Genomic DNA, 56,619 nt, shown 5'->3' on the forward strand with positions numbered 1-56,619 from the left:
GGAATGCTTGGCCTGTCGTTCGGCTATCTCGAAAGCGATTACGGCATCCCGCCGCGCGCCGATCTGGGCGAAGAGCCGACAATTTCGTCGCGCCAATATCGCGTCGACCTGCGCGGCGAGGTCGAGCTGGGCGACGGTTTGTTCGAAAAACTGCGCATCCGCGGCGCCTATGGCGACTATGCCCATACCGAGTTCGACGATGGCGTCCCCGGCACGACCTTCCTCAACAAGGGCATCGAGTTCCGCACCGAGCTGGCCCAGAACGACCGCGGCGGATGGCGCGGCGCAAGCGGCCTGCAGTACAGCTTCCGCGATTTCGCCGCGATCGGCGACGAAGCCTTTCTGCCGCCCAACGAAACCACCCGCCTGGCCGCCTTCACGCTGCAGGAAAAGGAAATGGGGCCGGTCACCCTCGAAGGCGCGCTGCGCTATGAAAAGAGCAATGTGAAGGCAAGCAGCACCGGTTTCGACCGGACGTTCAATGCCTTGTCGGGCGCCGGCGGATTCAGCTATGCGCTGGCCGATGGCATCAAGGCGGCCGTGTCGGTTTCGCACAGCGAGCGCGCGCCTTCGGCCGAAGAGCTACTGTCGGACGGTCCGCATGCCGCCACGCAGACGTTCGAGCGCGGCAACCCCGATTTCGACAAGGAAACGAGCTGGGGCACCGAAGCCTCGCTTAAGTTCAACCGCGACGGATATTCACTGGCACTGACCGGCTATGCGAGCTGGTTCGACGGCTTCATCTATGAAAGCGACACCGGGTTGATCGAGGACGATCTGCCGCTGTTCCAGTTCCTGCAGAACAAGGCGCGCACCTGGGGTTTCGAATTCGAAGCTGCAGCGCCGATCGCCCAGATCGGCGGTTTCAACGTCGTCGGCGACGTCACCGCCGACATGACGCGCGCGAAAATTAAAAGCAGCGGCACCGATCAGAATGTCCCGCGCATCCCGCCGCTGCGCATATTGGGCGGGCTCGAGGCGCAGGGCGAACGGATCGATGCGCGCGCCGAGGTCGAATGGACCGACGCTCAGGACCGCGTTGCGACGTTCGAGACGCCAACGAAGGGCTTTACGTTAGTCAACGCTTCGCTGACCTGGCGCCCACTGCCCGACACTAAAAATCTGTCGCTGACACTCGCCGCGAATAACATCTTCGACGTCGATGCGCGGCGCCATGCCAGCTTTACCAAGGACTATGTGCCACTCGCGGGTCGCGACATCCGGGTTACCGCGCGCGCGAGTTTTTGATTTCGGTAAAACCCCTCCCCTTCAAGGGAGGGGTTTTCCGCGTTGGTCAGAACGGCAGCTGCGCGCGCTTATTCCAATAGATCGACGTCGCCGCGGCATAAGCGCCGACTTTTTCCCATGCTGCGTTATCGACCTTTTCGATGTCGACCCCGCTGTCGATGTAGGCTTGGACGATCGCCATGATCTGGTCGTCATTCATCTCGCCGGTCAAATCGGGGTTCGCCCCTTTGGGACCGAAATCGAGCGCTTTGTCGACGATCGCCGCCGACAGGTTGAGCTTGGCGATGTCGCCGATCAGCCATTCGCGCGAAATACGCGCCAGGCTATAATCAAAATAGGTGGATTTTTGACCGTCCGCAATTCCATGCTTTGCGACGCAACCGTCAGATATCGTCGCCAGCTGCTTGAACAGCGCATCGCGCGACGCATCGTCGCCGGCCCCTGCCATCGCGGCACCGATCGACGCTTTTAACGTCGTGCTGGTGTCGTTGGTCACACAATCGAACTTGGCGCCTTCCTGCGCCGACACGGCACCCGGCAGCGTCGCCAATGCAAGAGCGACCCCCGCCAACAAACCCTTAACCATGCACGAATCCCTTCACCCTCGTAACTCGACCCTCAGGACAGCATGGCCATCCCGCCATTAACATGCAATGTCTGACCAGTGACATATCCGGCCTCTTTCGACGCCAGATAGACGACCGCCGCGGCGATATCGCTGCCCTCGCCCATCCGCCCCGCCGGGATGCGCTGGTTGAGCGCTTCCTTCTGCGCATCAGGCAGATCGTCGGTCATAGCCGTCGCGATAAAGCCGGGTGCGACGCAGTTGGCGGTGACGCCGCGGCTCGCCAATTCCTGCGCCAGCGCCTTGGTCAGGCCGGTGACCCCCGCTTTCGACGCGGCATAGTTGGCCTGCCCAGGATTGCCCGTCGCGCCGACGACGCTGGTGATCGAGATGATGCGGCCGAAGCGTGCCTTCATCATCGGCTTGGCGGCAGCGCGCGCAAGGCGGAAATTCGCCTCCAGGTTGATGCGGATGACATCCAGCCACTCGTCGTCTTTCATCCGCATGATCAGATTGTCGCGCGTGACCCCGGCATTGTTGACGAGGATGTCGAGCTTGCCGCCCAGCGCCTCGAGCGCAGCCGGAACGAGCGCATCGACCGCGGCAGCATCGCCCAGATTGCACGGCAGCGCGACATGATCGCCGCCCAGCGTGTCGCGAAACGCGGCCAGCTTGTCGGCATTGGAGCCCGAAACCGCAAGCCGCGCCCCCTGCGCCGCCAGCGCCTGCGCGATGGCCGAACCGATGCCGCCGCTGGCGCCGGTAACAAGGGCGGTCATGCCGGTGAGATCGAACATTCTAATTCTCCTGAATTTCTGACTTACAGCGCTTTGAGCAGCGCCTCGATATCATCCATCGAAATGACGCTGACCGTCTCGACTTCGCCCGATGCGCTCCGCTTGACCATCGGCGACAACACCTTGCCGCCGAATTCGACGAAATGCGTGACGCCGATATCTTCCATCGCGCCGACGCTTTCGCGCCAGCGGACGCGACCGGTGACTTGCTGGACCAGCAGGTCGCGGATGCTGTCGGGGTCGCTCACCGGGCTCGCCGTGACGTTGGCGATCACGGGAACCAGCGGCGCGGCGGGCGGATTTGTGCCGAGCGCTTCGGCCATCGCGTCGGCGGCGGGCTGCATCAGCGGGCAGTGGAACGGAGCCGACACCGGCAGCAGAAGCCCGCGCTTGATCCCATAATCCTTGACCAGCGCCACCGCGCGCTCAACCGCGCCCTTGTGACCCGAGATCACGACCTGCGACGGATCATTATCGTTGGCGACGGTGCAGATTTCGCCTTCGGCCGCCGCATCGGCAAGCTTCTGTGCGGTCGCGATATCGGCGCCGAGCAGCGCCGCCATCGCGCCGATGCCGACCGGCACCGCCGCCTGCATCGCCTGCCCGCGCGTCTTGAGCAGCCGCGCCGTCGTCGCGAGGTCGAAGGCACCTGCGGCGCACAGCGCACTATATTCGCCTAGGCTGTGGCCGGCGACATAATCGGCCTTGGCAGACAGCGTCACGCCGCCTTCCTTTTCGAGTACGCGCAGCGTCGCGATGGCGTTCGCCATGATCGCCGGCTGCGCATTTTCGGTAAGGACCAGCTGGTCCTCCGGGCCTTCGCTCATCAGCTGAAACAGCTTTTGGCCGAGCGCGTCGTCGACCTCCTGGAACACTTCGCGCGCCACTGGCGATGCATCGGCGAGCGCCTTGCCCATGCCGACCGCCTGGCTACCCTGACCCGGAAAGATGAATGCGCGCATGATGAATTCCTTGTCGTCATCCCAGCATAAGCTGGGATCGGTTGCGTCCTAACTCCAGCGATCTCAGCTCACGCTGGGATGACGGAAAGATGCCGCGCCTATTCCCTCACCCGGCGCGATGCAAGCCGAAGGGGACGACCATGTTGTCCGCATCATGCCCAATGTCGGCGCGGCCGAGCCACGGAATGTTGCAACGCGCGCACCAGTCCTGCGCGATCTCCTCGGCCTCCATCCCGAACGGCCGGTCGTTTTCGCGAACGTCGCCGACCCGGCCGAGCCGCAGGCCGGCGAGCCCGCGCGGACCAAGATAGCTCGCGACATGAAAGAAAGCGCGGTCGAAGGCATAAAGATATTCGCTGACCTCCTCGACCAGCAGCACATGCCCCGCCAGATCGGGTTCGAGCGGGGTTCCGAGCAGCATCGACAGCGTCATCAGGTTGAATGCCGCATGCCGCGCGCCATGCTGCAATTCAGGCTCGCACGCCCCCGGATCGCGCGCGACCAGCCAGTCGAGCGCGCGCAGCACCGCCGCATCGCCGCCCTCGCGCCGGATGTCGGCGACCATCGGGCCGTGCGCGACATGATCGAACCCCTCGCGATAGAGCGCGCCGAGCAGATTGCCTTGGTCCGAATAGCCGAGGAACGCCTTGCGCCGCGCGACATCGGTCATCGCGGCAACCGCATCCTCGGCAATCCGGCACGCGCCATAACCGCCGCGAGCAAACCAGATCGCGTCGATGTCGGGGCGGTTTGCCATCTCGACCAACGCCGCGAAACGATGGCCATCCTCGCCCGCGAAATGGCCATGCTTTGCGAAGCATTGCGGGTCGAAGATCAGTTCGACGTCGGGATAGCCCAGACTGGCGAGCGCGCGCACCGCCTCGGCATCGTCGGGCAGGATCGCGGTAGAGGGGGCGACTATTCCGATGCGCATTAAAGGTCTTTCTTATCCGTCATCCCGGGCTTGACCCGGGACCTGCCTTTTTCTTCTTCAAGACAAGGCAGGCCCCGGATCCAGTCCGGGGTGACGATTGGGGAACGGTGGCGCCTGTTCTGTTCTCATTTGCAAACCCTTCATCAAAGCCATATCGCGCCGCGATGGCCGAAAACAAATCCTATTTCTTCTGCGGCATCGGCGGGTCGGGCATGTTGCCGCTCGCAATGATCGTCTCGGCGCGCGGCGCCAGCGTTGCGGGATCGGACCGCAGCCGTGACCAAGGCCGTTCGCCCGAGAAATTCGCGTGGCTCGAAAGCCAGGGCGTTGCCTTTTTCCCGCAGGACGGCAGCGGGCCAAAAACGGGCCAGATTCTTGTCGCCTCGGCAGCGGTAGAGGATAGCGTTCCGGACATCGCCGCCGCCAAGGCGCTCAGTCTCGCCCGGATGACGCGCGCCGACCTTAACGCCGCACTGTTCAACGCCGCCGACAAGGCAATTGGCGTCGGCGGGACAAGCGGCAAATCGACCGTGACAGGTATGATCGGCTGGATCCTCGATCGTACAGGCCACAAGCCGACAGTGATGAACGGCGCGGTGATGCGCAACTTCGCCCATGCCGACCTGCCCTTTGCCAGCGCGTTGATCGGCGACGAAGCCGTCTATGTCAGCGAAGTTGACGAAAGCGATGGATCGATCGCGCTCTATCGCCCGGACGTCGCGGTCGTCACCAACATCAGCCTCGATCACAAGACCTTGGAAGAGCTGCACACGCTGTTCGGCGCTTTTGTCGCCAAGGCACGGATTGCGGTGATCAACGCCGACGATCCTGAATCGGCAGCGCTGTTCAATGCCGACAATAATCTGCGTTTCGGGTTTGGCGACGGCGCGGCGTTGCGCGGCAGCGATTTTGAAGCGCTCGCCGACGGGTGCCGTTTCAAGGTCCATTTCCTCGCGAACACGCACGATGTTCGGTTGCGGATGCCCGGTCGTCATAATGCGATGAACGCGCTCGCGGCGATTGCGGCGGCGAGGTCGATCAATATTTCCGTCGCCGATTCTGTTGCCGCGCTGGCCAATTTCGCCGGCCTTGCCCGCCGCTACGAGGTGCTTGGTCAGGCAAGCGGCGTCACCGTCATCGACGATTTTGCGCACAATCCGGACAAGGTCGCCGCGACCCTCGCTGCCGTTGCGGAACTTCCCGGCCGCGCGTTGTTGTTCTTCCAGCCGCACGGCTATGGCCCGCTGCGTCAAATGGGCAAGGAACTCGCGGCCAGCTTTGCCGCAGGCATGCGCGCCGATGACAGGCTGTTCGTCTGCGATCCCGTCTATTTCGGCGGCACCGTCGATCGCAGCATCGGCAGCGAGGCGCTGGTCGCCGATATCGTCGCCGGCGGCGGCGATGCGGTGCATATGACCACTCGCGCCAACTGCGGCGCGGCGATGCTTGATGCGGCAAGGTCCGGCGACCGCATCCTGATCCTAGGTGCCCGCGACGACACCCTCACCGAATTCGGGCGCGAACTGCTGGAAAAGCTGGCCTCGAGCGCTTGATTTCCGCCCGCGAATCTGTATAGGCCGCCGCATCGGGGCGAGGCCGTGTGCCATCGCCCCGTTTGCTTTGCACCGATTCGCAAGGCGAGACGACAGCCGGAGGGGGTTCGCGATTGGCGCGAAACCAGCGATCGGCCAAATCGAAGGAAGCGCACCATGCCGTTCTACGAGCATGTTTTTATCGCGCGTCAGGACCTGAGCCAGGCTCAGGTCGACGCGCTGGCGGAAACCGTCACCAACGTCATCACCGAATATAAGGGTGAGGTCCACAAGACCGAAACCTGGGGCCTGAAGCAGCTCGCCTACAAGATCCAGAAGAACCGCAAGGGTCATTATGTGATGTTGTCGGCTGAAGTCGCAGGCGAAGCCATTGCCGAGATCGAGCGTCAGGCTGCGATCAGCGAAGACATCATTCGCTGGATGACCATCAAGGTCGACGAACTCGAAAAAGGTCCGTCCGTCATGATGCGCAAGCAGGAACGTCGGGGCGGCCGTGGCGGTCGTGACCGCGACGGCGAAGAATAAGGAACGATACCATGGCACGACCCTTTTTCCGCCGCCGCAAGACCTGCCCCTTCACTGCGAAGGACGCACCGGTCATCGATTACAAGGACGTCCGTCTGCTCCAGGGTTACCTGTCGGAGCGTGGCAAGATCGTCCCGTCGCGGATTACCGCGGTGTCCGCCAAAAAGCAGCGTGAGCTGGCAAAAGCGATCAAACGCTCGCGCCACATCGGCCTGCTCCCCTATATTGTGAAGTAAGGAGGGCTGGTCTGATGGAAATCATTCTGCTCGAACGCGTCGAGAAACTGGGCGGCATCGGCGATGTCGTCAACGTCAAGAACGGCTTTGCCCGCAACTATCTGTTGCCCAACAACAAGGCACTGCGCGCGAACGACGCCAACCGCAAGCTGTTCGAAACGAACCGCGCCAAGATCGAAGCCGACAATGCGGACCGCCGCGGCGAGGCCGAGGTTCGCGCCAAGGATATCGACGGCAAGCAGATCGTTCTGATCCGCCAGGCATCGAACACCGGCCAGCTTTATGGTTCGGTTTCGGTTCGTGACATCGTCGACGCGCTCATCGAAGATGGCGTCGAAGGTCTCGGCAAGTCGATGGTCGAACTCGAACGCCCGATCAAGTCGCTCGGCCTGGTCGACGTCAAGGTCAAGCTGCACCCCGAAGTCATCGTGTCGGTCGGCGTCAACGTCGCTCGCTCGCCCGATGAAGCCGAGATGCAGAAGCAGGGCATCGACGTCATCGCCGCGATGTTCGAGGAAGAACAGGCCGAGGCTGTTGCCACGGCGTTGGAACCCGACAGCGAAGACGAGTTCGAAGACGCGACCCCGCCTTCGGAACGGACCGAAGACGCTGGCGACGAAGCCGAAGAAGCTTAAGAGCCTTCCGGCGAATGCCTTTTGAAAGGGCCGCGTTTCCAGATGGAAACGCGGCCCTTTTGCTTTGGGATTGTGACGCTTTCTGGCCGAAAACGCGGGGTGAGCGACGCCCACCCCGCGCGTCCTAGATTCCGTCGGCAGCCTTGCTGACCAGAATATTCACCGCAACGCGGCGGTTCTGCGCCTTGCCTTCGGCGGTGGTGTTGTCCGCGGCCGGATCGGCTTCGGCCATCCCGGTCGGGGTCAGCATACGATAAGGCTTCCAGCCGCAGGCCTGCTGCAGATGGTTGACGACGCGGCTCGCCCGCTTTTCGCTCAGCACCTGGTTGGTTTCCTCGCTCCCCGTGGAATCGGTATAGCCGACGACGAGTAACAGGGCGTTGTTCATCCCCTCGGCAGAGCTTGCGGCGGTGCAAAGATCGGCTTTCGCCTGCGCCGTCAACACCGCCTTGCCGGTGTCGAAGTTCACGTTCGTCGTGCCTTTGATATTATATTGATCGATGTCGCCGACGCGGCTGCGCAGCGCGTCGGTCGCCGCGGTCTGTTCGGCAAAGCGCTGGTCGGTACCGGTTTGGATCATTGATGCGGTCCGCAAATCTTTGCTCTTGAGATCGACTTGGCTCGCGACCAAGCCGCCGTCCCACTGCAGGGTATCGACCTTGACCGGCAGACCGTTAAGCAGCGATGCGGCAACCAGCTTGTCGCTGTTGAGGCCCAGGAACCCGCCCTTGGACTTGATCTTCGTGTAGTCGGCGATGGCGATGGTCGTGTTGGTACCGTCGGCGGTCCGAACCTGTATCCGGCCGTCGCTGCGCGCGGCAATGATACCCTCAACCTCGGGCCCTTTGGTCATCTGTTCCGGCGAAGGCAGCGTACCATACACGGTCGTCATGACTTCGCCGCTATCGGACGCTTCCTGCGGTTGCGCAGCATCCGTCGCCGCTGACGTATCCTGCGTCTGCGCGGCGACAGTGGCTGTCGCGGTCCCTGCAAGCATGGCCAGCAGCAACAAGCGTCTCGGGGTTTTTGAAAAGGCACTCATGACCCTACTCCTTCAATGAGCCGCCCCCGCGTTTCCCGTTGCCCCTTCTGGCAACTGGACAAGACCTGCAAGCGGCACCTTCGGTTGCGCCGACAATTCGGGCGGATTGCGCGGCGAACCGAGGCTGACAACAGCGTGCAGCCCGAATTTCGGGTCGCTGCAGATCTACTTCGAGAGGGTTTGCGCTGCCTTTTCGCAAGATGCGCGGTCGGGAAAGCAGGTTTCTTTAACGACCTTTGTCGTCATGACGGCGGACCCCTGCGCGGGCTAAAGGCCACGCCGATCTGCACTCAGAAGCGCGGGGGACGCGGCGCCAATAAGCCGCCACAGCTTTCGCTGTGGCGGCGAACTTTAATACCCCATGAGGCTGAGCACTTCCTTGCGGCTGCGCTGGTCGTCGAGGAAGCAGCCGAGCAGGCGGCTCGTCACCATCCCCACCCCCGGTGTGCGCACGCCGCGCCCGGTCATGCAGCCGTGCTGCGCATCGATCACCACCGCGACGCCATGCGGGTGAAGATTGTCCCAGATGCAGCGCGCGACATCGGCAGTCAGCCGTTCCTGCACCTGCAGTCGCCGCGCATAGCCGTTGAGCACCCGCGCCAGTTTCGAAATGCCGACGACGCGGTCGCGCGGCATATAGGCGATCGACGCTTTGCCGGTGATCGGCGCCATATGATGTTCGCAATGCGACTGAAACGGAATGTCCTTGAGCAGAACAAGCTCGTCATAGCCGCCGACTTCTTCAAAGGTGCGCGCCAGATGGATCGCCGGGTCGTCGGCATAGCCACTGCAATATTCCTTCCACGCCCGCGCGACGCGCTTTGGCGTGTCGAGCAAGCCCTCGCGTGCCGGATCGTCGCCGGCCCACTCGATCAGCGTCCGCACCGCGTCCGCGACATGATCCGGAACGACCACTTTGCCGTCGGCTCCCACTTCAACCTTGCTGTCGCTCATCGTCCCGCTTTCACTGTTGCATTCTTGTCGCACATCTCGGTGCAAATGCATCGATAAACAAGGGCCGGACAACAACAATCTTGGCTGCCGCGCAAGTTTACGTTGCGGAAACTTGGCGTTTTGCATTTTTGCAACTGCCCCATTTCATGTCGCTTTCCGGATCGAACAAGTGGCTTGACGCTTGCGTCAACTAAGCGCACCTTTGGGTTGCATTACAGAACCCGCCGAAGCGGGTCGTATTCCGGAGAGGCCGGCGTTTTCCCCGACGCCGGTGGGAGAGGACGATGACCAGCACAGCTGGCAATAAGTGGGATACTCACGGGCTTCCAACCGTTTCGGTCGGACAGTCTTTGCCATGTCTGGTCTTATCCCCTCCCCTTACCACAAATTGAGTTTGGGCGGCCCCGCACCTGCGGGATCGAAAAAGGGAGGCTATAAATGAAGTTCAAGGCACTGATCGGAACGTCGATCCTTGCAATGGCGGTGGCGACACCGGCATTTGCGCAAGGAGCGGCGGATGAAACGGAACGCGATGCTTTCGGCGGCGAGATCGTCGTCACCGCCCAACGCCAGTCGGAACGACTGCAGGACGTGCCGATCGCGGTCAGCGCCTTTTCTGCTGAGGCCTTGGAAGCTCAGCAGATCGAGAATAGTTCCGATCTACAGCTGACGCTGCCGAACATTACATTCACCAAGACGAACTTCACCTCATCTAGCTTCACGATCCGCGGCATCGGCGACCTTTGTGTTGGCGTATCCTGCGACCAAGCGACCGCGATCCACATGAACGGATCGCCGCTTTTCCAGACGCGCCTGTTCGAAACCGAGTTTTTCGACCTGGAACGCGTCGAAGTACTGCGCGGCCCGCAAGGAACCTTGTTCGGGCGCAGCGCGACGTCGGGCGTGGTAAACGTGATTACGGCAAAGCCGAAGCTTGGCGCGTTCGAAGCGGCAGCCGACGCCGAATATGGCAATTATGACGCCATAAAGGTCAAGGGAATGGTCAACATCCCGCTGGGCGAGACGTTCGCGGCGCGTGTTGCCGGCGTCTATATCAATCGCGACGGCTATACCAAGAACCTGTTCAACAACACGCGCATCGACGGTCGCGACCTTTATTCCGTGCGCGGGTCGCTGCGCTGGGAACCCACGCCCGACACCGTCGTCGATTTCATGGGATCCTATTTCCGCGAAAAGGACGATCGCCTGCGCATCCAGAAGCAGCGCTGCCAACGCGACCCGACGGGCGTGCTCGGTTGCCTCAACACCCGCCGCGATGCTTCGCCGACCAACGGCAATGCGACGCTCGCGTCGATCTTTGCGTCGCGCGAGTTATTCGCGATCCAAGGCCTGCCAACCGCGCTGGCGCTCGGCAGCCTCTACGGCACCGACTTTTATAACAAAGCGGTCGTACCCGAAGATCCGCGCACCGTCAGCACGGCCTTCACACCCGAATATTACACCAGCGAACTGACATTCGAAGGCCGTATCCAGCACAATTTTGGACCGATTTCGGCCCAGCTTTCGGGTTCCTACCAGAAGGTCAAGGTCGATTCGCGCAACGATTACAACCTCGCCGTCGGCGATCGCACGCTTTATGCCGGAGCGCTCAATACGTTGGCGTTCTTTGCCGCGAACGGGATTCCGACCGGGCTGCCCGCGCCGGCGCCGGCATTCGTTCCAGGCTCGTCCGCCTATTTTGCTCCGATTGCGGCGGCACTGATCCCGAACGGACCGAACGGACAGCTTTGCACTTCAGACACCGATCCGACCGGCCTCGGCTCCTTTGGTGGCAACAAAATCTGTTCCGACCAATCGCTGCAATTTGACCGGTCGAACCAGATCAGCGACGCCTGGTCGGCGGAACTGATCTTTAACAGCGACTTCGACGGAATGTTCAACTTCTTGGTCGGCGGTATCTATGCACGGTCGAACACGACGGAGAACAGCTATTATGTGAACGCGTTCGGGCTGGATTATGCATCGGGCATCCTCGGGTCATTCTCGACCTTTGCGGCAGGTGCGCCGCCATCGCATCTCGGTCAGTCCTTCTTCCGCAACAACACCTCGGATTTCTCGCTGAAGTCCTATGGCTTGTTCGGTGAGACATATTTCGAATTCAACGACCGGCTTAAACTGTCTTTGGGCCTGAGGTACAACAACGACAAAAAATTCGTCCAGGCGCGCTCGATCCTGCTCAGTTCCAACGGCAATCTGCTCGTACCCTACGGCCAGACGGGCAGCATTTTTGACAGCCCGTTAGGCGCACTATTCGATGCCGACCCCTTCACGGCGTGTACAGCCACATCTCCCGCGGGGGCCGTTGGGTCGCGCCCGGGCTGCGAAGCCTTCCAGGAACGGTCGGTCGGCTTCAACAAGCTGACGGGCCGCGCCGTCATCGACTTCAAAGTTAGCGAAGATAATCTTCTCTATGCCTCCTACTCGCGCGGCTATAAATCGGGCGGCATCAACCCCCCGCTCCAAGCCAGCACGGGCGTGCAGGAAAGCTTTCGACCCGAACAGGTCGATGCGTTCGAAATCGGGTCGAAGAACACATTCGGCGACGGCGCGTTCCAGCTCAACCTGACAGCTTTCTATTATAAATACAAAGATCTGCAGCTGAGCCGCATCGTGTCGCGAACCGCGGTTAACGACAATATCAACGCCAATATCTGGGGTGCCGAAGTCGAGGCAATCATCCGGCCCGACCCGAACATGCTGGTCAATATTGGCTTCAGCTATTTGAAGAGCGAAGTGAGCGGCGATTCCTTCTTTTCCGACACGCGTGACTTTGGTGGCGGGCGCTCGGACGCGGTCATCATCAAGGACATCAGCAACGCCGCGAACTGCGCCGTGGCATCCGGGACGGCTGGAAATGCCGCCGGGGTCAACGCGTTCGTTGCAGCGGTTAACGCTTCGCTCGGCCTGCGAGCCCCGACAGCCTTCCCGGCTGACGGTGGTATTGCGTCCACAGGTGCCTTCAGTATCTGTAGCGTCCTGGCTTCGGCGGCGATCAACGCCAGTGGTAATCCCACGCCGACGGCGCTGGCTTTTGATCCGAACGGTATTCAGATCTTCGCCGCAGGTATCCCGGTCAACATCAAAGGCAATGAACTGCCGCAAGCGCCGAACCTCAAATTCTCGGTGGGCGCGCAATATAAGATCAACTTCCAGAACGACATGAGCCTCGTTCCGCGCATCGACATGGCTTATACTGGCGAAAGCTTTGGCACGATCTTCAACGGCAACGTCAACAAGATCAAAGGCTATGCTCAGGTCAACGCGCAGCTCCAGCTCAACGGAACTGACGATCGCTGGTATGTGCGGGGCTTCGTCCAGAATCTGTTCGACAGCAACTCCACGACCGGCCTCTATGTAACCGATCAATCGTCTGGCCTGTTCACCAACATCTTCACGCTCGAACCGCGCCGCTATGGCATCGGAATTGGCGCGAAGTTCTGAACCGAACGACGATCGCAGGAAAAACCCCGGCCTCTCCATCGAGAGGCCGGGGTTTCTTTTTGTCCGCTGAACGCGCGAAGGCCGAAGCGTTTGACCGCTCCGGCCCGCTCGATCAGAATTTGAAGCGAACGGTGCCGCCATAGGTGCGCGGCTGGCTGGGATAGCCCGACACGCTGCCCGATTGTGCCACCGCCGGGAAGATCGTCGTCAGATACTGCGCGTCGGTCAGGTTGCGACCCCACACACCAACGTCCAGGCCGTTGGTGAGGCGGATCGTGAACGACGCATTGAGCGAGTTCACTTCGCGCTGCAGACCCTCGACGACGCCGGGGGCAAAGCCGCTCAGACCTTCGACAATCTGGACCGGGCTCTCATAGGCGTAATCCACGTGGGCAATCGCCTTGGTCCCGCCGCCAAATTCATGCGTGTAGGTGGCACCCATCGACAGCGACAGATCGGGGATACCAGCAGGCGTGGTACCCGAGATGTCACCGAACGCCGAATTGACGAAGCTGTCATATTTGGCATCGAGATACGTCGCGGCCAGCGTCAGGTTGAGCCCATCGACCGGGCGCACCGAACCGTCGAACTCGATCCCGAAGGTCGACTGCTTGCCGGCGTTGGCGAGCGCGAAGCCCGTGCCGGTGAAGACGTTCGACTGGAACCCCTTGATCGACTGCTTGAACACCGCGATGTTCACCGCCGCGACGTCCCACTGGCCCTTCAAACCGAACTCGTAAACCGTCGATTCTTCGGGGGCAGCAAAGCGCGAACCCGAAGCGAGGTTCGGCGTACGCAATCCCGCCGCGGTGATCGCGGGAAGGTCCGATGCCAACGGACGGCTGTCGCGCGACAGATTGACCGAGCTTGCCTTGAAGCCCGTCGCATAGGTCGCATAGACATTGACCGTATCGGTCAGCTCATAGGCGGCGCGGACGCTGTAAGAGAAATCGCCGTCGTCGGTCTTGCCGTCCTCAACCGAATTGGGAACGTTCAGGAACGGCGGCAGGAACTGGAACGCCCGCAGCCCGCCCAACGGGTTCGCCGCCGGATTGTTCTGGTTGGCGGCAGCGAAGGCCAGAAACTGCTGGAAAATCGGCGCAGTGGCTGGGTTGGTCGCGAATGCAGCGACAGCCGCGGGATTGTTAGGATTGACCCCCGCCTGTTGCAACGCGCCGCCGAGCAGCAGCTGGTTGCGGAACGGTGCATATTGCGGCGCGTCGAGGTTGATGCCCGAGAACACGTCGGTGCTGACCACATTGGTCGAAAAATTCTTGCGATCCTTGGTGTAGTTGCCGCCCAGCGACAGCGTCAGCCGGTCTGTCACTTCGAAATCGACGGTGCCAAAGATCGAGAACGCCTCGTCCTTCAGCTTATACGCTTCGTCGAGGCCGTCGCCGGCGCGGAAGAAGGTGTTGGTGTAACGGGTCGGTGCGCCTTCGAGCGCGCCGAACGTCGCTTCGAGCATCGCGACGTTGAGCGCATTGCCGCTCGCGGCGCGGATCAGTTGATCGCCATAGGGGCGGAACTGGTTGCCAAAGCGAATGTCGTTCTTCTGGTCGATCTTTTCGTTGAAATAATAGCCGCCGAGCAGGAAGTTGAGCGGGCCATCGAAATCCGACGTAATGCGCAGTTCTTGGGTAAAAGTGTCGATCCCCAGATCTTGGCTGTTCTCGCCGATCAAGTCCGCCCCGGTGAAATCCGAATCCTGGTTCGTCAGCGCCTTGACCTTGCGGTAGGCGGTGATCGACGTCAGTCCAAGGGTACCCAGATCATAATCGATCTGCGCCGAGCCGCCGTAATTTTCGATTTCGTTTGTCGACAGGAAATTGTTGTACACGTCGAACGAGAAGGGGTTGTTGGCATCGACACTGGGGCCACCTGCCAACGCATTGGTGATTGCGATCGTCGGACCCGCAATGACGTTGCCGGCGATGCAGCAATTTTCGTCGATCTTGTCATAGTCGCCGATCAGGCGGACCGACAACGCGTCGGTCGGTTCGAACAGCAACTGGCCGCGGACCCCGTAACGGTTGCGGTCGTTGACGTCGGTGTCGAGCTTCAGGTCCTGCGCATAACCGTCGCGGCGGTTGTAACTACCGCCGATCGAGAAGGCGACGGTCTCGCTGATCGGGCCGGTCACGTCACCCTTGATGGTGACCGCGTTGAAATTGCCATAGGTCGCCTCGACCGAACCGCCGAAATCAAACTGCGGCTTTTGGGTAACGATGCTGATGACGCCCGCCGACGCGTTCTTGCCGAACAAGGTCGATTGCGGACCGCGCAGCACTTCAATGCGCTCGACGTTCGGAAGATCGCCGATCTGGGCGGCCGAACGCGAGCGATAGACGCCGTCGATGAACACGCCGACCGATGGTTCGATGCCGGCGTTGTTGGCGCCGTTGCCGAAACCACGGATGATGAAGTTGGTGTTGGCGCTCGACTGCAACTGCGACACGCGCAGGCTGGGAACCGACGATTGCAGGTCGATGAGATCGCGGATCTGCGATTCTTCAAGCTGCGCCGCCGAGGTGACCGATACGGCGACCGGCGTGTCTTGCAGCGTCTGCGACCGCTTCGACGCGGTGACGATGATGTCGTTGCCATAATCGGTGTCATCGACGGCGACCGCCGTGTCGTCTGCGGGGGCTGCATCCTGGGCAAAGGCGATGACGGGGGTGGTGCTGGCGCACAGCATCGTGGCGCCCAGCAAAAGGTTGCGCAAAGTCATGATGTCTCTCTCCAAACCGGTGAAAGCGCGGCGTTTCGCCAAAGAGGGAGATGCCCACCGGAAACGCCCGCTGTAATAACGCGGCGCGCCGCGTCAACGCAGCGACGCTGCACTAAGCCGATTTTCTCGCGATTTGTGACTGAAAAGCAACAGTTTGCACTGCAACATAAATCCTCTGTGACGGCCCGAAAGTCGGCACGATCATCTCCCAGCCAGACGCGCGATTAAGACGGCCCATACTTAACGGAAAAATGGTGCCCGGGGACGGGTTCGAACCGCCGACACTGCGATTTTCAGTCGCATGCTCTACCAACTGAGCTACCCGGGCAAGGCCGCTGCGACCCGACGGTCGCGCTGGCGAGCGGCGGCTATAGGCACGGCTTGTGATCCTGTCCAGTGGCTTTGTGACGCCCGGTTTTCCGGCTCAACCCTCGTCGAAACGATCATCGTCGGCGGTGCCGTCGGGCGGTTGCGCGGCGGGTACGCGATAGCCTTCGCCGAACCAGTTCAACAGGTCACGATCGCGGCAACCGCGGCTGCAAAACGGCTTGAATTCCGGTTCACGCGGTTTGCCGCACAGCGGACAGCGCGGCGATCTACTGGGCATGGCCGATTCCTTTGATCTTCGCGTCGCCGATCAGCTGGGCCGGCCGGCCGGTACGGTTTTGCAGCATCGCGATCCACCCCGGATGCGCTGCGATATGATCGATCACTGCCGGCCGGGCGGTCAGCATCAGCCCGCCGGTCCCCACCGCGCGCTCGGCCTGACGCAACAACAGCGCCGCGTCCGTTGCCACGGGATCGAGCACAATTTGTTCAATCAGCGACGGGCGGTCGCGGCGGCGGATGATCTGCATCAGCCCGAAACCGTTGACCGCGGTGCGTTCATACGGCTGTGGCAGCGCCGCGTCGACCGCCGCGTCGATCGCGTGCCGCCCGGCGCGATCGGGCAGCGAAGGGAAATCGATCCCGATCGACCCGCCGATGTCGCAGCACCGGATCACCGCTGCGGCGGCCTTGGCACCCGCCTTGGCCAGCGTCAGCGCATCGCCGTCGCCATCGATATCGATCAGCACCATCGCCGGGGTCGCATCGACCCACAAAGCGCCGCCGGCGAATGGCCAATGACCGGTGCGGACATGATCGATCAATTCGGACCAGCCCGCCTGTTCCAATCGGTCGGGGTCTGTGGACCGCAGCTCGGTTACCGGCAAGCCCGTCGCCGCAACACGGGTGCGCAAATCAGGGCCATCGCCGATTGCTGCGCCCACTTCGGCGATCCGTGCCCGCGCCGGTTTGTCGCGGCCGCGTTCGCGCAGCGCCATGCGGCCGATCTCGACCGTCAAAGCTGCGCCGATCGAGGTCGAAGACGGCAGCCCCGTCAGCGATGCCGTCGGCGCGCCGGGCCAGTCGAGCGCCACCAGCGGTGACTTCCCGGCCTCCAGAAGCCGCGCTCCAACAACCGCGCCGACGCGCGGCCCCGCGCCTTCGCGTTCGACGCGCGCTTCCAGAATTTGGTCGCCGTCGACCAGCGCGGCGCGCGCCTCGCCGATCCCGGCTTCGTACAGCCACTCAGCCAAGCGCGATGCCCGCGCTGGTCAGCAAGGTGCGCGTTTCGAACAATGGCAGTCCGACGACATTCGAATGGCTGCCCGAAAGGAAGCGGACAAAGCATTCGGCGCGGCCCTGAATAGCATAGCCGCCCGCCTTACCCATGCCTTCACCGCTGGCCACATACCACTCGATTTCGGCGGCGCTCAGCGCCTTGAACGCCACGACCGTGTCGGCGACGCGGACCCGGGCCTTGCCATCGGTGCCGACCACGCACAGCCCTGAATAGACATGGTGCCGCCGTCCCGACAGCAGGCCGAGCATGCGGCGGAGATCTGCTTCGTCGGCGGGTTTTTCCAGGATGCGGCGACCGATCGCGACCGTCGTGTCGCCCGCCAGCACAACCTCGTTCGCAGCGCGTTCGATCGCGAGCGCCTTGTCTCTGGCGAGCCGCGCCACATAGTCGCGCGGCAACTCAGCCTTCAGCGGCGTTTCGTCGATATCGGGGGACGCGATGCGCGCCGGGGTCACCCCGATGCGCGCGAGCAGCTCAAGCCGCCGCGGTGAGGTCGAAGCCAGGACCAGCGCGGGACGATCCACCGCGCTACTCACTTGAAGCGATAGGTGATCCGACCTTTGGTCAGGTCATAGGGGGTGAGTTCGGCGAGCACTTCGTCGCCGACCAGCACGCGGATGCGATTCTTGCGCATCTTGCCCGCCGTATGGCCCAGAATCTCGTGGCCATTTTCCAGTTTGACGCGAAACATCGCGTTGGGCAGCAGTTCGACCACTTGGCCGCGCATTTCCAGAAGTTCTTCTTTCGCCATCAGTCCTCTAGGATCTCACAAATATAAGGATGCGCGCCCATAGCCGCAAATGGCCGCGATGAAAAGCGGTCTGTCATTCGACCAGCCGCAGCTTTCGCGCGACCCGCCATGCGATCGTCTTGGCCCACGCGTAGCTCGGCCAGCGCGGCGGCATCGCCGGGTTCAGCCCCATGCGGCGCAGCGCGGCATTGGCGGCATGCGCCTCGGCTTCGCGGTAACTCCATTCGCTGCGCCACGTGATCGACAGCGAAATCGACGGGGCATCGCCATTGGCGACAAAATGCGGCGCCATCACGGGCATCAGCACCGCGTCGCCGGAACCCAGCGGCACTTGCTGGGCACCGTCGCGATATGTCTCTTCCCACGGCAGGTTGCGGTGACCACCGGTGTGATAACGCTCATGCTCGCGGCGGTGCGCAAAACGTTCGTCGCCCGACGGCCAGACGTTCATCACCTTGGTGCCGCGCAGCTGTAACAGGATATTGTGCTCGGGATCGAAGTGGAAGGGCGTGATCGACCCCGGCGACGAGATAAAGATAAAGCCCTGCGGGGTCAGCATCGCGCCGGTACGCGGGGTGACGACAGGTTCGAGTTCGCCGAGCAGGTCCAGCAACAGCGCGCGATAGGCCGCAACATTCTCGATATTCTTCAGCACCGCCCAGCTGCCGTTGCTGGCGATGGTGCGGATCGTCTCGCCGATCGACAGACCATTCGATGGAATATCTTCGGGCCGGATGCCGATCGGAACATCGCCCGGATTATATTCGACTTCGCTGGCGGGCAGGCTTTCGCCTAGCTGCGCCAGCGCTTCGATCGACAGCAGGGGATGATCGGGCAGATGATGGTGCAACAGCCCCGCCTTGAGCGGATAAAGCGCCGCCATTGCCGCCAGCGTTTCGGCGGAAAAAACGGGTCGGGTGATCGGCTGATGCGCGGTCATGACGAGCTTTCTACATCAGTTTCGGGCGCCGCGGCACCCTTCCAGCGCCGCCAGACCCGTTCGACCTTGGCCAGCACCGCAAAGCGCAGCCGGTCGAAAGGGTCTGAAAGGGCAACATTGACCCAGACGAGGGCACGGCGCTCGCGCCATACACTGTCGATCATCGGATGCCCCGGCGCCGCGCAGCTATCGACCCACGCGATACGCGGATCATCGAGCAGGTCGAGGTTCGCTTGTTGCAGCAGCACCCCAGGCGAAAATCGCGCATAATCCTCGTCAAACGCGGTCTTGAATGAAAATCCGCCGGGCGCCGCCAGAAAGTTGATCAGCATCGCGAGCGGACGGTCGTCCAGATCCAGCGCGCGCATGTCGAGCCGGCCCGCATCGGCGGCGGCCGCCACGATGGCGCGGAACCAGGCCTGGGTGTCGCTGTGGCTCGCCAGCGCCGATCCGGCCCGCCCCTTCCAGCCGCGCACCTCCAGGTCGAGGAAGGCGTCGATCCACGGGTCGAGCGCCTCGCCCGCCTGCCAGCGCCGAAATTGCACGGCGCCCTGTTCGGCGAGCCGATTCGCCTGTCGGCGCAGCTCCTTGCGCTTTTTGGCGCGCACCGCCGCGTCCCAATAATCCGCGGGCGACAGGCTGCTGTCCAGCAGCGCGCGTTCCTCGCGGTGGACAATCTGCGCCTCGCCGCCGCGCACCCGCGCGACATCGACCAGCGCGCGGTGGAGCGGGCCGTCGTCGGTCAATCGCGGGATCTGCAACAGCGTGCGCCCCCAAGGCGCCGCGTCGCACCAACCGAGCAGGATCGACCAGAACAGGCGTTCGAACCCGGCGCGAACCAGTGGCAGCCCGAGGAAGTGGTTGGGATGCGCCCAGCCGGTGACATGCCGCAGCGGCAAGCGGCCATAATGCGTCGCGAGCGCCAGCGGCATGACGCCGATGATCGGTCCGTCGCTGCCATCGCGCACCATCACCAGCCGCGCCCGCCGTTCGGGATCGAACAGGTGCAGCGCCGATTGCAGGCACCAGCGTTCGGCAAAGGGGTTGGGCTCGCTCGCCGCGTCGGCCAGCCGGTCCCATGCCGCCGCCAGCTCGGGTGACAGCGCCAGCGGATCGACGACGCGCACCGTCAGCGGGTCGGCGGGCGCGGCGTTGGCAGGAAAGGCGGGATGCACCGTCATCGGGTGGAGGTTAGCAGGGAAGCGTTAAAATGGGGTGGCGATTTATCTGAGCCCCTCCCCTTCAGGGGAGGGGGTGGTTCGCTTCAAATCCCGAACAGCTTCGCCAGCGACTTTTCCAGCATGAAAAACTGCCAGATCAGCCGCCCATGGTCGCGCCGCCCCGACTGGTGCGCCGCGACGATGCGCTCGATCTCGGCCATGTCGAACCAGCCCGACCGCGCGAGCGTCGACGAGGTTGCAAGCCCCTTTGCCGCATCCACCAGCGGCCCACGAAACCATTGCGATACCGGGGTCACGAACCCCATCTTCTGGCGATAGAGGATGTCGTGCGGCAGATAGCGCTCCATCGCCTGCTTCATGATCGCCTTGCCCGTCCCGCGCTTGACGCGCATCGATGCGGGCAGGCTCGCGGCGAACTCGATCAGGCGATAGTCGAGCAACGGCTCGCGCGCCTCCAGGCTGACCGCCATACTCATCCGGTCGGTCTTGGTCAGGATGTCGCCGGGCAGCCAGATCATCAGATCGGCATATTGCGCACGATCGAGCGGCTCGCGCGCCGGTGCCTCGGCCATCGCCTTCCAATAGCGCGTTTCGGCGACATGATCGCCGAGAGCGCGATGCGCCGCGTCGTTGAACAGGCGTGATCGCTGGGCGATGCCCGTCACCCCGACCGCTTCGGCATAGCCCTCCGCCCCGCTTTTCGACAGGCTGGCCAGCGTCGCGCGGGCGCGCAGCGGGCGCGGCGCCCAGTCCATTTGCGGCCAGATCTTGGCCAGCGGCCCCAGCACCCCGCGGCGCATGAAACCGGGGATCAGCCCGCGCAGCTTTTCTTCCTGATGCTGAAACACCAACCGGCGATACCCCGCAAACGCCTCGTCAGCGCCGTCTCCCGACAGCGCGACCGTCACCTCTTCGCGCGCCAGTTCGCACACGCGGTAGGTCGGCAGCGCGCTGGCGTCGGCAAAGGGTTCGTCGAAATGGTCGGCGATCGTCTCGACCAGCCCGAAATCGCTTGCCGACACGGTGCGGGTGCGGTGATCGGTCGCGAACCGCTCGGCGATTTGCTGCGCATATTCGGTCTCGTCGAGCGCCGCCTGATCGAAGCCGATGGTGCAGGTCTTGACCGCCTTTGCGCTCGCCTCGGCCATCAGCGCAACGACCGCGCTACTATCAACCCCGCCCGACAGGAACGCGCCGAGCGGCACGTCGGCAACCATGCGGTCGGTCACCGCGGCGCGCATCAGATGGACCAGATGCTCCGCCGCCTCGCCCTCGCTGGCGCGGATGCGCTTGGAAAAATCGGGCGCCCACCAACGCGTCGGTACCGGCACCGGCTTGCCGCGTTCGAGCAACAGGAAATGACCCGCGGCTAGCTTCTCCACCCCGGCGACGATGCAATTGTCGTCGGGGACATAGCCAAAGGCGAGGAAATCTTCGATCGCGGTGAGGTTCGCTTCCTGCCGCAGCAACGGATTGCGCAGCAGCCCTTTCAGCTCCGAGGCGAACGCCACCGACCCGTCCGACAGCCGCGCATAGTGGAGCGGTTTCACCCCCAGCCGGTCGCGCGCCAGGAACAGGCAGCCGCGCTGGTGATCGTGGATCGCAAAAGCGAACATACCGTTGAGCCGCGACAGGCAATCGGGACCCCATTGCCGCCACGCCGCGATGATGACCTCGGTATCGCCGCTGGTGCGAAACCGGTGGCCGCGATCCTCCAGCTCGGTCCGCAGTTCACGAAAATTATAGATTTCGCCGTTGTAGGTAAGCGTCACCGCCTCATCGTCGCTCGCCATCGGTTGCGGGCTGCCCTCGATGTCGATGATCGACAGGCGCAAATGGCCGAGGCCGACGCCGGGTGCGGTCCATTCGCCGGAACCGTCGGGGCCGCGGTGCTGCATCGGCGACAGCATCGCGCGCAGCCGCGCCGGATCGACCGGTTTTGCCGTTTCCAGATGATAGATGCCCGCGATCCCACACATATGTCGCAGGCCTAGCGGGTTTTGAGGGCGCGGTCAGCCATTGCCTTGGCTCCACCCGACGCGGAAACGAAATCCTCTATCGCATTGCGTCCGCCCTGCCCCGTCTCGCTCGATATGATCAGTGACAGTGCGCGCGGATCGCCGCCAAGCAATCGCGCCTCAAGCCCCGCCAGTTTCGCGCGGCGCGGATCGCCGGTGACGGTGCCGCCAACGACATACCAGGTCGCCGCATCGCGCAGCACCGGACCGGGGTGGAGCAGGCGTTCGGTCTTGGCGCCCTCGATCGCAGGTAACGGCGCGCTCCACGCCCATTTGCTGTCTGGATCGATCGCGCCCTGCCCGAAAGCCACCACTTCACGTCCTTCCGCCTGACGTTCGTATCCGCCGATGGCGACGGTGATCCGGCGGCTCTTGGTATCGATGAAATGACGCAGCAACCGCTGGTCGGCACCGTCGAAACGCGGCGTCCAGGCGATGCCTTCGGCGCCGACCTCACTCCAGCCCCGCGGGGCCTCCACAGTCATCGTGGCGGGCAGCGGCGCGCTGCGCCCGCCGACCAGCATCGCCCAACCGCCAAACAGCAGCGGGATCGCCAAGGCGACCGGCATCAGGGCTTTGGCCGAACCGACGAAACGCGGCGCGCCACCCAGGCCGCTCACATCCACCGCGACATCATTCGCCGGTCGGTCGAACCAGCGCCGCGCCACCAGCATCACGATCACGATCACAACGCCAAAGAATATCCAGCCATAGAAGATATGGTCGATGCCGCCCGCCGCCTCGATCCCCCAGATTTCGGCCGCGACCATCGTACCATAGGCCCGCAGCGCATTGGCAAGGATCGTCGTCGCCAGTGCCAGAACGACAAAGACAATCCGCCGCGTCCAGCTGCGGAAACACAGATGCGCCGCGAACACCGCATAGGCGAGCATCGCGACCAGGAAATTGACCCCCGAACACGCCTCGGCGACCTCGAAGAACCCCGCGGGCGTCGTGATGAACACTCCCTCCATCTTCGCCGGGATTCCCGACAGGTGCAGCAGGGCCATACTGATATGCGCGGTCAGCGTCTGGAGCAGCGGCACCAGCTCCTCGCCGAACGGCACCAGCAACAGCGCATAAGCAAGAGGGAACAACAGCCCGCGCACCAGCTTTTCGCCGAGCGTCGCCGCGACAACGCCCTGCAACATCAGCACAACGCCAAGTTGACGGAACAGGCCAACCCCCGCCGCCTCGCCGACCAGCCACACCAATCCCGCACCCGCCATCCACGCAAGTGCCGGCCACCAAAAGACGGGGGTCAACGGGCGCAGCATCGCGGTCCGCTGCGACACCAGCCAGCCGATCATCGGCACCATCAGCAAGCAATGGGTGAAGGTCGAGCTATGCCACCAGATGCCCGCCATATCCGCGGCATCGCGCCAGAAGATTGCGAGGATTGCCGCCGACAAGAGCGCGAGCGCGCCAAGATGGCGTTGCCAAAGGCTCATGCGGGCAGCCCCAGCAGTTCGCCGAGCGGCGCCAGCCGCGCATCCCAGCCGTAGCGCGCGATCATCCGCGCGCGCGCCGCCCGTCCCATCGCGGCGCCGGTATCGGGATTGGCGAGCAAGATGACGAGTTCGCGGGCGAAAAAGACTCCGAGGTCGGCGCCGTCGGCGACCCTTAATTCGCTGCCGTGCTCGGCGTCGATGCCCTCGGCAGCGGCAGGGGTCGAAACCACCGGCCGCGCCATCGCCATCGCTTCCAGCAATTTATTCTGGACCCCACGCGCGAGCAACAAAGGTGCGACGACGGCGTCTGCGGCGGCGAGCCACGGCCGCACGTCGGGCACCTCGCCCGTCACCTCGACCCCCGGCAGGTCTTGCAACGCCAGCACTTCGGCGGTCGGCGCGCGGCCGACAATGGCAAAGCGGGTCGCCGGAAATCCGCGACGCACCAGCTGCAGGACATCCTGCGCGAACCAACGCACCGCGTCGATATTGGGTCGGTAATCCATCTGGCCGGTGAACACGAGCAACCGGCCTTTGCGCTTTTTCAGACGAACGAAATCGGCCGACGGGTCGAAATGCGCGGTATCGATGCCATTGCCGACTGCATGGACGCGGTCGCATCCCAGCCCGCTGCGGTCACGAAACAGCGCCGCTTCGGCCTCGCTGACGAAGAGGCTGGCGTCGACGCGCCGCGCCACCGCGGCCTCATAGGCACCCAGTACCCGCGCCTCGCGTTGATGCACCCAATGCAAAGGCTGGCGCTTGTCCTGCTCGGCATAGGTCGCGAATTTCGCCGAATCGACATCGACAAAATCCATGATGACGCGACCATCGAAATCGGTTGGCAGATATTGTGCCATCTGGCCGGAGAAGGCGACAATGTGGGTAATGCCTCCGACGCGGACCAACGCATCAACGTGACGCGCAAGCGCGGCATTTTTGAACAACCGGTTCGACACAGGCTCGCCGCGCAGCACCGCCTGCGCCAACGCAGTGGGGCGCGAAACCTTGCGCACTTCGATAGCCAAACTCTTGCAAAGCGGTGCCATCTTGTCGCGCGCGATGTCCGCGTCGTCGGCGTTATCGGCCAGCGCCGCAACATGCACCGGCGCCAGCTTCGCCAGCGCCTCAAACATATGCCAGCTGCGGATCCGGTCGCCGCGGTCAGGGGGCCACGGCGCGCGGTGAACGAGGAACAGGATTTCTGGCAAGTCGTGGCTATCCCGTCATTGCGAGCCGCGGGCGAAGCAATCTCCAGCCATCGACCCTGCGCAAGGTCCATGGCTGGAGATTGCCGCGTCGCCTTCGGCTCCTCGCAATGACAAAATTGTAATGCCCACGCCCGATCACCCCAATCCGCGTGCGATCAGCGGCCCGATCCGGTTCGCCGCCCACAGCGGCAGTTTTTTCCACAGATCGACCTGCAACCGATATTTGGCACTGGTCGGGTTCGTGTCGCGCGCTGTTTCACCGGGCGCCAGCCAGCGCGCATAGACCAGCGGCTGCGGCTCGAAGCCCCAATTCTTCTTGTAGCTATAGGGTCCGGTGCCGACCTTTGACCGACCGAAATCGAACCGCGTGCTGCCCTTCGCCCGTGCGTGTCGCATCAGCGCGAAATACATCAATTCGTTGGCGCGCAGCCGCCGCGCATCGGCGGTCCCGCCGCCCCAATAGGGCATGACCGTGCCGCGCCAATACAGGCTGAGCACACTTGCGACCGGACGCCCGTCCTGCCGCACGGTCAATATGTCGGCATCATCGCCGAACGCATCGAGCACCGCATCGAACAGCGCTTTTGGGAACACCGGCGTCCCAAGGTTGCGAACGCTGGTCGCATAGACATGGTGATGGTCGCGCCGTTCCGCGGCATCGCGGCCGCTGGTCACAGTCAATGCGCTCTCCAGCACCTTACGCACCTCGGCGCGCTGCTTGCGCGGAATGGCTAGCAGTTCGGCATCGTCGTCGCTGCAAAGCGCGCGCGAAAAGCCCGCGTAAACCCCGTCTTCGCGGCGCCACCCTTCGCCTTCGGGCTGCGGCCCGCCGCGCAGTTCGACCGAGGGAACGCCCAGCGATTTCGCCATCGTCGCCGCGCCTTCGGCCAGCGGCGCCGCGATCGTCGGATCATCGGCCAGGATGCCGCCATCGACCGCAAAACCGCTGCCCACCAGCGCCTGCCCGAACAGGGGCGAGCGGACATGGTGCAACGGCAATAGCCCCGTCAGCGCCCCGCCCGCATCGCGCGCGGTGACCAGATGGCAAAGATGCCCGGTCGCCTTGGTGACCGCCTCGCACCACGCCCTACTATGGAAGGGTGTCGCCTGCGGATGCGCGGCAACATACGCATCCCATGCCGCCGCGTCGGACAGCGGCGCACCGGGAGAACGATCTTTCATCGGAAGCGTCGGCGCGTTCACGCCGCCTCGCGCCACGGCTGCGCGCGGCCCTGCTGCGCTGACAGCAAGGCATCGGCGCGGGTCCATTCGAAATCGGCGAGCAGCCTCTTCAGCTTGCCAGCCATGGCCGACAACCCGCTGTAATGGCGGATCTTCGACTTGATCGGCGCATCGCCGACGCGCGGCTGGTCGGGGTCGATTTCCCACGGGTGGAAATAGAGGATCGCCGGATGCCCCGCCGCATTCATCTGCCCGATCGCCCAGCGCGTAAAGCCATAGGGCAGCATCCGCATGAAGCCGCCACCGCCAGCCGCCAGCGTGCGCCCGGCGAAGCGCGCGGTCGTCACCGGCCATTCGACCAGGTCGCTGCCCGCCACCGGCCGCCACGCGTGGCGCGGGCTTTGCGGCCAGCCATAATGATCGTGCACCACCGGCGCGACGCTGCTCGAATAGGCATAGCCCTGTTCCGCGAGCACCGGATGCGCCCATGGGGTGCGCTGGTCGACCGAGAAGCTGGGCGCGCGATAGCCGCGCACGGCGACGCCGCCCAGATCCTCCAGGATGCCTCGCGTCTTTTTGAGGTCGGCGGCAAAGCTGTCGGCGGTCATGTTGAACACCCGCTGGTGATCATAACCATGGCTGGCGAGTTCATGCCCCGCCGCGACGATGCGTTTGATCAGCGCCGGATAGCGTTCGGCAACCCAGCCGAGGGTGAAGAAGGTTCCCGTCGTGCCGGCGTCGGCAAAAATTTGCAGCACCGCGTCGCAATTCGCCTCGACCCGGCATTCGAGCGTTGGCCAGTCGGCACGGTCGATCGTGCGCTCAAAGGCGCCGACCTGGAACCAGTCCTCGACATCGACCGACAGGCCGTTCTGCATCTTTTCTCACCTTCATCGGCAGACTAGCCGATTTCGCGTTCGCTGTCAGGCCGCCCAGGTCCGCGACGTTGCGGGGTTGGGCGCATTTTCGGGATCGCGCTCGACCCATTCGATCAACAGGTCGAGCACGCGGCGCAGCGCCGCATCCTGTTCGACGAGACGCGCCTCCAGCGATGCAATCTGCGCTTCGAGCGCTGCGAGATGTTCGGGGTCGATCGCCGGGGCCGGTTCGGGGGTCAGCTCCAGCACCTCGGCCTCAGGAGCGGTTGCCACAGGCTCTGCAAAAGGCGGACGTCCGTCGGCGGCGCGCTGCGGCCATTCGAGTGCGGCTTCATTGGCGGGCGTCGGCGCTGCAAAGGGCGCTGGCGTCGGCGCAACCGCAACGGCGGCGGCCGCGACGACCTGTTCGACCGGCAGCGGCGCGAGCGTCGCCGCATCGATGCCGCGGTCGGCCTCGATTTCGGCGACCACCGAGCGCACATTCTGCGCCGTGATGCGATGCATCTGCTCGACCGCGCCGTACAATAGAATCCGGCTGACCAGCACGTTGAGCTTGCGCGGCACACCTTCGCTATAATCGAAGATTTCCTCGAACGCGTCAGGGCTGAAGCTGGGGTTGCCCGTCCAGCCAACTTTGCCAAGGCGGTGGAGGATATAGGGTTCGACCTCCTCGGGCTCCATCGGGTCGAGGTGGTGCGTCGCGATCACCCGCTGGCGCAATTGTTCCAGCGTCGGCGAATGAAACAAGGTCTGACGGAACTCGGGCTGGCCGAGCAGAAAGATCTGCAGCAGCGAATGGCCGCCGAGCTGGAAGTTCGACAGCATCCGCAATTCTTCGAGCGCGGAGATGGCCAGGTTCTGCCCCTCGTCGACGATCAGCAACGTGCGCTTTCCGGCGCGCGCCTGCTCGCGCAGATATTGCTCCATCGACCGCAGCAATTCGGCCTTGCTCTCGCCTTCCCAGTCGATGCCGAACTGTTCCGCAACCAGGCGGAGCAGATCGTCGCCCTCGACCTGCGTCGACACCAGCTTGACCGCGGTCAGACGATTCGGGTCGATCGTGTTCATCAGATGGCCGACCAACGTCGTCTTGCCCGCGCCGACGTCGCCGGTGATGACAATGAAGCCTTCGCCTTGCGCCAGCCCATAACCCAGATAGGACATGGCTTTACGGTGCGTGCCACTCTCGAAATAGAAATGCGGGTCTGGCGTCAGCTGAAACGGACGCCCGGTGAAACCATAGAACTGATCGTACATCGCAATATTCCCGTTGCTTGGTCAGAAGTTGTAACGAAGTCCCACCAAAGCTGAACCAATAAGCTGGCTGTTGAAGCCGTCCTGATCAAAGGCGTTGAGGCTGGCTGCCGCGGTCCCGGTCAGACCGCGCCAGAACCGCCGCGCGTATGCCGCCGAAAGCCCCGCCGACTGCACGTCGCTCGTCCCTGGCGCGCCATTGTCGAAATAATTGAGGTAACCCGACAGGCTGAGGTCCGAATCAGCGTCGAGCTGGCGCCCGGCCGACAGGAACAGATAATAGCTTTCGTCCTTGATCCCGTTCAGACCAGCGATCGGCGACAGTACCGGCGCGAGCAGCTTGCGCTGGTCGTAACCGATGCCGACGCCATAGCTCCAGCCCGCGAAGCGCGAGGAGACCGTCGCCTGCACCCCGCGGCTGCGATATTGGGCTGCCGTCGCATTGCCGAGCTGGTTGTTGAGACAGCCGCCGCCTTCCTGCCCGAACACGCACGGATTAATCGTGCCGCCGATCGGGTTGCGCGTCGGGTCGAACTGGGTCGGCAGCGCGGCAAGCCCGCCTGACAGCCCGCGACCCAAGCTGGACAGCCCGTCATAGACGCCGACCTGGATCGTCGTCGCATGGTCGGCGCGATAGGAAAAGCTGCCCGTATAAATGGTATCACCATAACGGCGCCCGACACGCGCGGTCAGCGAGGTGCGGCGGCTGGGTTGCCACATCACGCCGGCGTCCCAGATCAGTCCGCTGGTATCGAACGACAATTGGCGCGGTTTCGATTTGTCGGTGACGAAGCGGCCATCGGCATCGCGGACCGGCACGCCATTAACGACCACCGGATCGCGCTGGCCGATCTCGATATCTTCATAACCGACCCCGCCGAGCAGCGCGACGGTCGGGCCGATCGGCATCGTGACATCGGCGCGAGCATATTTGCCCTCGAACCTTTGGTCGAGCTGGCTCGCGTCCTCGCGCTCATAGCCGCCCGAAACCTGCCAGCCGAACGGCAGATCGCCCGGCCGTGCGCCGACGCTGGCCCACGCAACATGGTTGGTCGAGCTGTCGAAAATATCCTGCGGCTGGCTGCCCGGCGCAAGCAGCGCCGGTTCATCGACATCGACCTTGGTATAGCCGAAGCGATAGCCAGCGCCGAGGTCGAGCCCGCCGATGCGCCGCGTCAAGGTCGGACCGGCGTAAACCGAATAAAGGTTGGCGACATTGCTGGCGTTGCCGATGAACAGGCCGCTATCGGCGCCCTGCCCGTCGGCGCGGGTGCGCGTGGCGAGTGCGCCGCCTTCGAGATTGAGGCCGCGCGCGAGTTCGATCCGGCCGCGGGCAAGGCCGCTGATCGTATCGGAATCGCTCAGTCCGCCGTTCCATCCAAAGCGATGTTCGTAGCGTAGGCTCGCGGCCAGTTCGGCGCGATTGGTGACGATCGCGGCATCGACGCCGACCGCGACATTGGTGTAAGTCAGCACGTCGCCGCCGTTTTTCAGATCGGCGGTCAGAACCTGCCCGACCTCCAGATAGGGGCTGACATCGACCTGCCGCTGAGCGCGGCGTCCTTCGGCGCGCTTTTCCTTACGACCCGGTTCGGGTTTCGACGCGCTGCCCGCAGGCGCCTCGCTCGCGCCCGATCCCGGATCACCCGAAAACTGCGCGTGCGCGCCCGTCGCGGTTCCTGCGAGCAGGAGCGCGGCGAGTGCGGCCGCATGACGTAAGGTGGTGGTGCGCATCACGCGCCTCCTTGTCCATAATAGGTGCCGAAACGGCGACCGCCCGGCGAGAATTTCACCCCGTTGAGCAGCAGCTGGATATGCGGACAGGCGCCCATCAGGCCGATCGCATCGCGCAGCGCGGATTCGAGTGTTTCGTCGGCGCGCACGACCATGATGGTCTGTCCGACATGCCCCGCGAGCACCGCGGCGGGCGACGCCGCCAGCACCGGCGGCGAATCGATAATCAGGATGCGCCCCGGCGCGCCCTGCTCGAGCTGGGCCAGCAACGTGTCGGTCCGCGCCGACGCCAATAATTCGGTGTCGTGCATATGCCCGGTTCCCGCAGGCATGACCTTCAATCCCGGAATGTCGGTCTGAATCAAACAATCGCCGAGCGACAGATGGGCGTCGGCCAGCGCGTCCATCAAGCCGGGACCGTCGTCGAGCCCTAGGGCTTCGAGCACGCTCGGCTTGGCGATGTCGGCGTCGATCAGCAACACGTCATGGTCGGCCTCAACCGCCAGGCTCAAGGCAAGATTGACCGCAGAGAAGGTCTTGCCCTCGCCCGGATTGGCCGACGCAATCAGCACGCGGTGGCCGCGCGGCAGGATCGGACGGTTGCCGACGCCACCGAAATTACGAATCAGCTCGCGTTTCACGATGCGATATTCTTCGGAAATGCCGGTGACCGGGGTACCGGGCACGATCATCCCGCGCGACGCAAGCCGGTCGCGGTCGATCGTCCCCTGCCGCGTCGGCACGATTGCCGGTGCCGCCCTGACGACATCCTTGCGCGGCGAGGGCTTCGGCGTCGGCGCCGTTTCGACCACCGGTGCGGCTTCGATGACGGGTTCCAGGATTTCGGCTGGTGACGCGTCTGCGGCGGGCGCAGATTTATCCTTCCGTTCCTTCTTTACCGGCTCGGGAGGCAGGCTCGACACGTCGATCGTCGGCGCATTGGCGGCCGGATCGAGGCCGAACATGTCGGCGGCGCGTTCGAGGAGCGAGGGCGGGCGCTTTACTTTGCGTTGGTCGTTCATGTCATCGTCCCCCGTCACGCAACCATGCCGCGCTGGATGAATTCGGCGACCAGCAGCAAGGCGTAAAGGCCGACCAAGGCGCCCCCGCCGCTTGCCAGCCACACCAGCTTCTTGCGCCGTTCGACATGGCGTTCGGGCGTCACCACTTCGGTGATCGAACCGATCACCGGCAATCCGCTAGCGCGCTCCAGCTTGGCGGCGGTCGCATAGCTGGCGCGAACCTGTCCCAGGCCAAACGCCGCGCCGACGCCGCCACCAATGCCGACCAGCAGCACGAGCGTCAGGAACAACGGGCGGTTTGGCGCTGCCGGGCTTGTCGGTTTCGTCGGCGGATCGAGCAGCTCGATCTTGATCGCGTCGGTTTCGGTCTGGACGTCGCCGCGCATCCGCACCTGCTCGCGCTGACCCAGCAGCTTGTCATATTGCGCCTTGAACGCCGTATATTCGCCGTTGATACGGTCATATTCGGCCGCAATGCCGGGGTTCTGGATCTGCTGCGAGGTGATGCGTGCGATGTCACCGCTCAATTGCGCCTTGCGGGAATTCAGCGCGCTCACCGTCGCCTGGCGTTCGGCGCGCATCGCGGCGAGCGAGGCATAGGCCGGGTTCTGCGAATTGCCCCCGCCCCCGCCTGCGCCTTCGCGGTCGGCCATGGCTTTCAGCGACGATATCTGGCTTTTCAGCGCGATCACGTCGGGGTGTGCGTCGGTCAGCCCGCGCGAGCGCATCGACGATAGCTCGTTCTGCGCCCCGGCGAGTTGCTGCCGCGCGACACCGCCGCCGACACTACCCATGCCGGGGATATTGATCGTCGCGGGGGTCGAGGCGAGCTGGCCGTTCGCGGCGGCAAGTTGCGCCTGCGCCGCGACCAGCTGCGAATCGATCTGGCCCAGTTCGGCGCGCGCCGCTTCGACGCGCTGCGCCGGCGATCCGGCACCGCCAGGGATCAGGCCGATATTCTGCGCTTCGAACGCGGCACGGCGCGCTTCGACTTCGCGCAGCGCCTTTTCGCGGTCGGCGATCTGCGCATCCAGGAATTTCAGGCCTTCGCGGGCGTTTATGCGGCCGCCGCGCAGCTGGTCGTCACGAAACACCGTAATCAGGCTGTCGAGCACCCCCGATGCCAATTTGGCATTGTCGGCGTCGGACAGGCTGCCGACCCCGACGCTCGAGGTGATTTCAAAGATATTGTCCTGCTGCGGGATGACCTTGATGCTTTTCTGCAACATCGCGACCGCGCCGGCCTTGTCGCGCTCGCCGCTCCCGGCGGGGAGCAAGCCGGTGGTCGCGGCGACCTTTTCCAGATTGCGCGCGCTGGTCAGCGTCTCGCGGATCTGGTCGATCTGCTGGCGGCCACCATAGCCACCGCCCTGCGGATCGTCGGGCAGGATTTCGTTGACGTCGACGAGCAGCCGGGCGCGCGAATCATAGCGGTTGGGGATCGAAGCGATCGCCAGCCAGCCGAGAATGCAGATGCCCCACGCCACCGCCAGCACGAGCCACCGGCGCGTCCAGACGCTGTGCAGCGCCACCCGGAATTCGTCGTAGAGGCTGGTCATCGGTTGCGGTCAATCCTTGGGAGATGGTTTGGTTTGGCGGGCTTCGGGTCAGAACATGCTTTCGGGGATGATGATGACATCGCCGGGCTGCAACCGCACATTCGCCTTGATGTCGCCGCGCTTGATCAGGTCGTTCAGCCGCAGGCCGAATTCCTGCTGCTTGCCACTGCCCTTGTCGAAACGGACGAGTCGCGCCTTGTTTCCAGCCGCATATTCGCCCAGCCCGCCGACTGCAATCATTGCGTCGAGCACGGTCATGTTGGCGCGGAACGGAATCGACGCCGGCTTTTCGGTCGCGCCGACGATCCGCACCTGCTGCGAAAAGGTGCTGTTAAAGGTCGTGACGATCACGCTGACGATCGGATCGGTGATATATTGGCTGAGCTGGAGCTTGATATCCTGCTGCAGCATCGTCGGCGTCTTGCCCACCGCGGGCATGTCGGTGATCAGCGGCGTGGTGATCCGGCCATCGGGCCGCACCTGGACCTTGCCGCCGAGTTCGGGGTTGCGCCACACAAAGATCTGGAGCTCGTCGAGCGGGCCAATGATATATTCTTCGCCCGGCCCTTCCTGGTTCTGGACAAAGTTCGCGCTGGGTAGCTGCGGCGCGCCGCTACCGGCGCCGACGCAGCCGGACAGCGCGGTGGCCGCGATACCGGAAACGAGCGCGGCGCGGGCGACGCGGAGCGAGGGGAACGAAGCCATAATCAATCAACCTTTCGAGCCGCGGGCAGTTGCCGCGGTCCCAATCCCCGCAGCAACAGTCATTGCGTCAGCTTCCGCCATTGCCCAGAAAGGGTGAACATACGGTTAGTATTGAGATAAGTTTGCCTAGCACACCGGCAAGACTGTCCCGTTAAGGAACAGCTTTTGCGCCGTCAGACGAGCATTTCTCGCGCCGATCCCTGCCCCAGGAAGCTCGCGGGGCTGGCGCTCGCGCCATAAGCGCCCGCGAGGAAGACCGCGATCAGGTCGCCGACGTCGGCGCGCGGCAGCGCGACCTGGTCGCCAAGGCGATCGAGCGGGGTACAGAGGCAACCGACGACTGAAACGGTCTCGACCGGCTCGCTGCCGAAGGCGTTCATCACCGCGATCGGGTAGTTGCGGCGGATGACGGTGCCGAAATTGCCGCTGGCCGCGAGCTGATGGTGCAGGCCGCCATCGGTGACGAGAAAAGTCTCGGCATGGCTGATTTTGCGATCGACAATGCGGGTCAGATAGACCCCAGCCTCGGCGACCAGCCAGCGGCCGAGTTCCATCGCAAAACGACTGTTTTCAAGGCTTGCGGAGCGCTGCGCCAGCGTATCGGCAAGCGCGATCCCGACCGTCGCGGCGTCGACCGCCTTGTCACCCGGAAAATAAGGAACCCCCATGCCGCCGCCCAGATTGACGAGCGGCGGGGTAGCACCGATTTCGTCCGCTAATCGCCCCGCCAGCGCCACGGTCTGCGCCTGCGTGTCGGCGATGGCGGCGGCGTCAAGCGCCTGCGATCCCGCGAAAATATGAAAGCCCTGCCAATCGGCGCCCGACGCGATCAGGCGACGCACCAGCGGGGGAACCTCGTTGGCATCGACCCCGAAAGGCTTGGCCCCGCCGCCCATTTTCATCCCCGATCCCTTGAGATCAAAGTCGGGATTGACCCGCACCGCGAGCCGCGGCGTCACGCCCAGATTGGCCGCGATCGACAGCGCCCGCTCGGCCTCGCCCGCCGATTCCAGATTGAGCGTCGCGCCCGCCGTAATGGCGGCATCCAGTTCGCGGTCGCGCTTGCCCGGCCCCGCAAAGCTGATGTCCTGCGCCGCCATGCCGCTTGCCAGCGCGGCCTTGAGCTCGCCGCCCGACGCGACATCGAACCCGTCGACCAGCCCTGCCATAAAAACGAGCAGCGGCGCATAGGGGTTCGCCTTCATCGCATAATGAAGCTGCACCGCATCCGGCATCGCCGCGCGCCATTCGGCCACCCGCGCCGTCAGCATCGCGCTGTCATAGACGAAGAGCGGGGTATCGCCCGCCATGTCGGCGAGCGCGTCGGCGCGGTCGCCGCCGATCAGCAACATGCCATCGGTGTCTGCAACATAACCGGGCGGGATCGGACCGTGCGGCTTCATGCTGCGCCCTCATGCGCCCATTCGGCGGCAATCGCCACCCGGTCGAGCTTGCCGTTCGGATTGCGCGGCAGCGTATCGCGCCACTGAATGACCCGCGGCTGCATGAAATTGGGGAGATTCTGGCGCAGATATCCCGCCAGCCCTTCCTCGTCAGCAACGCCGCTCTTGCCGCGCACGATCAGGACGATCGCAGCGCCGAGCCGCGGATCGGCAACCCCGAACGCGACGGCTTCGTAAATCAGCCCCGACGCGACCGCGACATCCTCGACCTCGGTCGGGCTGACGCGGTTGCCCGCGGTCTTGATCATCGCGTCGTCGCGGCCGACGAAATAGAGGAGATGGTTGGCGTCGCGGCGCACCGTGTCGCCCGACCACACCGCCATGCCGCCATAGCGCGACACGCGCGGCGCAGGTTTGAAGCGCTGCGCGGTGCGTTCGTCGTCCCGCCAATAGCCCTTGGCAACCAGCGGCCCACAGTGGACGAGTTCGCCCGGCTCCTCGTCGGCGGTGATCGTGCCATCGGCGCGGCACACCAGTATCTCGGCATGCGGGATCGCTCGCCCCATCGACGTCGGATGGTCGGCGACATATTTCGGATCGAGATAGGTCGAACGGAAGGCTTCGGTGAGCCCGTACATCGGATAGATGTCGGCGTTCGGAAAAGTGGCGCGCATCGCGTCGATCAGCGACGGCGTCAGCGCCCCGCCGCTGTTGGTCAGCCGCTGGAGGTGCGCGGCGGTTGCGGCGGGCCATGCGGCCTCGACAAGCTGCACCCAGAGCGGCGGCACCCCGGCAAGCGTCGTTATCCCGTGCCGCGCCACCGCTTTCACCACATCGCGCGGGGTCAGATAATCGAGCGGCGCCACCGCGGCCCCCGCATACCAGCTCGAAAGCAACTGATTCTGCCCATAATCGAAGCTGAGCGGCAACACGCCCAGCACCCGGTCGTCGCGGTTGAGCCTGAGATAGGACGCAACGCTCTCGGCTCCGAGCCACAGATTCGCGTGGCTGAGCATCACCCCCTTCGGCCGCCCAGTCGAGCCGCTGGTATAAAGAATCGCGGCGAGATCGTCAGGTTCGGCGATCGAAAGTGGAAGCCCCTGCCCGGCCGAATCAATCACTTCCTCGGCGATCTTCAAGTCCTGCACCGCACACGCGACCGGCCGCGCGTCGCCCAGCATGTCGGCGCGCGCACTGTTCGTGACGAGCAGCTTCGCGCCGCTGTCGGCCAATATATGCGCGACCTGCGGCCCCTTGAGCAGCGGGTTAACCGGGACATGGATCAGCCCTGCGCGCACCGCCGCGAGCGGGATCAGGCACGCGAGCCGAGTCTTCGCGCTCCAGCTTGCGACCCTTTCACCCGGGCCGCCGACCTGTTCGAGCAGCCATGACGCCAGCCGTCCCACCCCGGCGTCGAGCTGAGCAAAGGTCGTCACCTCGTCACCGATCAAAAGCGCAGGCGCGTCGGCGCCGCCGCAGCGGGCAAGATGGTCGATGGGTCGCGAAGATGGCTTTTCGGGCGTGGTCATCGGCTGTTAGGACTGAGGGTGATAGAGGGCAGCACCATGCAAGGGAACGGTGAACATCACGCTAATGATATGCGGCTGCCCGCCACAGCGCGCGCAGCCGGCTTTGCGTCGCCGTTCGACCGTGCAAACTGGTTCGACCTGCTCGAAGCGCATGGCTTTGCGGGTCGGGGGCGTTTCGACGCGCATGCCAGCGCCGGGTCGACGACGGCTTGGCTGCCATTGCGGATCGAGAAGCCGGGCGAATTCGCCGGGCTCACCAACTGGTACAGCTTTTCGATCCGTCCGCTCTTTACTGGCGATGGCGACCGCGCCGGCGCTTTGCGCGCGCTCTTCAGAAACCTTCGCCAGCACAGCGCCCGCCTGACGCTCTATCCCGTCCCTGATACCGCAGACCTCACCGCCGCTCTCCGCGCCGCGGGCTGGTGCGTGAAAGCGACCCCGGCGGGCGATCGCCACTGGCTCGACCTTGGCGATATGGATCATGACGCGTGGTGGGCCAGCTGCCCCGGCGCGCTGCGCAATACGGTGCAGCGCAAAGCGAAGAAGGGCATCGTCGACATCCAGTTGCTCACCGCCTTCGACGATGGCAGCTGGGCCGCCTATGAAACCATCTATGCCGCCAGCTGGAAACCCGAAGAAGGTCACCCCGCGCTGCTGCGCGCCTTTGCCGAAGGCGAGGGAGCGCGCGGCAACCTGCGCATGGGCATCGCGCGCATCGACGGCATCCCCGTCGCCGCGCAGTATTGGACCGTCGAGGACGGCACCGCCTTCATCCACAAGCTGGCACATGTCGAGGATAGCCTGAAAGCATCACCCGGCACCTTGCTGTCGGCCGCGCTGTTCCGCCATGTTATCAAGGTCGACCGGGTGAAACGCATCGACTTCGGCACCGGCAACGACGGCTACAAGCGCGACTGGATGAACCGCCACGACCCGCTATGGCGGATCGAGGCTTTCAATCCGTCGCGCGCCGCGGCATGGGGACCGGCACTCAAGACCTTTGCCCGTTCCGTGTTGAGGAAAGAATCGTGACCGATAGCAGCTCCGTCGATGCCACCCTTCGCGCCCTGCTTGCCGATGTGCTCGGCCTCGGCGAAGACAGCGCCGCCGCGCTGACCGACGACAGCGGCCTGTTCGGCGCGCTGCCCGAGTTCGACTCGATGGCAGTCGCGACGGTGCTGACCGAGATGGAAGACCGCCTCGGCATCCTCATCGACGATGACGAGATCGACGGCGAGATCTTTGAAACCTACGGCAATTTGCTGGCCTTCTCGCTGCGCAAAGTAACGGATTGAGAGCTATCGGTTTGCATCCGTCCCCCTTTCATCGTCATCCCGGCGAAGGCCGGGATCTCGCCGTCGCGAATTACGCTGCGGTGAGATCCCGGCCTTCGCCGGGATGACGACAGGGAGCATGCGAATGGCGACCCCCACCCCCGAACACACCCTCCGCATCACCCCCACCGGCACCCCGCGCGCCACGATCCTGCTCGTCCTGCCGCTGTTCGAAGAAGCCAACCGCACCCGCCGCACCATCGTCCTCGCGATGCGCGCGCTGGCGGCCGACGGTTTCGCGACCCTGCTCCCCGACCTCCCCGGCCAGAATGAAAGCCTCGTCGCGCTGGAACAGGTCGATCTCGCCAGCTGGCAGAGCGCCCTCGCCGATGCCGCAGCCACCATCGACGGCCCGCTGATCATCGCCTCGCTGCGCGGCGGCGCCCTGATCGACCACCATGCAAAAGCCACCGCATGGTGGCGCCTCGCCCCCGTCGGCGGCGCGTCGCTGCTCCGTACCCTGATGCGCGCGCGCGTCGCCGCGGATCGCGAAGGCGGTGTGACCTCGTCGCTCGACGGCCTGCAAGCCGCAGCCGCCGCCGCGCCATTGCTGCTCGCGGGCAACCGGCTCTCGCCCACCATGGTCGCACAGCTCGGCAGCGCCGAAGTCCAAACCATCGTCCCGGTCCGCACCGTCACCCTCGGCACCGGCGCCGAGGCCATCGCTGGCACCCCCCTGTGGCTGCGCGCCGAACCCGGCGAGGATGCCGCGATGGCTGAAGCGATCGCCGCCGACATCGCCGCATGGAGCACGACATGCGGCATCAGCTGACCTTTCCGTGCGAAGGCGCCACCCTCGCCGCAACGCTCGACGACGCACCGGGCACCACCGGCCTGCTCATCGTCTCGGGCGGCAATGAAATCCGCAGCGGCGCGCATCGCGGCATTGCGACGCTTGCGCAGCGCATCGCCGAAGCCGGTCACCCCGTCTTCCGCTTCGACCGCCGCGGCATCGGCGACAGCGAGGGCGTGAACGGCGGCTACACCAGCAGTGCCCCCGACATCGCCGCCGCAATCGCCGTCTTCCGCCGCGCCGCACCAAAACTCACCCGCATCACCGCCTTCGGCAATTGCGACGCCGCCAGCGCACTGCTGCTCCATCAGCCACTGCCGCTAGACGCGCTGTTCCTCGCCAATCCGTGGACTTACGAAAATGATGACAGCGAGGAGACGGATGAACCCACGCTGCCGCCCGCAACCGCGATCCGTGCACGCTATCTGGCGCGGTTGAAGGATCCGAAAAGCCTGATCCGGCTGCTGAAGGGCGAGGTCGATTTTCGCAAGCTGCTGCGCGGCTTGTCGGCGCTCGGCAAACCGCCGGCACCGGCAGCGCCCGATGGCCTGCCGGCGCGGATCGAGGCTGCGTTGGCCGGACTCGGTTGCCCGGCGACCATCCTGCTCGCGACGGGCGACCGGACGGCGCAGGCTTTTATGGAGAATTATCCGACGGCATTGAGCCGGGTTCCGGTCGAGCGTCTCGCCAGTCCGTCGCACAGCTTTGCCGGGGATGATGGCGCGTGGTTGGCGGAGCGGATACTGGAAAAATTGGATTGATTGCGTCATCCCGGGCTTGACCCGGGACCCGCCTTCTTTCTTCCCAGCCTCGAGCGAAAAGACAAGGCAGGCCCCGGGTCAAGCCCGGGGTGACGATAGAGGGGACCGTCGATTGGCGGCGCGGCGGCCCAGCCTCAAGCCTCCACCGACGCCTTATACTCGGCTTCGGCCAAGAACCGCTCGGCATCCAGCGCCGCCATGCAGCCCATGCCGGCTGCGGTCACCGCCTGGCGATACACCTTGTCGGTGACGTCACCCGCCGCAAACACCCCAGGGATGCTTGTCAACGACGTCCCCGGCGTCACCGCCAGATACCCGTCCGCATCCAGCGGCAGCTTGCCCTTGAACAGCTCCGTGGACGGGCTGTGGCCGATCGCGACAAAACCGCCGTCGGTCGGCTCATGGCTCGCTTCGCCGGTGACGGTATCGATCAGGTCGACGCCGACGAGACCCGAAACGCCCTCACCCGCGACGAAACGATCGACCTTCTTGTTCCACAACACTTTGATCTTCGGATTGACCAGTAAGCGGTCCTGCAGGATCTTTTCGGCGCGCAAATGGTCGCGGCGGTGGATCAGCGTCACATCGTCGCTGTGGTTGGTGAGGTAGAGCGCTTCCTCGACCGCGGTGTTGCCGCCGCCGATCACCACGACCTTTTTTCCGCGATAGAAAAAGCCGTCGCACGTGGCGCATGCCGACACGCCCTTGCCGCCCAGTTCGTGCTCGCCCGGAACGCCCAGCCATTTCGCCTGTGCGCCGGTCGCGATGACGAGGGTTTCGGCCATATAGACGTCGCCGCCGTCGCCGGTGATCTTGAACGGGCGGCGCGACAGGTCGACGTCGACGATCGTGTCCCAGATCATGCTGGTCCCGACATGCATCGCCTGCGCGGTCATCTGTTCCATCAGCCACGGGCCTTGCACCACCTCGGCAAAGCCCGGATAGTTTTCGACGTCGGTGGTAATTGTCAGCTGGCCGCCGGGTTGCAGCCCCTGCACAACGATCGGCATCATCCCGGCGCGCGCCGCATAGATGGCGGCCGACAGGCCGGCGGGGCCGGAGCCGAGGATGAGCATCTTGGTGTGGTGAACGCTGGGCATGATCGTCTTTCAGTGGCTGTGCGGACAGGCACAGATGGGTGTTGCCAACCGCGCTAGCAAGGGTCACCTTCCGCGCCAAGGGAAGACTGGCCGCGCCAAGGGGGAGTCCGACAAATGGCGAGTTGGTGGGAACGTCATGGAGTGCCGCGCCTGATCAAATGCGCCTGTTCGCAAGGGCAGATCATGAAGGTGCGCAGCAAGGTCGTGCCGCATGCGCGCGGCGACGTACTCGAACTTGGTTGCGGCGGCGGCATCAACATGGAATTTTACGTGTCCGAGCGCGTGACCAGCTTCACCGGCCTCGACCCCTCGCCCGAATTGCTGGCGATGAGCCGCGCCGCGGCGCAGGCGCGCGGGATGACGGCCGATATTCAGGGCGGCGTCGGCGAGGCGATGCCGTTTGCTGACGCGCGCTTCGACACTGTCGTCACCACCTTCACTTTGTGCTCGGTTGCCGAACAGGCGGCGGTGCTCGCCGAAATCCGCCGCGTGCTAAGGCCCGGCGGCACCGCGCTGTTCCTCGAACATGGCGCCGCGCCCGATGCCGGAGTCGCGAAATGGCAGCGGCGTATCGAGCCGGTGTGGAAACGCATCGGCGGCAATTGCCACCTGACCCGCCCGATCGGCGATGCGTATGAAAAGGCCGGCTTTTCGGTCGATCGGCAATTCGCCGCCTATATGCCGCAGACCCCGCGCCCGTTCGGCTGGGTCGAATATGGCACCGCCCGCCCGCTTTCCTGACCAGAGGATATCGAAATGACGAGAGTTTGGCTTATCGCGCTCACCGCCGCCTTTTTATCGGTGTCGACCGGCGCCGAGGCGCGCAAGGTCGCGCTGGTGATCGGCAATTCGGACTATGCGAACACCAGCCGCCTGGCGAACCCGGTCAACGACATCAAGATCATCGCGGCGTCGGCGAAGCAGGCGGGGTTCGATGACGTGACGATTGCGGCCGACCTGTCGGTCAACGACTTCCAGAAAGCGATGCGCGATTTCCGCGCCAAGGCCGATGGGGCCGACGTCGCGATGGTCTATTTCGCGGGGCACGGCATCGAGGCACAGGGCAAGAACTGGCTGATCCCGACCGACGCGCAGCTGAAATCGGACCTCGATCTGCCCTATGAAGCGATCAACCTCGATCGGTTGATGGAATCGGTGTCGGGGGCGCAGGTCCGCATGGTGGTGCTCGATTCGTGCCGCAACAACCCGTTCGGCCGCTCTTGGCGGTCGGGAACGCGCGCGGTGGTCAACGGCCTGGCAGGGGTCGAGGCCGACGATGTGCTCGTCATCTTTGCCGCGGCGCCGGGGCAGACTGCCGCCGACGGGACGGCAGGCAATTCGCCTTTTGCGACTTCGCTCGCCAAACGCCTGCCACAGCCCGACGTGCCGGTGCAGCTGCTCGGCGGCCTGATCCGCGACGATGTGCTCGCGGCGACCGGCGGCAGCCAGCGCCCCTTCGTCAGCGCCAGCATCACCGGCACCCCGGTCTATCTCGTTCCGCGCGCCACCCCGACCGCACCGGCGGCTTCGGGTGACCGCAGCGGGCTGGAGGAGCTGCTGTGGAAGGGCGCGATGGCGGAGAACAATGTCCGCGGCTTCAGCGCCTATCTCGCCGAATTTCCGGCTGGCAAATTTGCGGGTCAGGCGGGCGACAATATCAACCGGCTGCTGAAGAATCCGGGCGCGACCGCCGTGCCGGTGACGATGGCCGCGGTTGAAGACCCAGCTCCAGCGACACGTCCGTCCGCGCGCAGGTTCACCCTGTCGAACGTCCGCGTCGAATGCGTCAAGCTTACCGGTCGGTTAGGACTCGGCCTGCCCGACCAATTGTTCCTGCGCTTCAACACGGGCCAGCGCTTTCCCGAGGGCAAGAGCGATATCTACTCGATCAAGAAGGGCGAAAGCTGGGCGGTGAATCAGAGCTTTGAATTTGATCAGCCGGTGAGCCTGCAACTGCGCGAATTCGACGATATCGGCGGCAGTGACAATATCGGGACGATCGACATCGGCGAAGCACCCGGGACGTTCACCCGCACGCTCGACGGCGATGCGAGCGATTATCGGGTGACCTACACGCTGACGGTCGCCTGACGGCTCAGTCCGCGCCGGGTTTCTCGCCGACCTCGACCAGCCCGTGGCCGACACTCACCCGCTCATCGAACACAAAACAGCTCCCCTGCCAGCGGCTCTGATCCGCCGGCACCTGCTCTAGATACGCCAATATGCCGCCTTTCAGGTGGACAACATCCTCGACCCCTTCATGGCGCAGAAACGCGGTCGATTTTTCGCAGCGAATGCCGCCGGTGCAGAACATCGCCACGCGCTTTCCGGCAAAGCGGTCCGCGTTCGCGCGCCACCATTCGGGAAACTCGCCAAAGCTGTTCGTTGCCGGGTCGATCGCGCCGTCGAAGCTGCCGTAACCGACCTCGAACCCGTTGCGCGTGTCGATCAGCACGGTGCCGGGATCGTCGATCAGCGCATTCCAGTCGACGGGGTCGACGTAAGGCGCGGCGTCGCGCGCCGGATCGATGCCCGGCACCTTCAGCGTCACGATTTCCTTTTTCAGCCGCACCTTCATCCGCTGGAACGGCATCGCCGCGGCGACCGAATATTTGACGTCGAGGTCGGCGCAATCAGGCAGCGCGCGGATATGCGCGATCACCGCCGCAATGTCATCGACGCGGCCGGCGATCGTTCCGTTGATGCCTTCGCGGGCGATCAGCAATGTGCCCTTGACGCCGTGCGCGGCACACAGGTCGAGCAAAGGCTGGCGCAGCACGGCGGGATCATCGAACGGCGCGAAACGATAAAGGGCAGCAACCTGGAACATCCGCGCGCCATGTACGCGCGATTGCACGTCAACGGAAGGGATCGCTCCGCCCGGTCGCATAATGCGCCATCGCCATCGTCGTCCATTGCGCGTTGACGCGAATGCAGCTCGGGAACACGCTGGCATCGGTGACCAGCACATTGGTCGTCCCATGCACTCGGCAATCGAGGTCGACGATGCCGTGCTGCGGATCTTCGTTGATCGCATTGCCGCCATGCGGGTGACTGCTCGACAGCGTGACATCATCCTGTTCGCGGATTGCATCGCGGAAAAACGCATCCACATCCATGCCGCGCGTCACCACCTGCCCGCGCGCCAGCGCCGGATAACATTCGATCGCCCCCGCGGCGAAATGCACCTTGGTCAGCGTCGCCATCGCGTCGCGCAACACCGGCAGGTCGTCCTGCACATCCAGCTGAAACTGCAACTTGTCGTTGACCACCCGCCCGCGCCGGTCGGCGGGGAACAGGATGCCCGCCGAATGGACGCGGCCGAAATTCTTCATGCGCGCGGCGTGATCGCCGAACCAGCCGGGCATCAGCGACGCCATCGACATCGGCGGCTGAAAATGACTTTCGAGCAGAAAGTCGCCGCAATCGACATAACTCGACATCTGATCCTCGTCCCACGCATTGCCGCCGACGCCGTCGGGCATCAGCGCGACGACGGGCGAGGCGACGTTGAGCGACACCTGATAGCCGGTCCCCGATATGTCGCTGCGGTCGAGCAGTTTCGACGAGGCGATCGTGCCGGCCGCAACGACGACGCCGACCTTGGCCCGCACCAGCCTGTTCGATCCATCGGGGAGGATCAGCTTCACCGCTTCGGCGTCGCGCCGGCCGTCATAGGCGGTCTGCCAGACGATCTGTTCGGCCTTGGTATCGGGCAGGATACGCGCGCCATGGTCGCGGCACGCCGCGGGCAGATAGGTCTGCGCGATGCCCATGCGGCGGCCATAGGGACAGCCCGAATTGCAGTAACCACAGTAAGCACACGCGTTGGGCGTGTTCGGCGGGCCGAAATTCTTGGTGAACCAGTCGGTGATCGCGCGCGCGTCGCGCGGTTTGCCCGACGCCGCCGCATAGGCGCGCCACCCCTCGATCAGATGCGGCCCGTTGTGCCGCCCGCTGCGCGGCTCGATCGGCGCAATGCCCAGCTTCGCCTGCACCGCATCGTAACTCGCATGAAACGCCGCCGCGTCGATCGGCGCCCCGATGCTGGCCCATTTCGCCAGCACATCCCGCGCGTCAGGATGCGTCCGCCCCGCCTCGTTGACGCGCAGACAGATGCCGTTGTTGATCGTCGACGACCCGCCGACGCAGCGCCCCTGAAACACCACGAAATCGCGGTTGGTCGACGTTTGCAACGCGCCATGCTTGTACAGCTGCGAAATCATGTCGAGTTCGTGGTGATTGATGCGGTGCGAGGGGAAAAACGGCCCCGCCTCGACGATCAGCACCTTATACCCCTGCGCCGCTATGTTATGCGCGGCGACCCCGCCGCCCGCGCCCGATCCGATCACGATCACATCATATTCGTCGCCCAGCGTCGCAGCATCAAGGATGTGCGCCGGATCGATTTCGCGCCCAGGCACCGGCTCGATCGCGACTTCGCTTGGGCCGCGCTGGCGGAACTTGGGCAGCGTGAAACCGATCTGCCGGTGCACCGGATTGGTGATATTGGCGTCCTGATCGCCCGGTACCAGCCCCGGCTGCCAATGGCCATAATAGCAGGCATAGATAATCCCGCGCAGCCGCGCCATGTCCTGGAACAGATCGATCTGGCTGTTCTGCAGCCGGTTCTTCAGTTTTGTGGCGCGTCCCGCCACGTCGTCCTCGGTAAAGAAGGGTCCGCCCAGCACCACTTCGGTCGCAATCAGCGACAGGCGAATCTCGTCGAGTTTGGTCCCCCCGACCTTGGCGAACAGCTGACAGATATTATCGACGACCTGATCGGCGGTGATCGCCATGTCGGCATCGTGAAACAGCGCCTCGGTCAGCGCCTTCAAAAATTTAAGCTGCCCGAAATTAAACGGTGCCGTCATCGCCCTGCCCCCACATTGCCCGCCTCTAGGATGGCGCGTTATAGCGGGTGGAGGCAAGGCGTATTGTATGGAAACGGCAGCGATGAGGGGATCAAAAATCCCGTCCCAACGACGCCAGCCAGAAAAAGCCAAGATCGGCATAACGCCCGCCCGCCGGATCGCCCGCCGCGGCTCGAAACGCCGCTTCCGCCTCGGCGCGCTGCCCGGCATTCAGCCGCGCCACGCCCAGCCGCACCTGCGCGCCCGCCCCGTTCGGCAGGTCCGGTTTCGCCATCGGTCCATTCCGCCCCTTGGCAATCGCGCGATCGACCTCGGCGGCGATCTCGCGCGTCGGCGACGTGGCGGCGTCGAGCAGCCCGCGCGCCACCCCTTCGCCCAGCACAGCCTTCGCCTCGCGCGGCTCGCCCGACTGGTTCAGCAGCTGCGCCATCCGCTGATATTCGGCCGCCTGCGTCAGCGCGCCAACGTGACGCGTCAGGCGAAACAGGTCGACTTCCAATGCCCCCTCCGCCGCCGCCAACTGCCGGTACACGACCAAAGCGATGCGCCAGTTTTCGGGCGTCGGAAATGCGCCGACCAACGCGCGCGCGGCGTCGATGCCGGGTGCGACCAGATTATCCTGCTGGGCGATACTTAACCGTTGCCGATACCATCCCTCCGAAACCGGTTGGCCCAGCGCGGCGCGCGCCGCGATGGCGTGCGTCAGCAGATCCATCGCACCCGGCGCATCCTTTTGCGCCAACCGCACCTGCGCCAGATTGGCCAAGGCGTCGGGGTCGGACGGCGTCAGTTCAACCCATCGCGCCCACAGCTTGCCCGCGGTGTCGAAATCGCCCGCGCGAAAGGCAATCTGCCCGCGCGTCGCCAAATGGCCCGCCAGGCGGTCCCCTCGTGTCAACGGGCTGACGATCAGCACGTCCAGCGCGCCCGCGCGCATCACATCGTCGCCGCGCCGATTGCCGATCTCCAGTTCGTACAGCGCCAGCGCGAAGCGCGCATCGCGACTGTTAACGGCGCGGCGCGCTTCGGCCAATGCGCGATCCTGACTACCGGTCTGCGCGCTGCGGGCCAGATTGCCGAGGTTCGACAGCGCCCGCATTTCCTGCGGCGACACCGCCAGCTTGCTGCCGCCAATTTCCATGACGGTGCTAACCTTGTCCTGGGCATTGGCCGCGGACAAATTGGCGATGCTGGTGCCGGCAACGAGGATCGCAGCGGCAATCACGCGAGCGTGACCCGCCCGCCGCGCCGCCTTCGACCGCGGATCGAGCCCGTTCAGGAAAGTTTTACAAGGTATCTGGATAGCGACCATAGCTGCTCACCCACTAGATCGACCCGGGCTCTACAGACGAACTACGCTTGTCGGGCAATGGTTACAATGGGTTGTCCCCTTTGGGGTGACAAGCGGACGTTGCTTCATCCTTATGTCGTCATCCCGGACTTGATCCGGGATCCACCGCAGCGCCGAAGTCTTAGACCCCGGATCAAGTCCGGAGTGACGAGGATTTAGAAACGTCGGCGACTGCTCGAAAGCAGACCGCCCTTAACCCGCCGCCTTCTTCGCCTGCCGGAACTTGTGCAGCAACGGCTCGGTGTAACCCGATGGCTGCGTTACGCCGTCAAAGATCAGCGCCCGCGCTGCCTGCCAGGCGATCCCGTCGGGCGTCAATTTTTCATACAGTGCATCGCCTGCGTTCTGCCCGTCGACCTTTGCCGCCATCCGCGCCAGCGCCGCATCGACCTGTTCCGTGCTGCACACCCCGTGCAGCAGCCAGTTGGCCAGCGCCTGGCTCGCAATCCGCAGCGTCGCGCGGTCCTCCATCAGGCCGACGTCGTCGATGTCGGGCACCTTCGAACAGCCAACCCCTTGGTCGATCCAGCGCACGACATAACCCAAAATGCCCTGGCAATTATTGTCGAGCTCGCGGGTGATCTCGGCCTCGCTCCAGTTGCGCCCGATGGCGACCGGAATGTTCAGCAACCGGTCGAGCGAGGGCACCGCCTCGCCCGCGATTTCCTTCTGGCGCGCGAACACGTCGACCATATGATAATGCAGCGCATGCAGCGTCGCGGCGGTTGGCGATGGCACCCATGCGGTGTTGGCGCCCGATTTCGCATGGCCGAGCTTGGCATCGAGCATCCCGCGCATCAGGTCGGGCATCGCCCACATCCCCTTGCCGATCTGCGCCTTGCCCGACAGCCCGCACGCCAGCCCGATGCGGACGTTGCGATCCTCATACGACGCGATCCAGTCGCTCGCCTTCATCTCGCCCTTCGGAATCATTGGCCCGGCGCGCATCGAGGTATGGATTTCGTCGCCGGTGCGATCGAGGAAGCCGGTGTTGATGAACACGATGCGGTCCTTCACCGCGTGGATGCACGCAGCCAGGTTGGCGCTGGTGCGCCGTTCCTCGTCCATCACCCCGACCTTCATCGTGTGACGCGCCAGGCCGAGCATATCCTCGACCGCGTCGAACAACCGGTCGGTAAAGCCGCACTCGTCCGGCCCATGCTGCTTCGGCTTGACGATGTAGATGCTGCCCGCGCGGCTGTTGGTGAGGGTGCCGAGGCCTTTGAGGTCGTGGAGCGCGCACAGCGCGGTGATGACGGCGTCGCACAGCCCTTCGGGCGCTTCGGCGCCGCCGGGCAGCCGGATCATAGGCGTCGTCATTAGATGCCCGACATTGCGCACGAACATCACGCTGCGGCCGTGGAGGAGGAAGGGATCGCCATTCGGCGCGGTCCATTCGCGATCGGCCTCCATCGCACGGGTAACGGTCTGCCCGCCCTTGGCGAAGCTTTCGGTCAGGTCGCCGCGCATCAGCCCGAGCCAGTTGGTGTAGCCGAGCGTCTTGTCCTCGCCATCGACGGCGGCGACGCTGTCCTCGAGGTCGATAATCGTGGTCAGCGCCGATTCCAGCACGACGTCGGCGATGCCCGCGGGGTCGGTCTTGCCGATCGCGCTCGCCGAATCGATCACCAGTTCGATGTGCAGGCCATGGTGGCGGAGCAGGATGCCGCCGGGCTTGCTGCCGACCCATTGCGTCGGATCGGCCAGCGTCAATTGGCCGCCCTGCCAGTCGGCCCAGCTTCCCGACGCGAGCGGCACTGCTTCGTCGAGGAACGCCTTGGCGCGCGCGATCACCGCCGTGCCGCGTGCCGCGTCATAGCCACCGGGCTTGGCGGGCGGCGCGTCGAGCGCGTCGGTGCCGTAAAGCGCGTCGTACAGGCTGCCCCAGCGCGCGTTGGCGGCGTTGAGCGCGAAGCGGGCGTTGAGCGCCGGCACAACCAGCTGCGGCCCGGCCATCGTCGCGATTTCGGGATCGACATTGTCGGTGCCGATCTGGAACGGCGCGGGCTCGGGAACCAGATAGCCGATGTCGCGCAGAAACGCCTGATAGGCCGCGGCGTCATGCGGCTGCCCGCCACGCGCCACATGCCATGCATCGATCTTGGACTGCAAATCCTCGCGCTTCGCCAGCAGCGCGGCATTTTCGGGGGCGAACTTGCCGAGCACGGCCGCGAAATCGGCCCAGAATTTGGCGGCGTCTAGCCCGGTACCGGACAACGCCCTCTGCTCGATAAAATCGGCCAGACGCGAATCGACGGACAAGCCGTTGCGGTCAAGAAATTCGGTCATGTCAGCACCCTTTGGTCGGCGCGGCTGCGCCCGTGGACCCGGGGAGGAAAGGGCCGCCGCCCTATGCCGCGATTGTCCCGATATGGCAATGGCGGCAATTTACCCATAGGATTTCAGTCGATGGGTTTCGTTTCAGCACTTGCCCGCGCCGTCCGCATGTGCATTATGTTGCAATGCACAACAAAACCTCTCCTCTCCTCCCCCCGGCGCGATCATGAACGAAACCCGTTTGACGCTGATGGAAGCGATCGCGCGCAAGCGCGTCGTCACCGCGCACTATAACGGCCAGTTGATGAAGCTGGCGCCGCACCAGATGTTCGAACGCCGCGGCGACCTGTTCGTCAGCGCGCTGAACCTCGAAAAAAGCTGGCGGTCCGATGACGACCGGCGGCTGGGCCATTTCAAGCTGGACGGGCTGGTCGAACCGGCGCTGATCGACGCCAGTTTCGATCCGCTGCCCTCGTTCGAGGCCGCGGCGCCGCAGGTCGACGACACGCTGCTGCTCGCAGTCTGACCGCCGCGCCATAACCGCGGGTCATAGTCGGCCGATGTTTCATCCCCGGCGGGGGTGGCAAGCGGCGCGCTGCTCGCTATAGCCGTGCGATGACCACGCTCACCGCATCCGAAACCGCGACGCTTGAACGCGCCGCCGATGCGCCGATGCTGGCGCAGGTCGAAACCTGGGCCGCGGTCAACAGCGGCACCGGCAATCTTATGGGCCTGAAAAATGTCGCTGGCCTGCTCGCCGATGCCTTTGCAGCGCTGCCCGGCGACGTCCGCCTCATCGCCGCCGATCCGGTCGAAAGCGTCGATGCCGCGGGCCGGGTCAGCACGATCCAGCGCGGCGACCATCTCCATCTGCGGGTGCGGCCCGATGCGCCGGTCCAGCTATTGCTCACCGGCCATATGGACACGGTGTTCGCCGCAGATCATCCATTCCAGACCCTGACATGGCTCGAACCGGGGGTGCTCAACGGCCCCGGTACCGCCGACATGAAGGCGGGTATTTCGGTGATCCTCGCTGCGCTGACCGCGCTCGAAGCCTCGCCGTTCGCGGCGCGTGTCGGCTATGACGTGATGATCAACAGCGACGAGGAAACCGGCAGCCACGCCTCGGCGCGGCTGATTGCCGAACTTGCCGCCGGGAAAACCGCTGCCTTGACCTACGAACCGGCGCTGCCCGACGGTACGTTAGCGGGGGCAAGGCCGGGCAGCGGCAACTTCAGCGTCATCATCCATGGCCGCGCGGCGCATGCGGGCCGCAACCCCGACGAGGGTCGCAACGCCCTCGTCGCCGCCGCCGACCTCGCGGTGCGCCTGAACGCACTCAAGTCTCTGGAATTGAAAGTTAATCCGGCCAGAATAGACGGTGGCGGCCCGAACAATGTCGTCCCCGATCAGGCGATCCTGCGCGTCAACCTGCGCCCCGCGAACCCGGAAGCGATGATCGCCGCCGAAACCGCGCTACGTGACACCATCGCTAACATCCAGCGCGACCACGACGTCCACTGCCACCTCTACGGCGGCTTCAACCGCCCGCCCAAACCGCTCGACGCGGCGGCAACGCGCCTGTTCGAACTGGTGCGCGACTGCGGCGCGGCGCTCGGCCTGCCGCCGATCAGCTGGAACGCCACCGGCGGTGTGTGCGACGGCAACAATATCGCCGCCTGCGGGATTCCGGTGGTCGATACGATGGGACCGCGCGGCGGCGCGATCCACTCGGCGGACGAATTTCTGATCGTCGACAGCCTCGCCGAACGCGCGCAGCTGTCGGCGCTCACCATGATACGCATTGCGGAACGGGGGACAGTGTGAATTACGTGATCCGGGCAGCCAAGCCGGGCGATTTGCAGAGCATTTACGAGATGGCGAAGTTGACCGGCGGCGGCTTCACCAACCTGCCTCCCGACAAAAAGGCGCTGCGGACCAAGCTCGAGCGCACCGAAGCCTCGTTCGCGAGCGACAAGGAATATCCGTCGGACGAGCTCTACCTGCTCGTGCTCGAGGATCTCGACAGCGGCGAAGTGCGCGGCACCTGCCAGATTTTCGGGCAGGTCGGCCAGCGCTGGCCCTTTTATAGTTATCGCATCGGCACCGACAGCAAACATAGCGAACAACTTGGCCGCACCTTTCAGGCGCAAATCCTGATGCTGAGCAACGACCTCAACGGGTCGAGCGAGGTCGGCGGGCTGTTTCTCCACCCCGCGGCGCGCGCCGGCGGGCTGGGCCTGCTCCTCGCGCGGTCGCGCTACCTGTTCATCGCCCGCCACCGCGCGCGCTTTGGCGATCGCATCCTCGCCGAACTGCGCGGGGTGATCGACGAGGCGGGCGGCTCGCCTTTCTGGGACGGGGTCGCGGGCAAGTTTTTCGGGATGAGTTTCCAGGAAGCCGACCAGTTCAACGCGGTCCACGGCAACCAGTTCATCGCCGACCTGATGCCCAAGCATCCCGTGTATATCGCGATGCTCAGCGACCATGCGCGCAGCGTCATCGGTGTTCCGCACCCCAGCGGTCGCGCCGCAATGCGGATGCTGGAAAACGAGAATTTCGCCTATGAAAATTATGTCGACATCTTTGACGGTGGCCCGACGATGACCGCGCGCACCGACCAGGTGGCGAGCATCGCGGGCGCGAAGCATGGCGAGGTGTCGGCGATCAGCGATAGAGGCAGTGATGCTTTGGTCGCGACCGGCAGGCTAGCCGATTTCCGTTGCTGTTTCGGCAAGGTAGGCGAGGAATCGACGCTTGATGCTGAAGCCGCGAAGGTGCTCGGCGTCGACAAGGGCGGCGAGATAAGCTGGATCGGCCGATAACGCCATGCTCTGCGAAATCAACTTCGACGGGATCATCGGCCCCAGCCACAATTATGCGGGGCTGAGCCGCGGCAATATCGCGTCGGCGTCGAATGCGGGCGACGTGTCGCAGCCGCGTGCGGCAGCGCTGCAGGGCATCGACAAGATGCGTCACAATCTCGCGCTCGGGCTCGCCCAAGGTTTCTTCATGCCGCTCGATCGCCCCGACGCGCCGTGGCTCGATACGCTCGGTACGACGCTGGACGATGCCGAGGGGCATTTGCGCGCACAGGCGTGGTCGGCGTCGTCGATGTGGGCCGCCAACGCCGCAACCGTTTCACCCGCCCCCGATTCTGCAGACGGGAAATGTCATCTGACCGTCGCCAACCTCGTCACCATGCCGCACCGCAGCCACGAATGGCCGGGAACGCTGGCGCAGCTCCGTCTGGCCTTTGCCGATCCGGCCTTTGCGGTGCACGCGCCGATCCCGGCGCCGTTCGGCGATGAGGGCGCGGCGAACCATATGCGGCTGTGCAACGGGCATGATAGGCAAGGAGTCGAAATCTTCGTTTATGGCGTCGGCGGCGGCCGCTTTCCGGCCCGCCAGCATCTCGACGCGTCGAAGGCGATCGCGCGTCACCATCGGCTCGATCCGAAGCGCACGCTGTTCATTCGCCAGTCGGACACTGCGATTCAGGGCGGCGCCTTTCACAACGACGTGGTTGCGGTGGCGAACGAACATGTCCTGTTCACCCACGAAACGGCGTTCGAGGATCGCGAGGCGGCCCACGCCGAAATCCGAGCGACGTTTCCTGCGGTCGAGATCGTCGAGGTGCCCGCCAGCGCGGTGACCCTGCCCGACGCGATCCGATCCTATCTGTTCAACGCCCAGCTGGTCAGCCTGCCCGACAGCGGCGGCATGGGGCTGGTGCTGCCGACCGAGGCCCAAGCGATTCCCGCGGTGTGGCAATGGCTGGAGGCGCATATCGCGGGCAACGGTCCGATTCGCCGCCTGCTGCCGGTCAACGTCCGCCAGTCGATGGCGAACGGCGGCGGCCCCGCGTGCCTGCGCCTCCGCGTTGTGGCCGACCCGGCGACGGTCGATCCGCGGTTCATGGCGGACGACGCGAAGCTCGACCGGATCGCCGAGGTTGTCGCGAGCCACTGGCCCGAGGCGATTGCGCCGGGCGACCTTGCTTCGGCGACGCTGGCGTCCGATGTGCGCAGCGCGCGCACCGCGTTGCTTGCAGCGCTCGACCTCAACGAACTGACCTGAGCCATGAAAATGCGCGAATTGCTCGGGACGGCGCAGGTACCCGGCGGCGACGAGCTGCGGCTGTACCGGCGCGGCGATGATTTCATCATCGCGATCGACCGCAACGAATTGATGAGCAGCCGGATGAGCGGCTCTGAAGAAGCGCTGGCGACGTTGACGTGCGAGCGGCTCCGCAGCCCGAAAGCGGCAAGCCTGCTGATCGGCGGTTACGGCATGGGGTTTACGCTGCGCGCCGCGCTGGCGGTGCTCGGCCCCGACGCGAAGATTGCTGTGGCGGAGCTGGTGCCGGGCATCATCGAGTGGGCGCGCGGTCCGATGGCGGAACTGGCGGCAGGCTGTCTTGACGATCCGCGGGTCGAACTTGTCCTCGGCGACGTGTCGAAAGCCATCGGCGCAGCGACGCGCCGCTATGACGCGATCCTGCTCGACGTCGACAATGGCCCCGATGGCCTGACGCGCGAGGCGAACGAGGGTCTCTATTCGGCGGCGGGCCTTGCCACCGCCAAGGCGGCGCTGCGGCCCGGCGGAATATTGGCGATATGGTCCGCCGCCCCCGACGCCCGCTTCACCCGCCGGTTAAGCGCAGCGGGCTTTCAGGTCGAAGAGGTCGGCGTGCGCGCGCGCAGCAATGGCAAAGGTCCGCGCCACGTGATCTGGTTCGCACGGACGGCCTGAGACGAGGGTCGAGCCCATGCGGAAACATGTCATCATAGGCGCAGCAGCATTGGCGTTGTCGCTCTCGGCCTGCGCCGGGGGTAATTTCCGGCCGGTCGCCGATGCGCCGGTGCGGATCGGCCCAGCCTATGCGATCCGCGGTACGACCTATGTTCCCGCCGCTGCCCCGACCTATGACGCGGTGGGCTATGCCAGCTGGTACGGCAGCGAATCAGGAAGCCGCACCGCCAATGGCGAAGAATTTCGGCCTGGCTGGATCACCGCAGCGCACACCACCCTGCCCCTGCCGACCTATGTCGAGGTGACCGCGCTCGATACCGGGCGGCGGATCATCGTGCGGGTCAACGACCGCGGCCCGTTCGCGCTGGGCCGGATCATCGACCTGTCGCGCGGCGCCGCCGAAGAACTGGGAATCAAGGCGCAGGGTCACGCCGCTGTGCGGGTGCGCCGAATCGAGCCATCGGAGCAGGACCGCAAGCGGCTTCGCAACGGCAAACCCGCCGCCGGGCTGGCGCCGGTGTCACAACGCGAGCTGCAAAAACTGCGGGAACAAATGACTTCAAAAGCGCGTTAATTCCCTGAGCGGGACACGCATCGCGACACCGCCCTTCCCTAACCTGTCGGATTAACTTACAGTTTACCATAAGCCCGGCGCGCCGAATCCCGCTTTTACGCCAGTGGCACGGGTCTTGCTGGGTGATGGGTGATGTGGAAAAAAATCGGACGCCTGTTCGTCATCAAGACACGCCTCGAGGCGTGTCTGATCATCTATGCACTCGGCGTCGGCGCGATGGCGCGCGGTGCGGCCTATCTCCACGAATATCCGGGGGTCGGCGGCAAGCTGTTGCTGGTGGCGTGCAGCGGTTCAGTGTTCTTGGCGGGTGCCAAGATTTTCGATTGCCTGCGGTATGAGCAGGCGGCGACCGCGAAACTGCCGGGCTAGACCGCGCCAGCCTTTCACCTGTCACCGAAACATGCGACAGCTGAGCCCATGAGCAGGATCAGCGGCCGCCCCGTCATCACCACCGAGCATGTCTATGGCCTGAATCTGAGGGTCGCGCGTTGGCGCGAAGGCCAGAGCGCGGCAGATGGCAGCACGCCGTTGTTGTTCCTGAACGGCATCGGCGCCGACATCGCCGCCGCGGCTCCGTTGCTTGCGCAAATTCAGGGACGGGAGGTGTGGACGCTCGACATGCCTGGCGTCGGCGGGTCGCCTGATGCGCTGATCCCCTATGGCGCCCCGACGATCGCGGCGGTGGTGATGGAAATCGCCGACCGCTTTGGCCACAAGACCATCGACATCGCCGGGTTCAGCTGGGGCGGTGCGCTGGCGCAGCAAATCGCGATCCAGTTTCCCGGCCGCGTCCGCAGCCTGGTGCTGATGGCGACGACCCCCGTCATGGGGGCACCCGGGATCGGGTGGGCGGCGCTGTTCGATAACGACATGCAGGCGAGCGGGCTGAAAATCCAGACGGCGACACCGCTGGGCATTGCTTACCAGACCGCCGCCATGGCGGGGTGGAGCAGCGCCGCTTTCCTGCCCGGTCTGAAAACCCTGCCGACGCTGGTGCTGATGGGAGAGCAAGATGGCGTTATGCCCGCCTGCTATGGCGAGATGCTTGCCAGCCTGATCGACGGCGCGGTGCGGGAAGTGGTGCCGGGATCGCACCTCTTCCCCTTTACCCATGCCGCCGCCATATCGGCGCGGATCAGCGCGTTTCTGGACGATCCGGCGACGGGGCGGCAAGCCGCCGCGTAAGGAAATCGGCGATCGCGTCGGCGGTCGCGTCGGGCGCTTCCTCCATCGGCAGATGACCGATGCCGGGCAGCAATATAACTTCGGATCCGATGATGCGGTCGTGGAAGGTCTGCGCCGCGCTGGGGTTGATGATCCGGTCCTTGTCGCCGAACAGGATCAAGGTCGGCGCCTTGATCGCGGCGACGCGCGCCGCCATCGCGGGTTCGCGGTTCAGCCGGGCGCGCAGCACGGTTGCCTCGCGATTGCCCGGAAAGCGCAGCAGTTCCCAATAGCGATCGATCATCGCGTCATCGATGATTGCGCCCTTTTCGACCGACCCGCGCAGCGACTGTTCGACCAGCGACCGCGGGGTGATCTGGGTCGCGAGCCAGCGGCCGGCGGGATATTTCAGGATCCGGAAACCAACGTTAGATTCGGGCGCTTTCTCTCCTTTGCGGAGCGGCATACCGGCAGCGTCTAGCAAGAGCAGCGCATCGATGCGGGCAGGCTCCGCCAGCGCGAAGCGCCACGCGACCCAGCCGCCCATCGAATTGCCGCCCAGCGTGAAATGGTCGATCCCGAGTTTTGCGGTCACGACGTCGACCGCTGCGATCATGCCGTCGGCGCTGTAATCCTTGTCGGGCGTACCACCGGTCAGGCCGTGGCCGGGCAGATCAAGAGTCACGATGCGGTAGGTGCCGCCGAGCCGCGCGATCAGCGGTTCCCAGGTGTGCAGGCTGGCGTTCGATCCGTGGAGCAGGACGATCGCGGGGCCGTCACGCTTACCCCGATCGCGGTAATGGATGCGCTGGCCTGCGGGGCCGGCGACGAAGGCTGCGTTCGGGCCACCATATTTAGCGATCATTGCGTCGCGGTCGGTGTCGGCGGTGCGCAGTGCGAGAAAGATAGCGACGATCGCCAGCAGCAAAGCGAGCGGGATCATCACCCGTTTGCGCCGCCAGAACGGACGGCGCGGCGGCGGGCGCTCAAATTCATCGTCGTCGATCATCATCAAGCCCCCTCCGGCAAGCCGCGATCCTAATCCGCGCGCTTCGCGCGTCAACGTCCGCTATTCGTCGATGCGGCGGCGAAAGGTTTCAGGCAGCAGGAAAAGACCCACCACAACCGTCAGTGCGGCCAGCACAACGGGATACCATAACCCATAATAGATGTTGCCTGTCGCCGCGACCATCGCGAACGCTGTCGTCGGCAGGAAGCCGCCGAACCAGCCGTTGCCAATATGATAGGGCAGCGACATCGCGGTATAGCGGATGCGGCTGGGGAACAACTCAACGAGCAGCGCAGCGATCGGGCCATAAACCATCGTCACCAGCAACACGAGGTAGAAGAGGACTCCGACGACGCGCGGTTTGTCGATGCGGGCGGGGTCGGCCTTTGCAGGGTAGCCGGCTGCATCAAGCGCGGCGCCCACTTCCGCCAGACTATAGGGGATGCTGCCTGCGTTCGTGCCGGGGCCAATGCCGCCCGACGGATTGGCAATCCAGATTGCCTTCTGTCCGACAATGACCGCCGCCGAATCATCCTCC

Annotated in this window: 52 protein-coding genes and 1 tRNA gene (2 of these 53 cut by a window edge); 20 read left to right on the plus strand and 33 right to left on the minus strand. The window is 64.4% G+C overall.

The features are described from left to right. Window positions 1-1,248, plus strand: the 3' portion of a protein-coding gene (locus ACQY6T_RS02195) for a TonB-dependent receptor (RefSeq protein WP_428627904.1). The gene continues 795 nt to the left of window position 1, outside the view; the window shows 1,248 of its 2,043 coding nt (coding positions 796-2,043); the start codon falls outside the window, past its left edge; its stop codon occupies window positions 1,246-1,248. A 46-nt stretch (window positions 1,249-1,294) separates the two neighbouring features. Here ACQY6T_RS02195 and ACQY6T_RS02200 read toward each other — a convergent pair whose 3' ends face one another. The 4 genes from ACQY6T_RS02200 to ACQY6T_RS02215 all read right to left on the minus strand — a co-directional run bounded on the left by ACQY6T_RS02200 (window position 1,295) and on the right by ACQY6T_RS02215 (window position 4,506). Continuing rightward, complete coding sequence (locus ACQY6T_RS02200) at window positions 1,295-1,834, minus strand: hypothetical protein (RefSeq protein WP_428627906.1); 540 nt, start codon at window positions 1,832-1,834, stop codon at window positions 1,295-1,297. 32 nt (window positions 1,835-1,866) lie between these two features. Then, the gene (fabG, locus tag ACQY6T_RS02205; protein ID WP_428627909.1) at window positions 1,867-2,610 is read right to left on the minus strand and encodes a 3-oxoacyl-[acyl-carrier-protein] reductase; all 744 of its coding nucleotides are present in this window, start codon (window positions 2,608-2,610) and stop codon (window positions 1,867-1,869) included. A 23-nt stretch (window positions 2,611-2,633) separates the two neighbouring features. Further along, window positions 2,634-3,572, minus strand: a complete 939-nt coding sequence (fabD, locus tag ACQY6T_RS02210; RefSeq protein ID WP_428627911.1) for an ACP S-malonyltransferase — start codon at window positions 3,570-3,572, stop codon at window positions 2,634-2,636. Window positions 3,573-3,678: 106 nt separating this feature from the next. Further along, entirely contained in the window at window positions 3,679-4,506 is an 828-nt protein-coding gene (locus tag ACQY6T_RS02215; protein WP_428627914.1) for an LD-carboxypeptidase, read from the minus strand. A gap of 164 nt (window positions 4,507-4,670) precedes the next feature. Between ACQY6T_RS02215 and ACQY6T_RS02220 the strand changes: the two genes are divergently transcribed. The 4 genes from ACQY6T_RS02220 (at window position 4,671) to rplI (ending at window position 7,455) form a co-directional block, all read left to right on the plus strand. Then, the gene (locus ACQY6T_RS02220) at window positions 4,671-6,059 is read left to right on the plus strand and encodes a Mur ligase family protein (RefSeq protein WP_428627916.1); all 1,389 of its coding nucleotides are present in this window, start codon (window positions 4,671-4,673) and stop codon (window positions 6,057-6,059) included. Window positions 6,060-6,215: 156 nt separating this feature from the next. Then, window positions 6,216-6,584 (plus strand): 30S ribosomal protein S6, encoded by a 369-nt coding sequence (gene rpsF, locus ACQY6T_RS02225; RefSeq protein ID WP_428628815.1) that lies wholly within the window; start codon window positions 6,216-6,218, stop codon window positions 6,582-6,584. Window positions 6,585-6,595: 11 nt separating this feature from the next. Continuing rightward, a complete protein-coding gene (gene rpsR, locus ACQY6T_RS02230) occupies window positions 6,596-6,820 on the plus strand; it encodes a 30S ribosomal protein S18 (RefSeq protein WP_088440322.1) in 225 nt (74 codons plus the stop codon). A 14-nt stretch (window positions 6,821-6,834) separates the two neighbouring features. Next, entirely contained in the window at window positions 6,835-7,455 is a 621-nt protein-coding gene (gene rplI, locus ACQY6T_RS02235) for a 50S ribosomal protein L9 (protein ID WP_428627919.1), read from the plus strand. Between the two features lie 124 nt (window positions 7,456-7,579). On the opposite strand, the gene ACQY6T_RS02240 is transcribed toward rplI, so the two are convergent. Next, window positions 7,580-8,497 carry an OmpA family protein gene (locus ACQY6T_RS02240; RefSeq protein WP_428627921.1) on the minus strand — a complete coding sequence of 306 codons (918 nt, stop codon included), beginning with the start codon at window positions 8,495-8,497 and terminating at the stop codon, window positions 7,580-7,582. A gap of 351 nt (window positions 8,498-8,848) precedes the next feature. Continuing rightward, complete coding sequence (gene folE, locus ACQY6T_RS02245; protein WP_428627923.1) at window positions 8,849-9,451, minus strand: GTP cyclohydrolase I FolE; 603 nt, start codon at window positions 9,449-9,451, stop codon at window positions 8,849-8,851. A 438-nt stretch (window positions 9,452-9,889) separates the two neighbouring features. Between folE and ACQY6T_RS02250 the strand changes: the two genes are divergently transcribed. Further along, on the plus strand, window positions 9,890-12,913 hold the full coding sequence (locus ACQY6T_RS02250) for a TonB-dependent receptor (RefSeq protein WP_428627926.1): 3,024 nt from the start codon (window positions 9,890-9,892) through the stop codon (window positions 12,911-12,913). A 112-nt stretch (window positions 12,914-13,025) separates the two neighbouring features. Here the strand turns inward: ACQY6T_RS02250 and ACQY6T_RS02255 are convergent, their stop codons facing one another. The 20 genes from ACQY6T_RS02255 to ACQY6T_RS02350 form a co-directional block, all read right to left on the minus strand. Further along, a complete protein-coding gene (locus tag ACQY6T_RS02255) occupies window positions 13,026-15,644 on the minus strand; it encodes a TonB-dependent receptor (RefSeq protein WP_428627928.1) in 2,619 nt (872 codons plus the stop codon). Window positions 15,645-15,896: 252 nt separating this feature from the next. Further along, window positions 15,897-15,972, minus strand: a tRNA-Phe gene (locus ACQY6T_RS02260). A 96-nt stretch (window positions 15,973-16,068) separates the two neighbouring features. Next, window positions 16,069-16,251: a DNA gyrase inhibitor YacG gene (locus tag ACQY6T_RS02265; RefSeq protein ID WP_428627931.1), complete on the minus strand. Its 183-nt coding sequence runs from the start codon at window positions 16,249-16,251 to the stop codon at window positions 16,069-16,071. Further along, a complete protein-coding gene (locus ACQY6T_RS02270; RefSeq protein WP_428627934.1) occupies window positions 16,241-17,224 on the minus strand; it encodes a ribonuclease in 984 nt (327 codons plus the stop codon). The genes ACQY6T_RS02265 and ACQY6T_RS02270 overlap by 11 nt, the downstream gene beginning before the upstream one ends. Beyond that, complete coding sequence (locus ACQY6T_RS02275; protein WP_428627937.1) at window positions 17,217-17,807, minus strand: Maf family protein; 591 nt, start codon at window positions 17,805-17,807, stop codon at window positions 17,217-17,219. The genes ACQY6T_RS02270 and ACQY6T_RS02275 overlap by 8 nt, the downstream gene beginning before the upstream one ends. Then, window positions 17,804-18,022, minus strand: coding sequence for a translation initiation factor IF-1 (infA, locus tag ACQY6T_RS02280; RefSeq protein WP_088439331.1), 219 nt, complete (start codon window positions 18,020-18,022; stop codon window positions 17,804-17,806). The genes ACQY6T_RS02275 and infA overlap by 4 nt, the downstream gene beginning before the upstream one ends. A gap of 73 nt (window positions 18,023-18,095) precedes the next feature. Continuing rightward, window positions 18,096-18,962: a cupin-like domain-containing protein gene (locus ACQY6T_RS02285; RefSeq protein ID WP_428627940.1), complete on the minus strand. Its 867-nt coding sequence runs from the start codon at window positions 18,960-18,962 to the stop codon at window positions 18,096-18,098. After that, window positions 18,959-20,143, minus strand: a complete 1,185-nt coding sequence (locus ACQY6T_RS02290; protein WP_428627943.1) for a GNAT family N-acetyltransferase — start codon at window positions 20,141-20,143, stop codon at window positions 18,959-18,961. Before ACQY6T_RS02290 ends, ACQY6T_RS02285 begins: the two co-directional genes overlap by 4 nt. An 83-nt stretch (window positions 20,144-20,226) precedes the next feature. Beyond that, the gene (locus ACQY6T_RS02295; protein WP_428627945.1) at window positions 20,227-22,122 is read right to left on the minus strand and encodes an XrtA/PEP-CTERM system amidotransferase; all 1,896 of its coding nucleotides are present in this window, start codon (window positions 22,120-22,122) and stop codon (window positions 20,227-20,229) included. Between the two features lie 11 nt (window positions 22,123-22,133). After that, complete coding sequence (xrtA, locus tag ACQY6T_RS02300) at window positions 22,134-23,612, minus strand: exosortase A (protein WP_428627947.1); 1,479 nt, start codon at window positions 23,610-23,612, stop codon at window positions 22,134-22,136. Continuing rightward, a complete protein-coding gene (locus ACQY6T_RS02305) occupies window positions 23,609-24,823 on the minus strand; it encodes a TIGR03087 family PEP-CTERM/XrtA system glycosyltransferase (RefSeq protein WP_428627949.1) in 1,215 nt (404 codons plus the stop codon). The genes xrtA and ACQY6T_RS02305 overlap by 4 nt, the downstream gene beginning before the upstream one ends. A gap of 135 nt (window positions 24,824-24,958) precedes the next feature. Continuing rightward, window positions 24,959-26,005: a FemAB family XrtA/PEP-CTERM system-associated protein gene (locus ACQY6T_RS02310; protein WP_428627952.1), complete on the minus strand. Its 1,047-nt coding sequence runs from the start codon at window positions 26,003-26,005 to the stop codon at window positions 24,959-24,961. Window positions 26,006-26,022: 17 nt separating this feature from the next. Further along, window positions 26,023-26,883: an XrtA system polysaccharide deacetylase gene (locus tag ACQY6T_RS02315; protein ID WP_428627954.1), complete on the minus strand. Its 861-nt coding sequence runs from the start codon at window positions 26,881-26,883 to the stop codon at window positions 26,023-26,025. A gap of 45 nt (window positions 26,884-26,928) precedes the next feature. Beyond that, window positions 26,929-28,140: an XrtA/PEP-CTERM system-associated ATPase gene (locus tag ACQY6T_RS02320; RefSeq protein ID WP_428627957.1), complete on the minus strand. Its 1,212-nt coding sequence runs from the start codon at window positions 28,138-28,140 to the stop codon at window positions 26,929-26,931. Window positions 28,141-28,161: 21 nt separating this feature from the next. After that, entirely contained in the window at window positions 28,162-29,871 is a 1,710-nt protein-coding gene (locus ACQY6T_RS02325) for a hypothetical protein (protein WP_428627960.1), read from the minus strand. Continuing rightward, complete coding sequence (locus tag ACQY6T_RS02330) at window positions 29,871-30,893, minus strand: P-loop NTPase (protein ID WP_428627962.1); 1,023 nt, start codon at window positions 30,891-30,893, stop codon at window positions 29,871-29,873. The genes ACQY6T_RS02325 and ACQY6T_RS02330 overlap by 1 nt, the downstream gene beginning before the upstream one ends. Window positions 30,894-30,907: 14 nt before the next feature. Then, complete coding sequence (locus ACQY6T_RS02335) at window positions 30,908-32,452, minus strand: XrtA system polysaccharide chain length determinant (protein ID WP_428627965.1); 1,545 nt, start codon at window positions 32,450-32,452, stop codon at window positions 30,908-30,910. 48 nt (window positions 32,453-32,500) lie between these two features. After that, window positions 32,501-33,157, minus strand: coding sequence for an XrtA/PEP-CTERM system exopolysaccharide export protein (locus tag ACQY6T_RS02340; RefSeq protein ID WP_428627967.1), 657 nt, complete (start codon window positions 33,155-33,157; stop codon window positions 32,501-32,503). A gap of 173 nt (window positions 33,158-33,330) precedes the next feature. Next, window positions 33,331-34,560, minus strand: a complete 1,230-nt coding sequence (locus ACQY6T_RS02345) for a pyridoxal-dependent decarboxylase, exosortase A system-associated (RefSeq protein WP_428627970.1) — start codon at window positions 34,558-34,560, stop codon at window positions 33,331-33,333. Next, the gene (locus tag ACQY6T_RS02350) at window positions 34,557-36,089 is read right to left on the minus strand and encodes an acyl-CoA ligase (AMP-forming), exosortase A system-associated (RefSeq protein WP_428627973.1); all 1,533 of its coding nucleotides are present in this window, start codon (window positions 36,087-36,089) and stop codon (window positions 34,557-34,559) included. Before ACQY6T_RS02350 ends, ACQY6T_RS02345 begins: the two co-directional genes overlap by 4 nt. Before the next feature lie 36 nt (window positions 36,090-36,125). On the opposite strand from ACQY6T_RS02350, the gene ACQY6T_RS02355 reads away from it, so the two are divergent. The 4 genes from ACQY6T_RS02355 (at window position 36,126) to ACQY6T_RS02370 (ending at window position 38,977) form a co-directional block, all read left to right on the plus strand. Beyond that, window positions 36,126-37,121 carry a GNAT family N-acetyltransferase gene (locus ACQY6T_RS02355; RefSeq protein WP_428627975.1) on the plus strand — a complete coding sequence of 332 codons (996 nt, stop codon included), beginning with the start codon at window positions 36,126-36,128 and terminating at the stop codon, window positions 37,119-37,121. After that, the gene (locus ACQY6T_RS02360; protein ID WP_428628818.1) at window positions 37,115-37,384 is read left to right on the plus strand and encodes an acyl carrier protein; all 270 of its coding nucleotides are present in this window, start codon (window positions 37,115-37,117) and stop codon (window positions 37,382-37,384) included. Before ACQY6T_RS02355 ends, ACQY6T_RS02360 begins: the two co-directional genes overlap by 7 nt. A gap of 124 nt (window positions 37,385-37,508) precedes the next feature. Next, on the plus strand, window positions 37,509-38,195 hold the full coding sequence (locus tag ACQY6T_RS02365) for a hypothetical protein (protein ID WP_428627977.1): 687 nt from the start codon (window positions 37,509-37,511) through the stop codon (window positions 38,193-38,195). Beyond that, window positions 38,180-38,977 (plus strand): hydrolase 1, exosortase A system-associated, encoded by a 798-nt coding sequence (locus ACQY6T_RS02370; RefSeq protein ID WP_428627978.1) that lies wholly within the window; start codon window positions 38,180-38,182, stop codon window positions 38,975-38,977. The genes ACQY6T_RS02365 and ACQY6T_RS02370 overlap by 16 nt, the downstream gene beginning before the upstream one ends. A 134-nt stretch (window positions 38,978-39,111) precedes the next feature. Here the strand turns inward: ACQY6T_RS02370 and trxB are convergent, their stop codons facing one another. Continuing rightward, window positions 39,112-40,077, minus strand: coding sequence for a thioredoxin-disulfide reductase (gene trxB, locus ACQY6T_RS02375; RefSeq protein ID WP_428627980.1), 966 nt, complete (start codon window positions 40,075-40,077; stop codon window positions 39,112-39,114). A gap of 114 nt (window positions 40,078-40,191) precedes the next feature. On the opposite strand from trxB, the gene ACQY6T_RS02380 reads away from it, so the two are divergent. Both ACQY6T_RS02380 and ACQY6T_RS02385 read left to right on the plus strand, forming a co-directional pair. After that, window positions 40,192-40,818, plus strand: a complete 627-nt coding sequence (locus ACQY6T_RS02380; RefSeq protein WP_428627983.1) for a class I SAM-dependent methyltransferase — start codon at window positions 40,192-40,194, stop codon at window positions 40,816-40,818. Window positions 40,819-40,833: 15 nt separating this feature from the next. After that, window positions 40,834-42,168 (plus strand): caspase family protein, encoded by a 1,335-nt coding sequence (locus ACQY6T_RS02385; RefSeq protein ID WP_428627985.1) that lies wholly within the window; start codon window positions 40,834-40,836, stop codon window positions 42,166-42,168. 4 nt (window positions 42,169-42,172) lie between these two features. Here the strand turns inward: ACQY6T_RS02385 and ACQY6T_RS02390 are convergent, their stop codons facing one another. The 4 genes from ACQY6T_RS02390 to ACQY6T_RS02405 all read right to left on the minus strand — a co-directional run bounded on the left by ACQY6T_RS02390 (window position 42,173) and on the right by ACQY6T_RS02405 (window position 48,591). Beyond that, a complete protein-coding gene (locus ACQY6T_RS02390; protein WP_428627988.1) occupies window positions 42,173-42,907 on the minus strand; it encodes a rhodanese-related sulfurtransferase in 735 nt (244 codons plus the stop codon). A 28-nt stretch (window positions 42,908-42,935) separates the two neighbouring features. Beyond that, window positions 42,936-44,951 carry a GMC family oxidoreductase N-terminal domain-containing protein gene (locus tag ACQY6T_RS02395; RefSeq protein ID WP_428627991.1) on the minus strand — a complete coding sequence of 672 codons (2,016 nt, stop codon included), beginning with the start codon at window positions 44,949-44,951 and terminating at the stop codon, window positions 42,936-42,938. 91 nt (window positions 44,952-45,042) lie between these two features. Further along, window positions 45,043-46,263 (minus strand): hypothetical protein, encoded by a 1,221-nt coding sequence (locus tag ACQY6T_RS02400; RefSeq protein ID WP_428627992.1) that lies wholly within the window; start codon window positions 46,261-46,263, stop codon window positions 45,043-45,045. Window positions 46,264-46,494: 231 nt separating this feature from the next. Further along, window positions 46,495-48,591: a malate synthase G gene (locus ACQY6T_RS02405; RefSeq protein WP_428627995.1), complete on the minus strand. Its 2,097-nt coding sequence runs from the start codon at window positions 48,589-48,591 to the stop codon at window positions 46,495-46,497. Between the two features lie 214 nt (window positions 48,592-48,805). Between ACQY6T_RS02405 and ACQY6T_RS02410 the strand changes: the two genes are divergently transcribed. The 8 genes from ACQY6T_RS02410 to ACQY6T_RS02445 all read left to right on the plus strand — a co-directional run bounded on the left by ACQY6T_RS02410 (window position 48,806) and on the right by ACQY6T_RS02445 (window position 55,093). After that, window positions 48,806-49,105, plus strand: coding sequence for a hypothetical protein (locus ACQY6T_RS02410; protein ID WP_428627998.1), 300 nt, complete (start codon window positions 48,806-48,808; stop codon window positions 49,103-49,105). A gap of 89 nt (window positions 49,106-49,194) precedes the next feature. Then, window positions 49,195-50,406: a hydrolase gene (locus ACQY6T_RS02415; RefSeq protein ID WP_428628000.1), complete on the plus strand. Its 1,212-nt coding sequence runs from the start codon at window positions 49,195-49,197 to the stop codon at window positions 50,404-50,406. Further along, a complete protein-coding gene (locus ACQY6T_RS02420; RefSeq protein ID WP_428628003.1) occupies window positions 50,403-51,404 on the plus strand; it encodes an arginine N-succinyltransferase in 1,002 nt (333 codons plus the stop codon). Before ACQY6T_RS02415 ends, ACQY6T_RS02420 begins: the two co-directional genes overlap by 4 nt. Window positions 51,405-51,408: 4 nt before the next feature. Further along, window positions 51,409-52,659, plus strand: a complete 1,251-nt coding sequence (locus ACQY6T_RS02425; protein WP_428628006.1) for an N-succinylarginine dihydrolase — start codon at window positions 51,409-51,411, stop codon at window positions 52,657-52,659. Window positions 52,660-52,662: 3 nt separating this feature from the next. After that, on the plus strand, window positions 52,663-53,334 hold the full coding sequence (locus ACQY6T_RS02430; RefSeq protein ID WP_428628008.1) for a spermidine synthase: 672 nt from the start codon (window positions 52,663-52,665) through the stop codon (window positions 53,332-53,334). A gap of 16 nt (window positions 53,335-53,350) precedes the next feature. Next, window positions 53,351-53,908 (plus strand): septal ring lytic transglycosylase RlpA family protein, encoded by a 558-nt coding sequence (locus ACQY6T_RS02435; protein WP_428628011.1) that lies wholly within the window; start codon window positions 53,351-53,353, stop codon window positions 53,906-53,908. Window positions 53,909-54,040: 132 nt separating this feature from the next. Further along, entirely contained in the window at window positions 54,041-54,277 is a 237-nt protein-coding gene (locus ACQY6T_RS02440; protein WP_428628014.1) for a hypothetical protein, read from the plus strand. Between the two features lie 48 nt (window positions 54,278-54,325). After that, complete coding sequence (locus ACQY6T_RS02445; RefSeq protein ID WP_428628016.1) at window positions 54,326-55,093, plus strand: alpha/beta fold hydrolase; 768 nt, start codon at window positions 54,326-54,328, stop codon at window positions 55,091-55,093. On the opposite strand, the gene ACQY6T_RS02450 is transcribed toward ACQY6T_RS02445, so the two are convergent. Next, complete coding sequence (locus ACQY6T_RS02450; RefSeq protein ID WP_428628018.1) at window positions 55,044-56,084, minus strand: alpha/beta fold hydrolase; 1,041 nt, start codon at window positions 56,082-56,084, stop codon at window positions 55,044-55,046. The two genes, ACQY6T_RS02445 and ACQY6T_RS02450, sit on opposite strands and share 50 nt — an antisense overlap. Window positions 56,085-56,141: 57 nt before the next feature. Further along, a protein-coding gene (locus tag ACQY6T_RS02455) for an MFS transporter (protein WP_428628020.1) crosses the window boundary here: on the minus strand, window positions 56,142-56,619 show its 3' portion. It continues 1,181 nt past the right edge of the window; the window shows 478 of its 1,659 coding nt (coding positions 1,182-1,659); its start codon lies off the right edge, out of view; it ends in the stop codon at window positions 56,142-56,144.

The sequence above is a fragment of the Sphingopyxis sp. genome (genome assembly GCF_965279725.1).
Lineage (GTDB): Bacteria > Pseudomonadota > Alphaproteobacteria > Sphingomonadales > Sphingomonadaceae > Sphingopyxis.

Excerpts from the sequence above, each read along its gene's own strand:
- ACQY6T_RS02200 (WP_428627906.1), bottom strand. The coding sequence starts at position 1,834 with ATGGTTAAGGGTTTGTTGGCGGGGGTCGCTCTTGCATTGGCGACGCTG.
- ACQY6T_RS02265 (WP_428627931.1), bottom strand. The coding sequence starts at position 16,251 with ATGCCCAGTAGATCGCCGCGCTGTCCGCTGTGCGGCAAACCGCGTGAA.
- ACQY6T_RS02390 (WP_428627988.1), bottom strand. The coding sequence starts at position 42,907 with ATGTTCCAGGTTGCTGCCCTTTATCGTTTCGCGCCGTTCGATGATCCC.
- ACQY6T_RS02315 (WP_428627954.1), bottom strand. The coding sequence starts at position 26,883 with ATGCAGAACGGCCTGTCGGTCGATGTCGAGGACTGGTTCCAGGTCGGC.
- ACQY6T_RS02285 (WP_428627940.1), bottom strand. The coding sequence starts at position 18,962 with ATGACCGCGCATCAGCCGATCACCCGACCCGTTTTTTCCGCCGAAACG.
- ACQY6T_RS02290 (WP_428627943.1), bottom strand. The coding sequence starts at position 20,143 with ATGACGGTGCATCCCGCCTTTCCTGCCAACGCCGCGCCCGCCGACCCG.
- ACQY6T_RS02295 (WP_428627945.1), bottom strand. The coding sequence starts at position 22,122 with ATGTGTGGGATCGCGGGCATCTATCATCTGGAAACGGCAAAACCGGTC.
- rpsR (WP_088440322.1), top strand. The coding sequence starts at position 6,596 with ATGGCACGACCCTTTTTCCGCCGCCGCAAGACCTGCCCCTTCACTGCG.
- ACQY6T_RS02345 (WP_428627970.1), bottom strand. The coding sequence starts at position 34,560 with ATGAAGCCGCACGGTCCGATCCCGCCCGGTTATGTTGCAGACACCGAT.
- fabG (WP_428627909.1), bottom strand. The coding sequence starts at position 2,610 with ATGTTCGATCTCACCGGCATGACCGCCCTTGTTACCGGCGCCAGCGGC.
- ACQY6T_RS02445 (WP_428628016.1), top strand. The coding sequence starts at position 54,326 with ATGAGCAGGATCAGCGGCCGCCCCGTCATCACCACCGAGCATGTCTAT.
- ACQY6T_RS02365 (WP_428627977.1), top strand. The coding sequence starts at position 37,509 with ATGGCGACCCCCACCCCCGAACACACCCTCCGCATCACCCCCACCGGC.
- folE (WP_428627923.1), bottom strand. The coding sequence starts at position 9,451 with ATGAGCGACAGCAAGGTTGAAGTGGGAGCCGACGGCAAAGTGGTCGTT.
- ACQY6T_RS02395 (WP_428627991.1), bottom strand. The coding sequence starts at position 44,951 with ATGACGGCACCGTTTAATTTCGGGCAGCTTAAATTTTTGAAGGCGCTG.
- ACQY6T_RS02320 (WP_428627957.1), bottom strand. The coding sequence starts at position 28,140 with ATGTACGATCAGTTCTATGGTTTCACCGGGCGTCCGTTTCAGCTGACG.
- ACQY6T_RS02380 (WP_428627983.1), top strand. The coding sequence starts at position 40,192 with ATGGCGAGTTGGTGGGAACGTCATGGAGTGCCGCGCCTGATCAAATGC.
- ACQY6T_RS02410 (WP_428627998.1), top strand. The coding sequence starts at position 48,806 with ATGAACGAAACCCGTTTGACGCTGATGGAAGCGATCGCGCGCAAGCGC.
- trxB (WP_428627980.1), bottom strand. The coding sequence starts at position 40,077 with ATGCCCAGCGTTCACCACACCAAGATGCTCATCCTCGGCTCCGGCCCC.
- ACQY6T_RS02405 (WP_428627995.1), bottom strand. The coding sequence starts at position 48,591 with ATGACCGAATTTCTTGACCGCAACGGCTTGTCCGTCGATTCGCGTCTG.
- ACQY6T_RS02440 (WP_428628014.1), top strand. The coding sequence starts at position 54,041 with ATGTGGAAAAAAATCGGACGCCTGTTCGTCATCAAGACACGCCTCGAG.
- ACQY6T_RS02310 (WP_428627952.1), bottom strand. The coding sequence starts at position 26,005 with ATGAAAGATCGTTCTCCCGGTGCGCCGCTGTCCGACGCGGCGGCATGG.
- ACQY6T_RS02250 (WP_428627926.1), top strand. The coding sequence starts at position 9,890 with ATGAAGTTCAAGGCACTGATCGGAACGTCGATCCTTGCAATGGCGGTG.
- ACQY6T_RS02385 (WP_428627985.1), top strand. The coding sequence starts at position 40,834 with ATGACGAGAGTTTGGCTTATCGCGCTCACCGCCGCCTTTTTATCGGTG.
- ACQY6T_RS02425 (WP_428628006.1), top strand. The coding sequence starts at position 51,409 with ATGCTCTGCGAAATCAACTTCGACGGGATCATCGGCCCCAGCCACAAT.
- rpsF (WP_428628815.1), top strand. The coding sequence starts at position 6,216 with ATGCCGTTCTACGAGCATGTTTTTATCGCGCGTCAGGACCTGAGCCAG.
- ACQY6T_RS02330 (WP_428627962.1), bottom strand. The coding sequence starts at position 30,893 with ATGAACGACCAACGCAAAGTAAAGCGCCCGCCCTCGCTCCTCGAACGC.
- ACQY6T_RS02435 (WP_428628011.1), top strand. The coding sequence starts at position 53,351 with ATGCGGAAACATGTCATCATAGGCGCAGCAGCATTGGCGTTGTCGCTC.
- ACQY6T_RS02350 (WP_428627973.1), bottom strand. The coding sequence starts at position 36,089 with ATGACCACGCCCGAAAAGCCATCTTCGCGACCCATCGACCATCTTGCC.
- ACQY6T_RS02240 (WP_428627921.1), bottom strand. The coding sequence starts at position 8,497 with ATGAGTGCCTTTTCAAAAACCCCGAGACGCTTGTTGCTGCTGGCCATG.
- ACQY6T_RS02450 (WP_428628018.1), bottom strand. The coding sequence starts at position 56,084 with ATGATGATCGACGACGATGAATTTGAGCGCCCGCCGCCGCGCCGTCCG.
- ACQY6T_RS02415 (WP_428628000.1), top strand. The coding sequence starts at position 49,195 with ATGACCACGCTCACCGCATCCGAAACCGCGACGCTTGAACGCGCCGCC.
- xrtA (WP_428627947.1), bottom strand. The coding sequence starts at position 23,612 with ATGAGCCTTTGGCAACGCCATCTTGGCGCGCTCGCGCTCTTGTCGGCG.
- ACQY6T_RS02325 (WP_428627960.1), bottom strand. The coding sequence starts at position 29,871 with ATGCGCACCACCACCTTACGTCATGCGGCCGCACTCGCCGCGCTCCTG.
- ACQY6T_RS02355 (WP_428627975.1), top strand. The coding sequence starts at position 36,126 with ATGCAAGGGAACGGTGAACATCACGCTAATGATATGCGGCTGCCCGCC.
- ACQY6T_RS02430 (WP_428628008.1), top strand. The coding sequence starts at position 52,663 with ATGAAAATGCGCGAATTGCTCGGGACGGCGCAGGTACCCGGCGGCGAC.
- ACQY6T_RS02255 (WP_428627928.1), bottom strand. The coding sequence starts at position 15,644 with ATGACTTTGCGCAACCTTTTGCTGGGCGCCACGATGCTGTGCGCCAGC.
- ACQY6T_RS02215 (WP_428627914.1), bottom strand. The coding sequence starts at position 4,506 with ATGCGCATCGGAATAGTCGCCCCCTCTACCGCGATCCTGCCCGACGAT.
- ACQY6T_RS02340 (WP_428627967.1), bottom strand. The coding sequence starts at position 33,157 with ATGGCTTCGTTCCCCTCGCTCCGCGTCGCCCGCGCCGCGCTCGTTTCC.
- ACQY6T_RS02400 (WP_428627992.1), bottom strand. The coding sequence starts at position 46,263 with ATGGTCGCTATCCAGATACCTTGTAAAACTTTCCTGAACGGGCTCGAT.
- ACQY6T_RS02220 (WP_428627916.1), top strand. The coding sequence starts at position 4,671 with ATGGCCGAAAACAAATCCTATTTCTTCTGCGGCATCGGCGGGTCGGGC.
- fabD (WP_428627911.1), bottom strand. The coding sequence starts at position 3,572 with ATGCGCGCATTCATCTTTCCGGGTCAGGGTAGCCAGGCGGTCGGCATG.
- ACQY6T_RS02335 (WP_428627965.1), bottom strand. The coding sequence starts at position 32,452 with ATGACCAGCCTCTACGACGAATTCCGGGTGGCGCTGCACAGCGTCTGG.
- rplI (WP_428627919.1), top strand. The coding sequence starts at position 6,835 with ATGGAAATCATTCTGCTCGAACGCGTCGAGAAACTGGGCGGCATCGGC.
- ACQY6T_RS02370 (WP_428627978.1), top strand. The coding sequence starts at position 38,180 with ATGCGGCATCAGCTGACCTTTCCGTGCGAAGGCGCCACCCTCGCCGCA.
- infA (WP_088439331.1), bottom strand. The coding sequence starts at position 18,022 with ATGGCGAAAGAAGAACTTCTGGAAATGCGCGGCCAAGTGGTCGAACTG.